This is a genomic window from Psychrobacter sp. DD43 (assembly GCF_904846555.1).
GTDB lineage: Bacteria > Pseudomonadota > Gammaproteobacteria > Pseudomonadales > Moraxellaceae > Psychrobacter > Psychrobacter cryohalolentis.
The window spans coordinates 1-57,671 of sequence record NZ_CAJHBE010000017.1 but is presented as its reverse complement, the minus strand read 5'-3'; the positions used below and the strand labels follow the sequence as shown (position 1 = coordinate 57,671).

Sequence of the window (57,671 nt, the reverse complement as noted above, 5' to 3'; positions counted from 1 at the left end):
AACGTTCCGGTGATGAAAATACTGCTCAAGCTGTTGCTGGTCGCGCAATGGGTTACTTCTTTACGCAGTTAAATGAAGCGCAAGTCTATGCGATTGTACCGCCGGCGATTACCGAGCTTGGTAATGCCAGTGGTTTTGATTTAATGATTCAAGATAATGGTAACCTTGGTCACGATGGACTACTTGAAGCACGTAATATGCTCTTGGGTATGGCCGCACAAAACGATCAAGTTGCTGGTGTACGCCCGAACGGTCAAGAAGACTCACCGCAGCTCAAGATTAATATCGACCAAGAGCAAGCAGCCGCTTATGGCTTATCTTTGGCGAATATTAATAGTGTCATATCAACCGCTTGGGGTTCAAGCTATGTCAATGACTTCATTGATCGTGGACGTATTAAACGCGTCTTTGTTCAAGGTGAGGCCAGCAGCCGTACCAATCCTGATGATATTGGCAAATGGTATGTACGAAATGACAGTAACGAGATGATTTCATTCGATGCCTTCTCTAACAGTGAATGGCAGTCAGGCTCACCGCGTCTGACCCGCTATAACAGCTTGCCATCAATGAATATCCAAGGTGCTGCCGCGCCCGGTCTAAGTACTGGTGAAGCGATGAGCTCGATGGAAGCCATGATCGAAAAGCTACCTGAAGGTGTCGGTTACGAGTGGACAGGTATGTCATTGGAAGAGCAAAAGTCAGGCGCGCAAGCACCGATGCTCTATGCCCTTTCAATCTTGGTGGTATTCTTATGTCTTGCCGCCTTGTATGAAAGCTGGTCTATCCCCTTCTCGGTGCTATTGGTCATTCCACTTGGGGTACTTGGGGCAGTGATATTTACTTGGCTACGAGGTTTTGCCAATGATATTTATCTGCAAGTAGGTCTGCTAACGGTGGTGGGTCTATCAGCCAAAAATGCTATCTTGATTATTGAATTTGCCAAAGAACATCAAGAGGAAGGTTATAGTCTAAGAGAGGCCGTTATGACGGCAGCACGCCAACGTCTGCGTCCGATTGTCATGACATCGCTTGCCTTTGGTCTGGGTGTTTTGCCATTGTTCTTGGCGAGCGGTCCAGGTTCAGGCAGTCAAAACGCTATCGGTACCAGTGTTGTTGGCGGCGTCGTAACGGCGACCATCTTAGGCATCTTCTTTATCCCGATGTTCTATATCTGGGTGCGCAGTCTGTTCCCGCACAAGTACGAGAACAACAAGCCAAACGATAGAGATAATGATAGCAATGGCAGCGCACCTAAGCCAATAGAGCCGATGCCTTCTGAGAATTATCAGCCTGTAAGCCTTGGAGATAATACAAAATGAGTGTTCAAAAAATAACGACCCTTAACTCAGCGACGGTGGTGTTTTCTGCCACCAATGCCCAACCAACGCTATCACGCTTACGCAAAAACAGTGGCCGTTTGCTTGGCTTAACTGCTTTAGCATTCAGCATGGCGGCTTGTAATACCATTCCAAAGGCTGATACGCGTCCTGTATTGGCGGTGCCTAATATTCCGATCGAACAAACCTATGGCGCGTTCGATAAGGAAACGGTCAGTAATGCTCAGCAAGCCAGTGTTGCTGGTCAACGCTGGCAGAACTTTTACAGCGACGAGCGTCTAAAAGGTCTGATCGCTTTAGGTCTTCAAAACAACAAAGACTTTGAGAGTGCGCGTTTAGCGATTGAAAAAGCCCGTGCACAATATCAAATTACTGATATCAATGATCTACCTCGCATTGATGGCAGTGGTGGCTATACTCGCTCAGCACAAAATAACCGTGATAGAAACTCTAGCGGTGCTTATAGTGTGAACCTTGGTCTTGCCAATTATGAGCTCGACTTTTGGGGTAAAATTGCCAGCTTAAAAGATCAAGCGTTGCAGAACTTTTTATCAACGACAGCGGCAAAAGATGCCACTCAAATCAGTCTGATTAGCAACATTGCTCAAAGCTATGCTAATTTGAGCTATAGCTTGGCGCAGCTACAACTGGCAGAGGCGACTGTAGAGAGCCGTGAGAAATCGCTATTTATCGCTGATAAACGCTTTGAAGCCGGTATTGATCCTAAACTGCCCTCTTTACAATCTAGTGCCTCACTTGAAAGTGCTAAATTGGCGGTGTTACGTGCCCAAAGCAGTATTTTAAAATCACGTAATGCATTGCAGTTTTTAGTTGGTGGACCGATTCCAACCAATCTGATTCCAACGCCTGCGGTCAGTAATATCACAAGTCAGCAAGTATTTAGTGCTGGCTTACCAAGTGAGCTGCTACGCTATCGTCCTGATGTGTTGCAAGCAGAATATAATCTGAAAGCGGCTGGTGCGAATATCGAAGTGGCGCGCGCGTCTTATTACCCCTCTATCAGCTTAGCCAGTAATGTTGGTTTAAGCAGCGGCAGCTTAAATGACCTATTCAAAAGTGGTTCTGTCGGCTGGTCATTCGGTCCAAGCGTTAGTGTGCCTATCTTTGATGCTGGTCGCTTAGATGCCAACTATGATGTGGCACAAATCGAGCGTAAGCAGACGCTAGCAGGCTATGAGCGCTCAATTCAAACCGCTTTCCGTGAAGTGTCGGATGTCTTAGCCACCCGTGCAACTTTGGGCGAGCAGTTAGAGGCGCAGTATCGTTTGCAAGACAACTTTGAGCAAACGTATCAGATTGCTGATGCGCGCTTTAAAGCAGGTATCTCAAACTATTTAGACGTTCTTGATGCTCAGCGTTCGTTATTTTCAACACAGCAAGGCATTTTGGATTTAGAGCTGCAGAAAATCATCAGCCAAATCGAGCTTTATCAAGTGTTGGGTGGCGGTGCCAATCTAGATGTACCTACCGTGATTCCTGTACCGCAACATAGAAATCTGGTACAAGTAGTCAATGCAGCTGCCAATAGTAACAAGGCAAAAGCTACTGATGCTATCGATGCGGCAAGTTCTGCGCGTGTGGTTTCTGCTCAAGAAGCCCTCGCCATTAAACAGGCACAGCCAGTAGAAAAATCGACCTTTAAGCCAACGGCTGTGGTCGATGTCAATAACGATGGCAAGACTGATGCCGCTATCGGTGTAATCACCGAAGAGACTATGCTTAAAGAGAACAGTGTCGAGCAAGTACCAGTCACGCAGATTATTGAGCCGTAAATCTTTATAAAGCCCTAAGCGCGTGACGTACTTTTATCGCGTTGATAGTCGATAACTACAATCAGCCCTACCGACTCATTATAGTAAGTCGGTAGGGCTTTTTGCTTTTGATAGCTGGTATTGGGTATAGTATCGACATTGTGTGACGTATCTTTTTAAAAACCTTAGTAGTAACCTCATTAAAAATCTCAGTAATTAAAAAAATAACCGTGATTGCCATTCAGATAAGGAAACAATATGACTTATACTTTTAACCGCCAATTCCCTAAAACTCGCCTACGTCGTTTGCGTTATAACGACAATATACGGGCGATGATTCGTGAAGTTGAGCTGCATCCCAAGCACTTTATCGCCCCCGTTTTTGTATTAGAAGGTACTAACGAGCGCCAACAAATCGCTAGTATGCCGGGGGTTGAGCGCTTGTCGATAGACCTGCTCATTAAGCACGCCAAAGACTTGTTAAGTGAAGGCGTCAAGACTATCGATATCTTCCCAGTAATTGATAACTCACTAAAAACCCCTGATGGTAGGTCTGCTTATGATGAAAACGCTCTCACTGCACGTGCGGTAAAAGCAGTCAAAGATGCTGTGCCAGAGATGGTCGTCATGACCGATGTGGCATTGGACCCTTATACCTCACACGGTCAAGATGGCTTGCTGGATAACTCAGGCTATGTCGTAAATGATGCAACGGTTGAAGTATTGGTCAAGCAAGCGCTCGTCCATGCACGTGCTGGCGCTGATATCATCTCACCCAGTGACATGATGGATGGTCGTATCAAAGCCATGCGTGATGCCTTTGAAGCTGAAGGTTTTGTGAATACCGCTATCATGGCGTATTCAGCAAAATACGCTTCTGCTTATTACGGTCCGTTTCGTGATGCGGTCGGTAGTGCGGGCAATTTAAAAGGTGGGCATAAGAAGCAGTATCAGATGGACTTTGGTAATCGTGCTGAAGCGCTACACGAAGTTGCCATGGACATCAATGAAGGCGCGGATATGGTGATGATTAAACCGGGTCAGCCATACTTGGATTTAATCCGTGAAGTCAAAAACACCTTTGGTGTACCAACGTTTGCATACCAAGTCTCTGGTGAATATGCCATGCATATGGCAGCGATTCAAAACGGTTGGCTTACTGATGCCGTCATTTTAGAGTCATTAATTGGCTTCCGCCGTGCTGGCGCTGATGGTATCTTGACCTATTTTGCATTAGAAGCGGCAAGACAGCTGAATAACGCTTAATTTCAGCATATTTATATATAGTTAATCCACTTTTAAAAGGGTACAGAACTACTAGGGCTAATTATTCGCAGCCTCTGTCTGCGTAGGCACAACAAGCAAGAAAAATTAACCCCAGTAGTACCTTATTATATTTGTATTTCTTTTATTTAGGACCGACTATACTAAAAAAACCGTACCCGCGACTTTATAGCAGCGGGTACGGTTTTTTATTTCTTTATCCTAAAAATTCAAACAGCATTTTATAAAATAGCACTCTATAAATGTGCTCGCCCATGCGGCTTATCAAAGTCAATAATAGGACCAACCGGTATCACTCCAGTTGGATTAATCGTTGCATGACTGGTGTAATAATGTGCTTTGATATGTTCCATATTCACGGTGTCTTTAATACCCGATACTTGATACAAATCACGCAGATAGCCCCAAAGATTGGGATAATCAACGATGCGGCGAATATTACATTTAAAATGTCCAACATAAACGGCATCAAAACGCACCAAGGTCGTGAATAAGCGCCAATCCGCCTCAGTTATTGTGTTACCTATTAAGTAACGTTGGTCTGCCAAGCGCGCCTCTAACGTATCTAGCGCAGCGAATAGCGCAACGACCGCTTCTGTATAAGCAGCTTGCGTGCTCGCAAAACCAGCTTTATAGACGCCATTATTGATAGCATCATAAACAAACGTATTTATCTCATCAATTTCTACTATCGCATCGGATGGTAAAAAATCGCCAGCTACTGCCCCAACGTCATCAAAAGCTGAGTTAAACATACGAATAATCTCAGCGGATTCATTGCTGACAATGGTATTGGTCTTTTTATCCCATAATACCGGTACTGTCACCCGTCCCGTATAATTTGGCTTTGCCGCGAGATAAACTTCATATAGATAACTTGCATTGATAATAGGGTCAGCGACAACACCTACATCCTCTGCAAACGTCCAACCTTTATCGCCCATAAAAGGATGAACCACAGACATCGAAATAATATCTTCTAGACCTTTGAGTCTGCGGTAAAGCGTGGTGCGATTTGCCCATGGACATGCCAAAGAGACATATAAATGATAACGGTTGGCTTCGGCTTGAAAGCCACCTTGACCCGATGGACCAACACTACCATCTAACGTTACCCAATTTCTAAAGCCTGCATCTTCTCGCTCAAAGCGTCCACCGCTAGATGCTGTATCATACCATTTATCCTGCCAGTGCCCATCGACCAATAAGCCCATACGGTGCTCCTAACCCTTTCACTGTTAACTTAACTTTATTAGATACTATTCGATTATCATCAGAGTTGTTTTTCTATTATCTGCAATAGTATTACTAGACTGCCCAGTACCAAGCGACTTATCGCTATTGACAATAAAAACTAAATGATAATTCTATTATAGCAATTAAAACTACATAAAAATCCTTATTTGACTGTCGATACAAAGCTAAATCGCAAGATCACAATAATAAGGCAGTTTTATTAGAAAAAAGGCTTGCAAAATAGTGGGAACTTGATAGAATACTCAACCTAAATAGGCGTATAGCTCAGTTGGTTAGAGCGCTACCTTGACATGGTAGAGGTCAGCAGTTCGAGTCTGCTTATGCCTACCAAATTTAGAAAGCCCCAGTTTAACGACTGGGGCTTTTTTTTGCCTGTAAAATATGGGCTGTAGGGGAAAATCCTTATTGGTATCGCTCTATAATCACAAGTATTTAAGCTCTATAAAACTGCTCAAAAAAGCGACGGTGACCAAATGGTGACCAAAACGTGACCAGCCTTCAAAAATATCTAAACCAAAAACCCTCTTTTTGACCTCTACTCTGAATTTTAGATTAACGTCTATTTTTTTATATCCTCTGGCTCAACCTCTGTTACATATTCAAAAAGATCTCCTACTCCTACTTCTAAATACTCGCAAAGCTTGTCTATAGTATCGAAATCAATTCTTGACGATTGGTCATTATAAATCTTATGTAATGTCGTTTTACTCACTCCTGTCGCTCGTACGGCATCCGCTACTTTTAGCCTTCTTTCAGCTAACAAAGTAGGAAGGTGATTAACTATCATCTTGCAAACTCCAATTATAGTTATAAAAAGTACTTGTATAGTTATAAATACATGGTAAATTACAACTATGGTATCTAAAAGTACCATTATGATTAAACTTTATATAAGGAACATATTATGTCACATACCTACCTGACTACCCAAGAGCTTTCTGAGCTTATCAAATACAATCCTCGTACTATCCGTAACGAGCTTAAGGATAGCGTCCTGATTGAAGGGATTCATTATATACGTCCTTTTGGAGGGCGTAAGATTTTATACATCTGGGAAGAAATTGAAAAAGATATGCGCACTGGCATTGCCGGTAGCATCAACGCCATGGCACTACAATAAGGAGAAGTATGATGGCTAGCATTAGAACTAGATATGGCAGACTTGTAGTCGATTTTTACTACATGGGAAAACGCTGTCGGGAGACGACAAACCTGATAGATACCCCAGCAAATCGTAAGAAGCTCGAAGATATTATTTTGAATATGGAAGCAAAAATCAGATTGGGTATTTTTAATTATGCTGAGTACTTTCCTAAAAGTGATAAAGCAGCAGAGATGGTTGCATTAAACGATCGTAAGGAATGTATTAATACTAACGTTCCTTCTTTTGAGCAGTTTGCCACACTCTGGTTTTCTGAAAAAGAAATTGAGTGGCGCGATACCTACAAACGTAAAATACAGGAGATCATTGATATGTATTTATTGCCTGAGTTTGGGACTAGACCCATTCATCTAATAAAAAAGACAGATGTATTAGCCTTCCGTTCATCGCTCGCCAAAGTAACGTACGGAAAAGCTAACAAACATCTGTCAGCAGCACGCATCAATTCGATAATGGTACCTTTAGGTATGATACTAAAAGAAGACGCTAAACGCTACAAGTTTGATAACCCTTATGATGACATTAAGTCGCTCAAAGAGCCTAAAACTGATATTCAGCCATTTACACTGGAGGAAGTCTGGAAATTCATCAATGGCGTTAGGGAAGACTATCGTAATTATTACTTGGTGCGCTTTTTTACTGGTATGCGTACGAGTGAGATTGATGGATTAACATGGGAGAATATTGACTTTAATCGTCGCGAAATAGTGATCAAGCAGGCGCTGGTTAAAGGCAAAATGGTTCCCCCTAAGACGCAAGAGTCTTATCGAGCGATTCAAATGTCACCTTGGGTTTTTGATGCTTTAAAAGATCAGCAAGCCATCACTTATAAGCGCTCAGAGTATGTGTTTTGTGCCCATACTGGTTCGCCGCTTCATTATAACAATATCAATAAACAAGTATGGCATCCCACGCTTAGGCTTTTAGGACTCAAGACACGCAACGCTTATCAGACAAGGCATACGGCAGCGACGCTATGGTTAGCAGCAGGTGAGAGTCCTGAATGGATAGCCAGTCAAATGGGACACTCTACCACTAAGATGCTGTTTAATACCTACAGTCGCTATGTGCCGAATATGACCCGTCAAGATGGCAGCGCTTTTGAGGCTTTGGTTATTCGCAGTCAGACTGCACCAGTCTCTACTAGCAAGGAGACGTCACAGTGAAAATCATTGATTACGATAAACTGCATGCGCGGTCAATTAAGCCAAGATGCCAATGTTATCGCTAATCGATTGATTCGTGACATGCATATCCTAAGTGGATCAGGATTGGCGCGTTTTTTGGAAGTGGATGTCTGCTTTGATAAGCATCGCGCTTTGAGGGTCTAAGTACAGCGGCAGCTGGATAAAACACCTGACTATTTGATAGATGATATGCGTAATGAGCTTAAGAGTAGACTATCAGGATTATTAATGAACTGATACTCGTCACCTATTAACTGGCTGTGTATTTTTACATCAAATGGCAAGGAGCTGTTTGGGGTTTTCTTATGCGTCATTAGTTGTCGTCTTTGTAAAAATCCTTATTGCGAGAAAGGATAAACTCAGGTAGAGTCTAAAAGACATTTGTTTGGATTAATAATTGAATATGAATAATGATAATGAGCAGAATTGTTCGATAGTTGCTGGTAATACTTTTATCGCGCATGTTCGTGCCAGCGACGGTTGCGAGCAGCCACTTTATGACCATTTAACCGGCACAGCACAGATAGCCAAAAACTTGGCAACTAAGATTGGTTTGCCATTAGCGGGTGAGTTGATTGGACTGGTACATGATTTGGGCAAATACAGTCAAGAATTTCAGGAATATATTAAGCTGTGTGCTGCGCATGACAGATTAAAAACTGGTTGTAAAACAGTAGACGATGATTTTGACGCTTTAGAACTACAAAATAAACCTACAAAAGGTTCGGTAGACCATTCTACCGCTGGCGCAATTTATTTATATAAACAACTCAAAGGCTTATCAACCAGCCGAATCGATAATACTACTCAAGAAAAAATAACCATCGGTCAAGGGCAACTGCTTGCCGATATTTTATTCATTTGTGTCGCCTCCCATCATAGCGGCATGGTCAATGTCATTGATAAAGAAGGCAATGAATACCTTAAAAACCGTAAGGAAAAAAACGAGGGCAAATCTCATTATCAAGAGTCTCTCACCAATGCCCGCTATAATCAGTTATTTGCTCACCTAAATGCCAAAGTTAATAATCAAGCGCTTGGTGAATTTAGCAAGGCGATTGCTAATGTATTAAACGATAAATCCTCGAAAGACAAACAAAAAGACTTTTACATTGGCTTTTATGCGCGTCTGCTGTTTAGCTGTCTGATTGATGCCGATCGTAGTAATAGCATCGCTTTTGAGCATCCAGACCAAGCGCATCTATTAGATTATCAGCGCCCAAATTGGCAGACTGCGATAGATAAAGTGGAAGCGCTGTATGAGGATTTTGCCAATCAAGCAAAAAACAATCCCCATAACCCTATTAACGAGCAGCGCACTCATATTGCGGATACTTGTTATGCTAGCGGTCAACAAGCACAAGGTATCTATACTTTAACCGTGCCAACGGGCGGCGGCAAAACACTTGCCAGCCTACGCTTTGCGCTCCAAAATGCCAAAAAACACAACCTTGAACGTATCATCTATATTATCCCCTTTACCAGCATTATTGAGCAAAACGCCGCTGAAGTTCGCAAAGTTTTAGAGGAAAAGCAAGCTGATGGCAGCTATGTGGGTGACTGGGTATTAGAGCAACACTCAAACCTAGAGCCTGATGTACAGACATGGCAAAGTAAGCTAATTATGGACAATTGGAATGCGCCGATTGTATTTACCACGATGGTGCAGTTTTTAGAAAGCTGTTTTGGTGGCGGCACCAAAGGCGTTCGGCGCTTACATCAGTTAAGCCGCGCGGTACTTATCTTTGATGAAATTCAAACCTTGCCCATCAGTTGCTATTATCTATTTTGTAATGCCATTAACTTTTTAACCCGTCATGCTAGCTCTACAGCGGTGCTATGTACGGCGACGCAACCAGTGCTAGACAATCTTCCCATCGCGCATAATGGCAGTCTCAACCCCTCAACAGAAATTATTGGCGATCGCGAGCAGTTAGCCACATTATTTGACACCCTAAAACGCGTGGACATCCACGACCACACTCAAACACTTAGAGATTTAGACAACTTAACAGCTTATATTGAAGACAACTTTCAGGAGTATGCCAGCACCTTAGTGATTGTAAATACCAAAGCGTGGGCAACGCAGCTGTATCAGTCGCTATCGACCTCTATAGCTGAAGATGAGCTATTTCATTTGAGTACGGGACAATGCGCGCGCCACCGTAAAGACCTATTGGCTAAGATTAGAAGTCGGCTAGACCAAGGTCTGCCGACCTTGGTCATCTCAACGCAATTGATAGAAGCAGGTGTGGACGTTTCATTTAAGTCTGTGATTCGGTTTTTGGCAGGACTCGACAGTATCGCGCAAGCCGCTGGACGTTGTAACCGTCATGGCGAGATGGGTAATGGGACAGGAGCTTCTTTAAGGGGACAAGTATTCATCGTCAGCCCTGATAAAGAAAATCTGAGCAAATTGCCAACTATCGAGCTGGGTAGAAATAAAACGTCTGATATTCTTCACAGTTTAAGACTGCCTGAAAATGAGGGCAAGCACCTACTCGACCCCGACATCATGACTGAGTTTTTTAATGTATTTTATACCACAGAACATGCGACAAAAGAGATGGCTTATCCGATTAAAAATCAAAGTGGCAAGTCCTCTGGTGCTGAGACCGTATATGGTTGGTTAAGTAACAACACTACGAACCCTGTCGTCAATAATGAAAATCCAAATAGGCTCAAAAACGGTCAATATCCAAAACTTTGGCAGTCTTTTATGGATGCAGGACGCGCATTTAAGGCGATTGATGCGCCAACGCAAGCGATCATCGTTCCTTATCATAAAGCAGGTGTTGAGCTGATTAATGACTTGCACGGTACACTCGTCAGCGATGGTGAATTTTATAAACTAGTCCATAAAGCTCAGCAATATAGTGTCAATGTGTTCCCTTGGATGCTGCAAAAACTACAAGATGATAAGGCCATTGCTATGGTCAGAGACACCGGTATTTTGACGTTAAATGAGCAGTTTTATGATGAGCATATGGGGATAGATATCGCAGGAACAGGCAAGCTTAATTTTGTGGATTTTGGGATGTAGCAGTTGATATGAAAATGGCAATGACCGTGGTAAGACAGTCATTGCCGAGCAAATATACTCATATTTTCCTTTACGTTTCAATCCACATCAAGATTTTAAATAAAAATAGCTTGATGAAGTGATCCATTATACGCTATTATCGTTTTGAAGGTAATTTTCTATATATACATATTTTCTTTTACGAAGTTTTTTATTCTCTAAGATTCTGTTAGCTTACTATCAAAAGGAAAACGATTATGGCAGCCCTACTGATCACTTACGACTTAAATGCACCTGGTCAAGAGCATGATAAGATTCTTGACAAAATAAAGACTTTTAATGGATGGGCTAGGCTTTCAGAGTCAAGTTACGCAGTCTCAACTTCCTTAGCACCAAATCAAGTGTACTCACAATTTGAAAGTTTATTAGATTCTAATGACCACATTTGGATAATTTCATTGAAAAAACCTTATTCTGGTTTTGGCTCAAAAAAGGTAATCGACTGGTTAGATGCTAATCTAACATATTAGAAATACTAGTAATGCAAGCTTCGTTTTGGAGGCTTGCATTATTCATTAAAAGGAACTGACATGATATGAAAGAAAATAAAATCGAATTTCTACTCACCGGACGACATGCTCTATTTACCGATCCCATCACTCGTATTGGCGGTGAAAAAACCAGCTATCATCTGCCAACGTATGAAGCGCTAAAAGGGGTCTGCAAAAGCATTTATTGGAAACCCTCCATCATCTGGTATGTCGATAAAGTACGGGTGATAAATCCCATTCGCACCCAAACCAAAGGCATGAAGCCCATCAAGTTTCACAAAGATGAAAATGATTTGGCTTATTACACTTACTTGCATGATGTCGCTTATCAAGTGCAAGCACATTTTGAATGGAATATGCACCGCCCAGAACTTGCCGCTGATCGTATTGATGGCAAGCACTATAGCATCGCTCAGCGTATGGTGGATAAAGGCGGTCGCCAAGATATATTTTTAGGTGCTAGAGAGTGCCAAGGCTATATTGAACCTTGCGAATTTGGTAATGGTAAAGGTGCTTATGATGATACGCCGGAGCTAAGTTATGGGCTGATGTTTCATAGCTTTGCCTATCCTGATGAAACTGGCGTAGACGAGCTACACAGTCGATTTTTTCGGGCAGTGATGGAGCATGGCGTTGTGGAGTTTCCCAAGCCGACGGACGATTTAGCTGCCGATAGCAATAATGGTATGCCCAATCGCTTTGTGCGCGCAATGACAGCCAAAAGTTTTACGCTTGATGACAATATTGAGTCAGTCAGCCAAACGGAGGCGACGCTATGAGTTGGTTACAGCGGTTATATCAAACGTATGAGCTGGCTAGCCAAAATGAAGAGATTCAAGCGCAAGATCATGCTTTGATGCCTTATTACCACGTCAATCAAAACATACAAATCATCGCCACCATCAATAATAAAGGCGACTTTGTTAGAGCAGAAATCTGCCGAGAGGATAGCGGCAAAGTCAAATCCAAATACCTTGCCATTCCTGCGACTAACGATTCTGCTAACCGCACTTCGGGCGCAGTCGCCCATCCGTTATCAGACAAATTGCAATATGTGGCTAAAGATTTCCATAATTATAGTGATGGTAGTAAAGTTGATTTGTATCCTCTATACGAAGAAGTGCTTTCTACTTGGTGTGAGTCAAACTATACCCATCCAAAGGCACAAGCGGTGCTAAATTATGTCCAAAAAGGTACGCTGGTCAAAGATTTACTTAACGCTAAAGTGTTGATTGCAGATCCAGATGACAATGAAAAGCTGGCGTATCCTGCGCAAGCTGGCGACTATCCAGACAGTATTTTATCCTCATTGAATAAGAATAAGGGCGTATTTGACCAAGGCGCGGCGTTTGTTGCGTGGCAAGTCATCAATAGCGAATTGGGCAGTCAAGCCAAATCAAGCCAAGCTGAAACGTGGAAAGATGACAGCTTATTTGAGTCATGGCAGCAGTTTTATGCCACCCTTGATAGCACAGATGGCTTTTGTTATATCACCGGTCAAAACCGACCGCTTGCCAGCAAACATCCCAATCGTATTTTGCGAAGTGCGACCAATGCCAAGCTCATCTCCGCCAATGATATGGACAGCTTTACCTTTTTAGGACGCTTTACGGACAATAAAGCTTCTATCAAAGCGCAAGGCTTACAAGGCGCGAATATCAGTGCCGTGGTCACCGAAAAAGCCCATGCCGCGCTCTCTTGGTTACTGACACGTCAAGGGCGCGAGGAGGCAGGACAAGCGGTCGTCGCTTGGGCAATCTCTGGCACAAACACGCTACAGCCAACAGAACCCTTGGATAAGAGCACGGTTTTTGATGTGGTCGAAAACGCTGAACAAAGTGAGCAGATACATTTTGAAGCGCCCGATGCTGACGAATTTGAAAATATGGACAGTGAAGATGATGAAGACAGCGAGCAAGAGAGCGCTGTCACAGATGAAAAAGCGCCTTTACCCTTTAAGCACAGTAACAATCTAGGTCATTTATTTGCTACCCATTTAAACAACACCATGCAAGGTTACCGGCAAAAGCTTGCCGCGCATGACCAGATTTCTATCATAACTTTGGAGGCGGCGACCCCTGGACGCATGGCGGTCACTTATTATCACGAGAGTATGCCAAACGATTATATTGACGCGCTAGAATCTTGGCATCAGCAATTTGCGTGGTATTTCACTTATGCCGATCCTGACAGTGGTGAGCGTAAATTAACGCTCAAAGCACCAACGCCCAAGCAAATTGCCCAAGTGGCTTATGGCGCGCGTCTGTCTGATGCGCTAAAAAAACAGGTCGTCTCGCAAGTACTGCCTTGTATCGTTGAGGGAGCGGCAAGGCAGTTTCCTTGGCAATTGGTCGATTTGTCCATCAAACGCGCTTGCAATCCGCTGGCATTAGAGAAATGGGAATGGGAGCAAGCTATTGGCGTCGCCTGTGCCTTATACCGTGGCTATTATTTGCGTCAATCAGAATCTAAAAAAAGGAGCTATACCGTGGCATTACAAACCGATTATACCAGCCGTGATTATTTATATGGTCGCCTATTGGCCGTTGCTGAAGATATCGAGAGCCTAGCGTTATTTATAGCAGGCGAAAAACGCAATACCACCGCGCAGCGTTACATGCAGCAATTTGCCAATCGCCCCTTTACCACATGGCGCAATATCGAGCTGGCACTCAAGCCTTATGAGAACCGCTTAAAGTCCAATCGTGGCGGTTATCTGGCTAATAAACAAGACTTGATTGACCAAATCATGAGCTTATTTAATGTTGAAGACTTTACCAATGATGCCGCCTTGTCAGGTGAGTTTTTACTGGGTTATCACAGCCAAAAAATGCAAATAAAACTGGATAAGCAGCAAGCAAAAAAGAATCGTCAAGACGAAAAATATTTAGAAAACACTGATGCAACGGCTTAATCTAAACTTTTAAATATCTGTATTTAAAACCTAATAAAAGGAAACCGTATGACCGCCTCTACTCAAAACCCTATCAATAATAAAATCGACTTTGCCATCATCATGGGCGTAACCAACGCCAACCCCAATGGCGACCCTTTAAACGGCAACCGTCCCCGCACGGACTTTGAAGGCAATGGTGAAATCACTGACGTTTGCCTAAAACGTAAAATTCGTGACCGTTTGCAAGAGTCTGGCGAGGCGATATTTATCCAATCTGATGAGAAAAAAACCGACGGCATGACCAGCCTAAAAAACCGTGCTTATGATGAAATAGTTGGCTTAGGTAAAGGCGCGTTTGAAGCCGATAAAAAAGAAAATATCGAAGCCAAACGTGATGAAACCGCAAAAAAAGCCTGTGATAAATGGTTTGATGTGCGCGCTTTTGGTCAAGTATTTGCCTTTAAAGCCGATGCTAAAAATGCCGATGGCGTATCTATTCCTATTCGCGGTCCTGTCACCATTCAATCTGCGTTTAGCTTACAGCCTGTCGATATTACCAGTACCCAAATTACCAAGAGCGTCAGCGGTGAAGGCGATGGCACCAAAAAAGGTAGCGACACTATGGGCATGAAGCACCGCGTTGACGAAGGTATCTATGTGACTTATGGTGCTATCACCCCACAATTGGCAGAGCGTACCGGATTCAGTGATGCCGATGCTGAAAAGCTAAAAGAGATTTTACCAAAGCTGTTTGAAGGCGATGCGTCATCAGCGCGTCCTGAAGGTAGCATGCAAGTTAAAAAGGTCGTTTGGTGGGAGCATAGTAGCAAATCCGGTCAATACTCCTCTGCAAAAGTACATCGTAGTTTAAAAGAACTGCTTGATGATAAAGGCGCGTTTGATGAGGCAGCGTTAACATCGGTGCTTGCAGGATTAACGCCTGAGATTATTGAAGGGTTTTAAGCTGTCATTAATTTTTAGATATTTGAGCAAGCTTTACATAGTGAAGTTTGCTTAAAACCTATTACTTAATAGAGAGTAAAATCATTATGCAAACCCTCTACCTATCTCGCCTACAACACTATCTCTTTTGCCCGCGTCAGTTTGCCCTAATTGAGCTGGAATGCGCGTGGGAGGAGAACTTGTTTACCGCTGAAGGGCAAGTCATGCACGAAAAGGTCAACTCTGGCGGGCATGATACGCGCGGTAATATTAAAACCGTGCGTACCTTGCGGTTAGGTCATGACGCACTGGGATTAGAGGGCGTGGCGGATGTGGTTGAATATCATACTGATGACGACGGCATCCAAGTGCCCTTCCCTATTGAGTATAAACGCGGTAAGCCCAAATCACACCGCGCCGATGAAGTGCAACTGTGCGCGCAAGCATTGTGCTTGGAGGACATGCACGACTGTATTGTTTCCAAAGGCGCACTTTTTTATGGCAAAACGCGCCGCCGTCACGCGGTAGATTTTGATGATGAGCTGCGGCAAATTACCTTAAATGCGATTAACGAGTGCCGTCATATTATAGAGAGCGGACAGACGCCAAAGCCCACTTATAGCACCAATAAATGCCGAAATTGCTCGCTTAAAGATATCTGTCACCCAAAGATTTTTAATAAAAATGCTCAAGCTTGGTTGAACAAAAAAATCAATCTGAGCTTAGAGGATTAGCATTGCTTCACTATTTAATTTACTGCTAATTTAACTACTTTTTTAGCCTAGATAAGGATACTCATGCGCCCACTAAAAAACACACTATTTGTGCAAACCCAAGGCGCATGGCTGAATAAGCAAGGCGAAAACGTCGTTATGAATATTGATCATGAAGTCAAAGGTCGTGTACCTATTCATAAGCTGGAGGCTATTGTTTGTTTCGGGCAAGTCTCAATTTCACCAGCACTTATGGCACATTGTACCGACAACGCGATGACCATTACGCATCTCAATCGCTATGGCAAGTTTCAAGCGCGTATTGAGGGCGCGGTCAGTGGTAATGTGCTGCTGCGCCGTGAGCAGTATCGCATTAGTGATGATGCGGCGCGGGTGCAGCCGATTTGTCATAGTATTATTTTGGGTAAAGTACACAATCAGCGTCAAGTGGTGCGCCGCTATCTGCGGGATTATAAATCTGGGTTAGATGAAAATATAGTTGATCGTTTAGAGTCGGTACAAGTACGACTTGAACGCGGACTGCATAAAATTCTAGCGGCCGAAAACTTACCTGATTTACTAGGTCGCGAAGGGGAAATGGCAAGCCTTTACTTCAGTGTGTTTCCTCATTTTATTCGTAATCCTGATTTTCATTTTGCCAAACGGACGCGTAATCCGCCGACTGATGCGATGAACGCGCTGCTGTCTTTTACTTATACACTGATGACCCATGAGTGTCGCAGTGCGCTGGAAACGGTCGGACTTGATCCTGCTTGCGGTGTGTTTCACCAGCTGCGCCCTGGTCGTCCTTCACTAGCGTTAGATCTAGTCGAAGAGTTCCGCCCTATTGTTGATCGGTTTGTATTATCGCTGGTCAATAAAAAGCAGCTGAGCAAGTCAGATTTTAAAACAGAGGCAAGCGGCGCGGTCTGGCTTAAAGATGAGGCACGGCAAACCTTTTTTAAGGCATGGCATGACCGTAAGCAGCAGACCATTTATCATGATTGGTTTGAGGAAACCGTACCGTTTGGATTGCTACCGCATTTGCAGGCCACGATTATGGCGCGGCATATCAGGGGCGATATTGATGCTTATATTCCGTTTTTGTGGAAGTAACGATAATTATAAAAACAGTAAGTATAAACGTAATAAAAAGGATTCATATTATGATGGTATTGGTGACTTATGACATCTGCTCAGAAGATGCAAACTTTGCAAAACGGTTACGTCACGTAGCCAAGCACTGTCTAAACTTTGGGCAGCGGGTGCAATATTCGGTATTTGAAATCGAGGTCAATCCTGCGGAGTGGGCTACTCTTAAAGCTAAGCTTGAGGACATTATTAATCATGATGTAGATAGTTTACGTTATTATTATCTTGGTAAAAACTGGCGGAATAAAGTGGAACACATTGGAGCAAAACCTGTGCTAGACTTAAACGATGTACTGCTATTTTAGCGGTTGTTATCATAAAATCTATTATTTGACCGTAATAAGGTCAATGCGAACCTATAGCGTACATAAAATCTCTAAGAGACTCGCAAAAGAGGCGTAATGCTATTTAACAACCTGATTTTATTACCTTTATTTTTTTATAATAAAAATTTAGTGAGTGTACTACTTGCCAAATTCGCTTGTGGTTTAGACGTTCGCAAATTCCAAGGTTTTTTCTTAACCTTATTAGTGACTTAGACCATAGGCAGTTCGCACCTTCACGGGTGCGTGGATTGAAACTCAGACAATTTGTCCGGTCTTGTCCATGGCTCATGTTCGCACCTTCACGGGTGCGTGGATTGAAACCATCAAAACGCATTGATGACATCATATATGATAGTTCGCACCTTCACGGGTGCGTGGATTGAAACATCGTTTAGAAACGCCAATCGCGCTGAGCGCCAGTTCGCACCTTCACGGGTGCGTGGATTGAAACATCACATTCATGCTCAAAATCATCACCATCATGGGTTCGCACCTTCACGGGTGCGTGGATTGAAACCTGCATTTGATACTTTGTTGAGTCGTGAATGATGTTCGCACCTTCACGGGTGCGTGGATTGAAACTCTTTTCGCACAAACCTTACGCGTTTGGCTAGTGGTTCGCACCTTCACGGGTGCGTGGATTGAAACACTAAGCCGTCAGCAAGCAACGCCCATTGCGTCTGTTCGCACCTTCACGGGTGCGTGGATTGAAACACTATCGGTCACGGGTTTATGTGCCGTTTACTTGTTCGCACCTTCACGGGTGCGTGGATTGAAACGTTCAAGGCGTTAAGCAAGCAACCAAGGCTGAGTTCGCACCTTCACGGGTGCGTGGATTGAAACATAATGATCTCTTTCGGTCATAGTAAATTGATTGCGTTCGCACCTTCACGGGTGCGTGGATTGAAACTGACATCGCGGTCTCAAAAGACTGGGCTTTGTTAGTTCGCACCTTCACGGGTGCGTGGATTGAAACACGAAATGGCGCAGGAATTTGCCTCACAAGCGGGTTCGCACCTTCACGGGTGCGTGGATTGAAACATTTATGATTTACTCCTAAGTGCTGTTAGGTGTGGTTCGCACCTTCACGGGTGCGTGGATTGAAACGGTTGTCTGGGTCATACTCTCTGTAAACTCGTCGTTCGCACCTTCACGGGTGCGTGGATTGAAACACTAATGACAATGAGATTTTAACAGCGTTAGATGTTCGCACCTTCACGGGTGCGTGGATTGAAACTGCCACCCAGCTCTTTAACTCTTGCGAGCTAAATGTTCGCACCTTCACGGGTGCGTGGATTGAAACCTGCTTGTACGCAAGTTTGTATAACGTCACCTTGGTTCGCACCTTCACGGGTGCGTGGATTGAAACATTCAGTATTGCTACGCGCTTAATCTGCACTCCGTTCGCACCTTCACGGGTGCGTGGATTGAAACATCTGCTCAAACATTCTTACTGTCAACCGAAGATCGTTCGCACCTTCACGGGTGCGTGGATTGAAACCCAGCAATGAGCAATTATCCGAAAAATAGCGATACGTTCGCACCTTCACGGGTGCGTGGATTGAAACACACCTAACAGCACTTAGGAGTAAATCATAAATGTTCGCACCTTCACGGGTGCGTGGATTGAAACCGCATTGGCTAAATGCTCCTGCACCTTACGCACGTTCGCACCTTCACGGGTGCGTGGATTGAAACTGCCCATGCAATCGCTGCGTCTGCTGGATTGGTAAGTTCGCACCTTCACGGGTGCGTGGATTGAAACATCGTAAACGAAGAAACGCGCAAGGCGAAGATGTTCGCACCTTCACGGGTGCGTGGATTGAAACTGTTGTTAAGCTCATAGGTATTGCCTCTTTGGTTGGTTCGCACCTTCACGGGTGCGTGGATTGAAACTCAAAACGAACATCAGGCACAATCACACACTCGCGTTCGCACCTTCACGGGTGCGTGGATTGAAACACAAAGCACTTGTCTGCGCTATCACGTTGGCTAGTTCGCACCTTCACGGGTGCGTGGATTGAAACTAGCCAGCATCGGCGTTATCGCATTATTAGTACGTTCGCACCTTCACGGGTGCGTGGATTGAAACCAGCGCACAGTTAGCGAAACAGTAACGCGCATGTTCGCACCTTCACGGGTGCGTGGATTGAAACATCTACAACGGTATTAGTGCCCTTAGTAATTAGTTCGCACCTTCACGGGTGCGTGGATTGAAACACCAGTAGTACGGCTAACAATGTGCCATGCCAGCGTTCGCACCTTCACGGGTGCGTGGATTGAAACTATATCACTAATATCACTTGCTAGGTATTCATTAGTTCGCACCTTCACGGGTGCGTGGATTGAAACAGATTCCTAATCCGGGAACGGGGAACGGCGCAACGTTCGCACCTTCACGGGTGCGTGGATTGAAACATATAACCTGTAAAGTTCATGGCGTTACCCTAGTTCGCACCTTCACGGGTGCGTGGATTGAAACAGTCACACCTAGATGGTTTTAATGCAAGCGAGAGTTCGCACCTTCACGGGTGCGTGGATTGAAACTTCGCAGTTCTTGTAAGGCGCATCACCCGTTTCGGTTCGCACCTTCACGGGTGCGTGGATTGAAACTATTGATGAGCCGTGGTATTCGTTAAGGCTGTCAGTTCGCACCTTCACGGGTGCGTGGATTGAAACATGCCTTACCCCTTGCTTGTTATATAGTCTAAGAGTTCGCACCTTCACGGGTGCGTGGATTGAAACGGCAGTCGCTGGCGTGATAGGAGATGCTTTTGACCGTTCGCACCTTCACGGGTGCGTGGATTGAAACCTGCTAAATACACCAGGGTTGTACCGCTAAAAGCGTTCGCACCTTCACGGGTGCGTGGATTGAAACAACAAATGGTAGCTGTTTGATGCGAATATCCACAGTTCGCACCTTCACGGGTGCGTGGATTGAAACAGATTAAAGGTTGTGAACTCCACACCAGTATCGGTTCGCACCTTCACGGGTGCGTGGATTGAAACTTGATTACAGGATACCATTGCTTATAGGTCTTGGTTCGCACCTTCACGGGTGCGTGGATTGAAACCTGTTATCTCTGTGCGACTATAACCATGATTTGCGTTCGCACCTTCACGGGTGCGTGGATTGAAACCTGCTCATCACGCCAGCTCCAAAATAGCTTCGGTTCGCACCTTCACGGGTGCGTGGATTGAAACATCAACCGTGAATTGATTGGTGTCGTATCGCTCGTTCGCACCTTCACGGGTGCGTGGATTGAAACAAGCTTAACGCGCTTAATCGACGCATTTACACGCCAGTTCGCACCTTCACGGGTGCGTGGATTGAAACACTCATGAGCCTACGGGCTTAGAGGTGACGTTTAAAGTTCGCACCTTCACGGGTGCGTGGATTGAAACTTGCATACGCACCTCACAATTTAGGCTGTTTAATGTTCGCACCTTCACGGGTGCGTGGATTGAAACTGGTCTACACACGGAAGGCGACGACGCTTTTTTGTTCGCACCTTCACGGGTGCGTGGATTGAAACGATCACATATTCAACAGATACGCCGATGACATCGCGTTCGCACCTTCACGGGTGCGTGGATTGAAACGATATAAGGCACTAGGTAACAGCATGGCGGTAAAGTTCGCACCTTCACGGGTGCGTGGATTGAAACATCAAGCCAAAACCTGCAATCTTACCGCCTGAATGTTCGCACCTTCACGGGTGCGTGGATTGAAACACCTTCGGATAAACCAATAATCATTTTTAGGCGTTCGCACCTTCACGGGTGCGTGGATTGAAACTTTAAGTAGCATTTGCTCATCTGCTGCTAGGCTTGTTCGCACCTTCACGGGTGCGTGGATTGAAACTTTAAGTAGCATTTGCTCATCTGCTGCTAGGCTTGTTCGCACCTTCACGGGTGCGTGGATTGAAACGTGACATAGATATAGGATGCGCGTAAACAACGTCGTTCGCACCTTCACGGGTGCGTGGATTGAAACATTGTTCGCGTGCCAGCCTTATGCTTCTCAAATGTTCGCACCTTCACGGGTGCGTGGATTGAAACTGCTATGTTTGATAAAAACGATAATCCCACTACGTTCGCACCTTCACGGGTGCGTGGATTGAAACGTAAAGTTACCGTATAAGGATTATAAAGATGGCGTTCGCACCTTCACGGGTGCGTGGATTGAAACATCGCGCCACCGCTAAACAGCAGATTAACCACTGGTTCGCACCTTCACGGGTGCGTGGATTGAAACTTCACACTCTTTTGTGGCTAGCATAAGCCAATGAGTTCGCACCTTCACGGGTGCGTGGATTGAAACCTCATCGCTTATATGCTCAAATGCCTCATATCTAGCGTTCGCACCTTCACGGGTGCGTGGATTGAAACTCACCCATTAACACTATTTGATTATTATCAAGCGTTCGCACCTTCACGGGTGCGTGGATTGAAACACCAACGACCACTCAATGATGCACGCAATGGCGTTCGCACCTTCACGGGTGCGTGGATTGAAACAGCAGAACGGGCAGCCATCGAACAGTCCTACATGGTTCGCACCTTCACGGGTGCGTGGATTGAAACCGCTTGAGATTGACCGCATAAGAGCAAGCGAGCTTGTTCGCACCTTCACGGGTGCGTGGATTGAAACACCAGATTAGCAACAGTAGGGGAGTATACGTATGTTCGCACCTTCACGGGTGCGTGGATTGAAACTTCATAGAGCATAATAGGTTAACCGAGGCTTTAGGTTCGCACCTTCACGGGTGCGTGGATTGAAACTCCCAACACTGTTCATTCTCTCCCCAATCAAGGTTCGCACCTTCACGGGTGCGTGGATTGAAACGCCAGCAGACACTATAACTTCGTCAACTGAGTTTTGTTCGCACCTTCACGGGTGCGTGGATTGAAACACGCCCGATGCAAAATCAAGATTGATAATATCGTTCGCACCTTCACGGGTGCGTGGATTGAAACTCGTTCTTCTGTGCGTCTGCGTGTTAATCCTTTGGTTCGCACCTTCACGGGTGCGTGGATTGAAACATTTGGTAGTTTGAAGGCTTGTAGGCTATTGATTGTTCGCACCTTCACGGGTGCGTGGATTGAAACTCGTTCTTCTGTGCGCCTACGTGTTAAACCTGGTGTTCGCACCTTCACGGGTGCGTGGATTGAAACTACTACTTGCCCTACTGGTTCAGTATGGTTATGAGTTCGCACCTTCACGGGTGCGTGGATTGAAACATATTGGATAGCAATAGTGGCGCAGCTGATGCGGGTTCGCACCTTCACGGGTGCGTGGATTGAAACTTTAAAAGAATGATTGCATCTTCAAAGCTATCGTTCGCACCTTCACGGGTGCGTGGATTGAAACATCTATCTTACGCCTTACTCTGCGAGCGGTAGGTTCGCACCTTCACGGGTGCGTGGATTGAAACTCACGACTAGCGTAATACGCTAACGCTTTGGTGTTCGCACCTTCACGGGTGCGTGGATTGAAACTTCAGGAGTCATAGTGGTGTCCTTTTGCGTATTGTTCGCACCTTCACGGGTGCGTGGATTGAAACGTGCCAAGGTTGGTGACGCTTTTAATCTTGAATCGTTCGCACCTTCACGGGTGCGTGGATTGAAACACGGGTCTAACTGACAAGAACGGTGTTGAGATTTGTTCGCACCTTCACGGGTGCGTGGATTGAAACTACGAGTGATTATTAATATACTGAACCGTCAGGAGTTCGCACCTTCACGGGTGCGTGGATTGAAACAGAACTACTTTTGATACCCATATCCATAGTGATGTTCGCACCTTCACGGGTGCGTGGATTGAAACTTACCTGCTCTGTATAGATATTTAAAGCAATTCGTTCGCACCTTCACGGGTGCGTGGATTGAAACATGAGCCGTGTCGATAAAATAGAAGCGTTAGACGTTCGCACCTTCACGGGTGCGTGGATTGAAACGATGGACGAGGAGTTTGTAAAAATTAGCGAAACGTTCGCACCTTCACGGGTGCGTGGATTGAAACATCGATGAGGTGCTGAATGACCAAAGCAAAGACGAGTTCGCACCTTCACGGGTGCGTGGATTGAAACACCGATCAACTGAGGGACAGCGAGAGCAAGCGCGTTCGCACCTTCACGGGTGCGTGGATTGAAACTATCAATCCGTCAATATCGCCCCATCCGTTAGGTGTTCGCACCTTCACGGGTGCGTGGATTGAAACATCAAGACCGTAAGCAAAAATTCGTTATTGAGTGGTTCGCACCTTCACGGGTGCGTGGATTGAAACTAAAAATGCCGACTCATCAATAAAATACAATGATGTTCGCACCTTCACGGGTGCGTGGATTGAAACATGAGATTGAGCAGCAACCGCGCTGGCGTGCTATGTTCGCACCTTCACGGGTGCGTGGATTGAAACCCACAGAAACGCGCTGAGAACAAGCCAAACGGCGGTTCGCACCTTCACGGGTGCGTGGATTGAAACCCAAAAGAGATTGACCGCATAAGAGTGAGCGAGCGTTCGCACCTTCACGGGTGCGTGGATTGAAACAGCATCGACCGCTTAAAAGACATACGTGACTGGTTCGCACCTTCACGGGTGCGTGGATTGAAACTAGTTTTTGGGCGAGAAATGACCTGGAGATATACGTTCGCACCTTCACGGGTGCGTGGATTGAAACGGATTGCGTTGGTAATGCGTTCGCATTGCCTTCGCGTTCGCACCTTCACGGGTGCGTGGATTGAAACTTGCAGCTGCTTAATGAACGCATCAAACATTGCGTTCGCACCTTCACGGGTGCGTGGATTGAAACCAAGACGCAAGATGATGGCGGTTGCAATGAGTGAGGGTTCGCACCTTCACGGGTGCGTGGATTGAAACTGGCGTTGGGTCAGCTCTATCAGTCAGATTCAGGGTTCGCACCTTCACGGGTGCGTGGATTGAAACTTTTAGTAAAGAAAATAAACCAAAACAAACAGTTCGCACCTTCACGGGTGCGTGGATTGAAACTTCCTCACCTTCGCTTAAGGTGCGAATAGCAAGTTCGCGTCCATCACGGGCGCGTGGATTGAAACGATATCATGCGGCGCAAAGTGTCCGCCATAATCTTCGCGTCCATCACGGGCGCGTGGATTGAAACAAAACGTATTACGAAAAGATGATAAGTGAGGAATTCGCGTCCATCACGGGCGCGTGGATTGAAACCAGCGGTCGATAGTTTGCTACGCGTGATTACTTTCGCGTCCATCACGGGCGCGTGGATTGAAACAGTGCGATAACCGTTTCTGCTGTCTCCAAGTCGTCTTCGCGTCCATCACGGGCGCGTGGATTGAAACCCTATGGTGAGATGTTGACATTACCGCTTGAATTCGCGTCCATCACGGGCGCGTGGATTGAAACGGCATTAGCAATGACTTTTGCAGCAACAGTATCTTCGCGTCCATCACGGGCGCGTGGATTGAAACTAATTCTGTACCTAATTATAAATATATCCCTATTCGCGTCCATCACGGGCGCGTGGATTGAAACAAAACAGACGCCCGATTGGTATGTCGAGCCGTTATTCGCGTCCATCACGGGCGCGTGGATTGAAACCACGCCCTGTGCGCCAAGAAATGAGCCTGAATATTCGCGTCCATCACGGGCGCGTGGATTGAAACATAATCATTACTCTATCATTAGTGTGTAGTAAATTCGCGTCCATCACGGGCGCGTGGATTGAAACTTATTGTAGTTATCCCAAGCCCATTCTTTAGCATCTTCGCGTCCATCACGGGCGCGTGGATTGAAACTTTACTGCGTGTTGGATGCAGCCGCTATTATCTTTCGCGTCCATCACGGGCGCGTGGATTGAAACGACACAGCAAGCGGTTATGGCTTTGGCTTGAATAAGTTCGCACCCATCACGGGTGTGTGGATTGAAAAGGGGATATAGGCAGTCGCTTAGCTGCAATTAATTTTCGCACCCATCACGGGTGTGTGGATTGAAACACGATCAATAAGCGTGTAGTACGCCTGATCGTTTCGCACCCATCACGGGTGTGTGGATTGAAATACTTCTAGTTAACTAACTTTTCAAATTTGGGCGTAGATCCTATATCTATAAACATAAAACTAAATAGCACGTCATATGCTGTCGCTTAATTTAAGTTTTTGCCTCAAAACCTCACAAATTGGCTTTTAATTGTTTGCTAATACTCGTAAATTATTAGTGGAGGTCAATACACAGGATATAACGACCAAGTCATCAACTCGATATCTTAGTGGGAAAGATATGAAATCACTATCGATCGCTAAACTACAAACAATCAATGTGCTTGTATATTCAGAAATCATTAGTCTGTTTGATATTTATACCTGCCATATCAGACCACTTCTGAATAGCTAGGCTATCGAACTTGAGCAAAGTAATGCTTGCTCAAAACTTACCTGCTTTGTGAAAGAGGAGGAAAAGTGGTTCTTGCTCAATAACTTTGAGCTATTGCATATAGCAAAAAGCCCTTATATTGATTTTGATGTATTAAGAAAAGAAGTAGACGTGAAATATATACCAAAGAATCAGTTTGATTTTGACATCAGTTTTTACGAGCTTACCAAGCTCATTGCTCAACATAACAAGAAGATAGATATCAAGCTCATTTACACGCAGCTAAACAAAATCTTGGATCGAGAGATGAATAAAAAATTATTTGGTAAAAATATTTTTACTATTGCTACATTTTGTCGGCTTATAAATATAAGTGAGCAAACTTATTACAAGCGACCTTCTGAGGGTGTTTTATGACTGAGAATACTGAGAATGACCAAAATTTTATATATCCAAAAACAGTATCGACTGCCATATCTGAGATCACTTTAGCAGTACACAATAGCTATAGACAGCCAGATGATAATCCTCAAAACCTACTAAGATTAACATTACAGGTATTACAAAGAAGGCCAGTCCCTCGGCTTTCTTTGACTATTAGTAAATCAGAACTAGCAAAAAAACCACTCATCATGCAATTGCTCATTCTCATGCAACATTCTATCAATGAACATCAGCATGACTACCTACAGAAACGGTTAATTTGGCTAGCCATAGCAATGCACACCAGTGTGATGCTGATGCAGCATAGTACAAAACAACACACCAAAAATATACTGATGCAATTTAAACAGGCGCAGTTTTCAGGATCTCCTAGACGAATATGGATTTGGCATGAACTACCTGATTTACCTCAAATGAGCATGCGTGTGGAAAGCATATGTACCATTTTCACTGATCTATTAGAGCAGCAAAAAAGTGCATATGAATTGTTAAATGATAAGCAAGCTACTCATGCCGAAGAAAAGAAAGTAGCAAAAGATAAACTGAGCCAAATAGAAAAAATAACGACCGCCTATAAAAATGCGCATGCGTTACGCAAGCCTAGACCCAAGTATAAGAAGCCGCCTAAACATATTAAAATTATAGCTATCAACTTAGCAGACAACACATCGAAATTACCCTTAGACTCTACTGCAACGAGTCACAACTGGAATACTACGCCTAGTAATGATGCATGGGGTAACACACATGATGATATAGAACACAGCGCTATCGCCATAGATTTTGCATTTTTAGAAGCTAATACTGAAAGCCATGAAGGGTTAACCACCAGCTTTGAAGAGCGTATTGACCACTATGAGGCACCCTATGTCAGCTATGGCGAATATCCAAACCCGTTAATCAAAAACTCTATACCGCTCCAAACTATAGATTTATCGCTACAGCAAAACTATATATCTCAGCGCAATCTCGCGCTTAACTCTAACACGCGCTTACTCGCCCTTGCCGGCTATCAAGCGTTATTTTCTGCGCTCAACCAAGACGCAAGCACCTTACCAGAATCAGAGACTGATAAAACCTGTGCGGGTATTTTACTGTTATCTATGATTACCGGGCTGCCAGTTAAGTCCTTACTAATACCCGGCTATATCGGTCATCGTGACATCTTTAACCTTAATGGTAAAAAGTATTACATTAAACACAGCTTAGGTATTACTAAAAGGTCCACAAGCCAAACATTGCCCGAAAAGGATTATGAAAATATTTTTGATACCATCAAAGTTCCACTGCCATTGTGGCTTATAGATGATTTACTTGCTTGCGAGTTGCCATTAAAAGAAGATTTTACGGCTTATCTTGCCGCCTTACGTAGCAGCCTTGGATTGCCTTACCTGTCCGTCAATCGTATAGAGACTGCACTACATGTCGTGCTCTCTCGCTATACGCCAGATTGCCATGCGCATATCGCTGATATCATCTGTCGTACGCCTGCGCCCCATGCTCCTGCGATGTACTATAGTAGCCACACCAGCGAAGCACTTATGGCTCACTATAAATCAGCACTGGGTATATTTAATAGCAACAGTGATTTTGACTTAACTTATATCACCCCTTGGCATAAATATACGGTGGGCTCAGCGTTTGCGCTGAAGATTGAGACAGTTTGCGACATCGTAAATGAGATGAAGTACTGGACCGATCAAAGTTCAAACGATGAGGAGCTCTTTAATAGAACCAGTATTTTTGTATGGTTTGTCTTTTGCCTTTTAACCGGCGTGCGACCAAACAACGGTCTTGGCAGGATGTACGATATCGATCTTGATATGGGTTGGCTGCTCATCAATGACAAGCCAGTTAAGAAGGTCAAAAGTGATCGTCTCATTCCGCTATGCCCCACACTTATACGCCATCTAACAGACTATAGAGCGTATTTAATCAACTATCAGGCAAAGCACCAAGGTCATCATGATATCAGCGCTATCATTGACAATATACGTTTAGGTAATGATGAAGCACTATTAAAGCTGTTGTCTGAGCGAGCTCCTACTGCTAACTCTCCTACTCTTAAAGACATTAAGCGTGGCGATGCTTATCATATGACCAAGCACATCATTGACGCCAATCCCTATTGGACACGTCACTTTGTTCGTACGCAGCTTGAAAAGCTTGGCGTTTCCTTATCGCTGATTAACACGGTTATTGGTCATGAAAAAGCTCGTCAAGAAGTATTGGGGCGCTTCTCATCAAGTAGTAAAGCAGATATTAAGCGTGTAGCATCCGTGTTTGAACAGATCGCAGCACAGCTTGGGTTATCAGATATCACAGTTAACCACTATCCAAATCATGTTGGCACAAGCACTGCAGAGGTTGACCATGCTAATAAATGAAATACAGCTACCAAAAATTATTGATGACTTAGCAAAGTTTGATGGTAGAAAAAAGCGCTACGTGCCTTATCCATCTATAATCAAAGACAGTGACACAGTGAGGACACGTGAGATACAGCTACTCGCCGATTTACAGACTGAGTGGGAGTCATTGAAAAGGATTCATCCTGGAAGTATTGGATTCATAAAGTCTTTCAATAAATCTTACCAACAAGCGCTTTGGCCCGATGAGCGCATCTTTTCATTTTTGCCAAGCTCTAGCGATTATTTTGATTTGTCATGGCTATCTTGGAGTCAATCTTTAAACCAATTTCAGGGAGAGCTTTATAAGCAATTGAAACCATTGTCTCAAGAGGGATTTGATGAGTTTCAGCCAATCATTGAAAACAAAATTGCAAAAGCTTACGAGTCATCTAGAACACTCAAGCATGTCTGGCAAGTCGTCGTTAAGTTCATTGACTATCAAAATAAGCACTATATGCTTGCTGAGCATCACTATCCTAAAATAATCGCGCCACAGCCTACTAAAATCAATCCACTAATTACAAATACAGCTTGGTTAAAAGACGGTAAGGCACTGGTCAAAATTATTAGCGCAGTAGAGCATAATTGGGAGCAAACAACCGATTACAGCCAAGAGAAAATCATAGGCTGGCTGATATTCTCAGGGATTATATATGGCGGCATTAACGAGGTACAAATGCTTCAAGGGTGGCTTATCTCATTGCTCGCCAAAGAGTATCAGCCATTCATCAAAGAAAGGATAGTAATCTCACCGCGTTTTGTGCAAAAGCGCTTTGGTAACGAGCGAGAAGAAGAAAGTGACCAGCTTTATAACACCAAGCAAATCGTTGTAGATATGGTCAGTCAGTGTTGGCTGATGCGTTATCATACAAAAAGTAGTCAAGTAGAGTTTGAACCTATCATTGCCAAACTGTCAGAAGATAAGATAAAACAATACTTGGCCGTGGCTTTGTCTGACGTGATCAAGCCTTTGGGTATTAAGCCACTTCCCTTTTCAAGGTTTTTATATTATGCCAGTTACTACTGGGAGGATCTCGATGACGCTAGTATTGAGCTATGCTCAGAAAAATGTAGAACCAAACTTGGTAAACTAAGTGTATTAACAGAAGCTTATCGTGACTAAGAAAGCTAGAAATTTATGACTGATCCAAGCTGCTAATCTTATAGGAACTAGAGCGTTTCATCAGTTTGCTCTATAGTCTAATCCATATAAAACCGATACATCATGTTTTGAGGCAGCACTAGTATAAATTTTTCTAGCTTACTGTGCCTGCGCAGACAGAGGCTGCAAAAAATTCATTCTAGTCCCGCTGTATCGTTTTTATACTGAGCTTACTATATCATTATCGCCTCAACATAAAAAAAACGAAAGAACCAGAGAGGTATCTTTCGTTTAGGACTTGCTTAGCTATACTTAGTGAAACTCATACAGTATAGAAAATATAACACAACAGTGCGGCGTGGCTTAAGTCATATCATAACACCTAGACAAACACGCTCTTCCTTGCTTTATTTTTTATAGTTTATTAACTTGGTTAACATACCACTACATCATCTCCTTATTAATACAATCATCCTTATGCAGTGCGTTATAGAGCTTCGTCTCTGCAACTTTTATTAATGCCTCACGCTTAGCAAAATCGTAACTTTGGGTAGCATTGGCATCAAATAATCGGTCTTGATTGTTCTCTTCTTGCCACCCAATGATACTCTGCAAAAGCTGGGCACAATAAGCTTCATGCGCCTCATCAAACAAGGGCGTATCGGCGGTAGGTGCACTACCAATATCATCTGAGACCGTAGTGATTGCTAACATCATGATGGCGTCAAAACTTTGCTGACTAACTTGTATATCACTAAGCTTTTTTGTGGCGAACATTATCTTTCCCGCTGTCTTGTACTTAAGAATTTATAATTCGCTATACTAAATTTCTGATGTGACAAACTAATGACATCATCACAATTATTGTAATTAACTACAGCTTTCAACTGAACCGTTCCGGTATTGCTGGACACTCAACAGGGACTCGTATAAAGCCCATAAGAACCTATTAAACCGCAATTTTAACCCAACTACGCTCAATCAAATTTAGACGGGCGATGTCACTTATATTCGTATCAAAAGCGGCTGGTGCTATCTAGCCGTTGTTTTAGATTTATATGCCCGGCGTGTGGTGGGCTTTACCATCTCAGTCTCAGACTCCCCTGACAGACAGTGTACTGACCGCTAAGGCGCGACAGATGACATATCACAGCAGTCAGACATTCGCTGAAGCTAGGAGTGCCATTATTGATTATATCTGAGGCTATATTCTATCTAATAATGCGCCAACCTCTGAACTTGGCAAAGAAACCCTTAAGTCTCTCAGAAAAATTCAAAGCCTCCAATTCTGTCACTTCTTCGACGTGATGGCGAGCCGCCAGTATCGGCTGTTCTACCAATCTTTCGTGATGATCAAAAGCGCGATCCAGACTGATACTCATGATAGAGAAGTTGGTCGGCCGTGGTAGACAGCGATATACTTGACCTTTATTAATTAAATCAATGACCATATGGGCGTCTTTGAATTCAGTCAGCATCAGAACCATCAAATCTGGCTGGATGTTTTTTAAGGCATAAACAATGGGGGTAATATTTTCTTTATTGAGTGTCGAATCCGTAATAGTGACGCCAAAGCGTTTTTTTTGTAATAACTTTGCTGCCTGTTCAAGGTTACTGGCCCAACTCACGGTATAAGCACTCTTAAAGTGACTTTTTATTTGCTGATAGACGCTCTCGTCGTCATCTAATACCAATATATTACGATTGCTACCAGTGATGCCACCACTAACTTTTTGAGTATCATTACCTTGCATAGTGTTTTGGGTGATTTCTTGAGTTTGCTGAGCAATTTCTGTGGCTTTATTGACGATTTGTTTAAGCTCATCATTTTGCCATGGCTTTGTGATATAACGATAAATTTCGCCCTCGTTCACAGAGTCAATCACTGCATTCAAATCAGCATAGCCAGTCAGTAAAATACGCAGTGTATTTGGTGAGGCCGCTTTGATATCACGTAACACTTCTGTACCTTGCTTATCTGGCATGCGTTGGTCGCTGATGACCACTTGCACATCATGCTCGCTGACATACTTCATCAATTCGCTAGCATCAGTGGTGATAAATACATCATGTGACTGGCGAAAATGCATTTTTAAACTGCGTAAAATACGTGGCTCATCATCGATAAAAGCGATTTTTGGTTTTTGCATGACGCTCTCTTTAAATAAGTGATGGGAAGTCTCTTAACTTTCAAATAAGGCTTGTGAAGGTTTAGGTTCATGAGCGCTAGACTGTATCGGCAGTTTGATGGTAAAGGTCGTGCCCGCGCCAACGATTGAACTAACCTCGATATATCCACCATGTTGCTCGATGATTTGTGCCGTAATGGCCAACCCTAGCCCTGTGCCATCGCCTGCTTTTTTGGTGGTAAAAAATGGCTCAAAAATCTTCGCCAGCGTATTTTCTTGGATACCGACACCATTGTCTTTGACACTCACGACAATGTGCTGCTGCGCCTTATCGATAGACGAGCTGACTTGCAGTATCCCTTTATGGTCAATCGGCATGGCTTGGGCGGCATTATTAAATAGGTTCAATAATACTTGGTTGATTTGTGAAGGATTACATTGAATCGGTGGCAGCTCGGCTAGATTGGTTTTGACGACTAGAGTTTTTAAATTATTGCGCGCCATAATCAATGAGGTATTGATGCAATCATTGATATCGACATCTTTTACCTTAGATTCATCAATTCGAGAAAAGTCGCGTAAGCTGACGACCAGCTCAGCAATCTGATCGACGCCGTAAAGTCCATCTTTAATCAAATCGGCCAAATCTTCACTGACCTCATCTTCTTTAATTTCCTCACAGCATTGTAAGGTTTGCTCTATCAGTTGCTCGACTTGTTCTTGATTAATAGTTGGTGCTTTTAAGACCTGCAATAATTGATCAGTATGTTGTAGCAACTCATCAAAACGCATGAGATTATCGCCAACCAATTCCATGTTACTACGCACGTAGCCTAGCGGCGTGTTGACCTCATGCGCCACACCTGCCACCATTTGGCCAAGGGTAGCCATTTTTTCAGAACGCACCAGATGTACTTGTGAGGCTTTTAACTCATCCATGGCTTGCTGTAAATCTTGTGTGCGTGCGGCAACTTGTTTTTCTAGATGCACATTGATTTCAGCCAGTGCACCTTCATTCTCGACGACGCGATCAATCAATTGATTGGTCTGCTCACTAATAATTTGAATCTCGCTGACATTTGAATGAGGGAGTTTGTGCGCGCTTAATTGTTGATATTTTTTTTGCTCAATCAACAACCCCATATCAGCCACTGACTGTGCCATGTGCTTTAGCGGCCGCGTAAAGTAGCGACGAAATACCCATGCGGTCAACAATAAGATAGGAATGAAACCCAGCAGCATGGCTTGAATCAGTTTATTGGACAGCGCATTTGCCACGCTCATCAGGTCATTATCAGGCTTAACGATGACCATCTTCCAATACGTAAACGGCATGCGAAAAACGAAGGCAGTGGCGGGCTGCTGCAACACAAAGTCATTGGGCACAGCGATGGTGTCGATCAAATGACTGTCTACCAAATTAAACGTTTGATCGATATTTAGTAGCAGTAATGCTGACAGTAATTTGGACTCTTGCTCGCTGATTTTATTCAGATTGGTCGTACTTAGAATACTACGTGCAGCGAGCGTATAGCGGCTTTCATCTTTGGCTACTGCCTCATCTATCAGTGTCTGATTAATACTATCTAGACTGTCCGCAATAGGGGCAAAGCTAGGGTTGGCATCTGCCAACTGCCGTGCCGTTACGACCTCGTCCTGACCGCTATCTTTAGTCGCGTGCATGACCATCGACTGATCGGGGAAGGTCAAAAATCGATTGTCCAAGTCTACCAAAAAGACATAACCACCCAGCTTATCTTGCCACTTTTCCATCGCCTCGCCGAGGTTGTCTAATAGCAGATTGAAACTCACCACTCCATCAAAAGCCTGATTGCGACTATCGTATAATGCCTTGGCACACGTCATCATCGGCTGATTACTCACCGGATCGACATAGGCACGGCTCCAGACACAGTGGTCATGACGCGCGTACATTGCAGGAATGTACCACCAATCACGATAATAGGGATTCGGGGTTTGGCGCGCTTGATTGTAACGCTCTAATGGCTGCATGCTGCCTGACTCATCACGTGACCATACAAACGACTGGCGTTCTCGACCCTCAGCGTACATATTTGGGTCAAACCATACGCCGCCGCCTACAATGCGTTGATCCATTTGTTGCATGAGATTGCCAAAGGTTTCTTTATAAAGGATGTCTTGTTTTGGTAACCCGCCCGCCATCGTACTGGTGGCTTTGGCCAATCCGTCGACATGGTTGATATTCGCCATAATGCTATTGATGGCTTCATTACCTGTTTCAACCACTGTCTCTGAGGTCATCTCCAGTATGCGCGGCTTGGCTTGGGTTTCGATGACCCAATACACCAGCAAAATAATGAGTAAAAAAGCCAATGTTAAAATAATCAGTATACGGGTGGAGATACTACCAAACCGATCAACAACCTTCATAAACACACCTGATATCTATGCGCTAACTGTTATCAACAAATCAGTGAATGACTAAAGATATGAGTGATACGCAACCGCTATTTATAGTGAGCTCAAGGATACGATGCCGTTATGACAATACGATGACAATAATCGTGTTTTACCGTATGGTAGCTATTGTCTGTCTATGCGCAGCAGCTATATGATCTCTTCATTATTTATTTTTGCGACTTTTTTAGCATAAACGACATTCCTCTTATTGCGAGCCTACGTCAGGCTTGGCAATGCCATTATTGCTTTAGATAATGAAAAAAGTATAGCTAAAGAGACAGTCCTTATTATGGGAAAGCCCACTCTAATTGGACCATGGAGAAAAGAAGCGACTATAGTCAGTTTAATATAAAATCGATACAGCCCATATCATGAAATAGTTTAGATAGATTATTCTCTATCCATCCATCCTAGGCGTAGAAATTTAGCTTGTGCCCACATCTTCTCGATAGGATTTAGATCAGGGCTATATGGTGGTAAAAAATAACAGGCGATCGCCGTGCCTATTAATTAGCTTTTGCACGCGTTTATGAAAGCTTGCGTTATTGACCTATGCTGACAATACTGTAGAAACTAACTTAGGAAATTTTAATAAGAAAGCTTAATGATGATGACCCATGCTATCGACCTCATAGCCATTAAATTCATATCCAACACTAGAAGTTCGATTTCCATATAGGGAATTGAACCCAATGAAAGCACCTCAACAAGTATTACATTATTCAGTGATTTCGGTACCCTATTGAAGACTCGAGTGTTTAGCTGTAGGCTATCTATATCAGTAGTCAAAGTTATTTATGGTAGCTCAGTATACATAGAAGTGTACTTTTCATTATAAAATAGCGAATCCCCATGTACAGATTCAAAATCAATGACCTGAGCTCGGCCAACGCGGATGATAGTCATCGACTACGAAAGGATGGGTATGTCGTATCCCGTTGGGTGTAGGAGATCCAGTAGCATGGATATGACCCTCTGGTAGATTGAAATGCTCATGTTCAATCTCTGTTAAATCAATAGACGGCCAGACTCTAAAAGCCGCCCATACCGCTAGTGCAGCAGCACCGCCTAATACTGCAAAAGCAACAGTCATACTGTAATGAGCACCTAACCAACCTGCCAAGGGGTAAAATACCAACCAACTGACATGAGATAAAGCAAACTGAGCGGCAAACAGTGCTGGGCGATCTTCTTGATGTGAGGATCGCCATAGCAAGCGGCCAGAGGGAGTTTGAGCAGCAGAATAACCCAAACCTAACACGAACCATAAGGCCATAAGTGAGTTTTGTCCCATCATCAATGTACCAGCGAACATACCCACCACTAACAGCCCTACACCGCTTAACATGACCCTACGGTCTGTCAGCTTACTTAGTAGGCTTGGCAAAGCCAATGCAGCAATCATAGAACCAGCGCCAAAGCTCGCTAAGGCTAATGCCACTGCACTCTGAGTGAGTCCCATGCCACCCTGAATGATTACAACCGTATTTACAAAAACCATAGACGCTGCGGCAGAAACGGCAACATTGACTGCGAGCAATCCGCGCAATCGAGGTGTGGCTAAATAGATTCGAATACCACGCGTGGTTCTATCATAAATGCTACGACGCTCTGGTATAGCATGTGGGGGCAGTACCACCGATACTACCAATAGGGCAGAGGCTAAAAACCCCAGCACTGTCCCCGTAAACAGATTGTGAAAACTCATTACTGTCAGTAATGCCGCCGCTAACATAGGACTGACCAGACTTTCCATATCGTACGCAAGGCGTGAGAGAGACAAGGCTTTTGTATAGTCCGCTTCATCAGGTAGAACATCAGGAATAGTGGCCTGAAAAGTCGGCGTGAAGGCCGCTGAGGCTGCTTGCAACACAAAGATTAGTACATAAACTTCCCAAATTTGGGAAACAAACGGCAAAAGCAGTGCTACACCTGCTCGTATCACATCCAGCGATACCAACATCGTGCGTTTGGGCAGTCGTTCGGCAAAGGCTGCTGCGATTGGTGCGATACCAACATAAGCAACCATCTTGATGGCCAATGCGGCTCCCATGACGACCCCAGCATTATTACCAGCCAAATCAAAAGCCAAAAGGCCTAGCGCCACAGTAGCTAGACCAGTACCAATCAGGGCAATGACTTGCGCGGCAAATAAATGACGATAAGTTCGGTTGGCAAAGATACTAAGCATGAGAGCTCTTTAGATCAGGCGATTGATCTTACAGGTAACGGGTTATCTCCTTGAACTCCTTGATAGAATTCTGCTGATCTTTGTCAACAGCCCCTAATAAGTCTTCAAGGCAATGATCCAAATGGTCTTGGATTAAAATTTTCTTAGCTTGGTGAATTGCGTTTTCTACCGCTTGCAGCTGTTGGGCTACATCAAGGCAAGTTCGACCCTCAACCAACATCTCTATCGTACTGCTTAGATGACCATTCGCTTTTTTAAGGCGTGTGATAACAGCTGGATGAGACTCGTGTATGTGCGGTTTTTTCATAATGGCAGTGTCCTTCCTCTAGAGAGCGCAATTATACCCGATAAAAACTTAATTTTTTATTGACCTAATCCCCCCCTAGGGGATATCATCTTACTCCTTAATTGCTCGGTTTGCATTTAAAAAATTCGTATTTTATGTGCCCTATCTGTAAGAAAGTGCTTTGAGGTGCCAGTCATAATTACTTTCTATTGAATGAGTTCAAAATTTTTTATTGTATTACATTAGGCCGCGTATCCATTATTTCACACCATAGGATTCTCAATGCACAGCTATGCTCATAATAGGTCAACAAGCTCGTCATGGGCGACTTGGCAGACCCGTCTGCTGTTACTTTCGGTACTGCTTTCCTGTGTCATTTTTGGCAGTAACGAAGCTTTTGCTCACGCTGTTACAGCGGGTGATAAAGGTTATATTCAGGAAATTTCAGGAGTCAATATTTTACCCTTTATGTACTTGGGTGCTAAGCACATGATAACGGGATATGACCATATACTGTTCCTCTTCGGGGTCATCTTCTTTCTTTACCGTATGAAACATATTGGTGTCTATGTGAGCCTATTCGCATTAGGTCATTCCACCACGATGATTTTAGGTGTGTATTTCAACATTGGTATAAATAGTTATCTGATTGATGCAATTATTGGCCTCTCTGTTGTTTATAAAGCTTTAGACAACATTGGTGCTTTCCAGCGATGGTTCGGATATCAACCAAATACAAAAATAGCGGTACTTATATTTGGTCTTTTCCATGGCTTTGGGTTGTCAACTAAGATTCTAGAATACGATATGTCTCCTGACGGCCTGCTACCTAACTTACTCGCATTTAACGTGGGTGTGGAGATTGGGCAACTATTAGCTCTAGCAATCATATTGATTGGCATGAGCTACTGGCGACGCACGTCAAGTTTCATCCGTAACGCTTATACCGCCAACGTTGCCATGATGAGCGCAGGATTTATTTTAGTGGGCATGCAGCTTACTGGCTATTTAATGTCTCAATAACCCAAGGATTTCTAATATGTATAACAGTGACACCCCTTCACAAGCTGAGCTGCCCTCTTCAAATCAACTCATAAAATCTACTATTCTGGCTATAATCGCAGCAATAGTTCTTTTATTTACAGTGGTTCTACCGGCAGAATACGGTATTGATCCAACTGGGGTTGGTAAACTGCTTCGATTAACAGAGATGGGACAAGTTAAACAACAGCTGGCAGAAGAAGCTGCTGCCGACGCTGCTGGTTTACTAACAACTGATATTGATAATGTGACTGAAAAAGCAGTGAATGCCACAATTGCAGATACTACTGTAACTAGTGGGCAGTGGCGTGATGAAATCCCTTTTACTCTGACTCCAGGTGAAGGAATAGAAATTAAAATGAAAATGTCTGAAGGTGATAAAGCAAATTACTCTTGGGCAGTCACTGGCGGTGAGGTTAATTTTGATACTCACGGTGATGCCTTGGGTAAAGCCATTAGCTATGAGAAAGGTCGCGGGGTTGCTTCTGATGAAGGCGTTTTAGAGGCCGCATTTACAGGTAATCACGGTTGGTTCTGGCGAAATCGTGGCGATTCAGATGTTCAAGTTGTTTTACGTACCCGTGGCGATTACAGCACTATTAAAACGATGTAAAAAAGTAGGGAGTGGTTCGTGCCGTTATTACCTGATTAGAGCCAGAGCTGTCTCACTAAGCTTAGAGTAACAAGCTAAATAAACTCAATCCTCGAATTGGAACACAAGCGGTCTAATGCGAGGACTTATTTAGGATTGGATAGCGATATATCTACTTCTAGGAGTTATTGAAGATGTGATCTATGAGAGAGGCACAAAAAGATGTAGTCACAGCCGTATCAAAACTTAGTCGCTCTGCCTAACCATGCTACCAACTCACGGGCAGGCGCCTCACTCAAACACTGCGGACAATTAAGATAGGTCATCACGCAGTCATTCAAATCAGTTAGCATATGTAGAAGTAACCCTAAACCAATTATTTTATAGGGCCTTGGTAGAAATAGCATAGCCGCATATGCCGCCATTGCATAGTAAGTATGCAGCGGATGAAAGTTAATACTGCAACGATCGGGCGAAAAGATAGGTGTCGCTAGCAGATGATCTAAATCAACTAGCATGGTTGCTAAAAGAATCAAATATACTCGTTTATAGTCGTCACGAAAAAATATATAGGCGATGACCAATGGCATACCAAAATGTAGAAAATAATGGATAACGGTTTGAATCATCGCTTTTTCCGATTTAAGATAGTTTGTAGTGGAAAATCAATTTCATATAAAACATAAGATATTTTTTCTTTAAAGTGCATGTGAAATATATGCATCATACACTCACTCTCTTATCATTGTATCTGTCCAAAAAATTAATAGTTAATATAGGGCATACCCAAGTGGAACCAGCTATTTCACCCTTCATACCTATTAATAGACCACTTAAAATAGACCGCTATCACAATGCTGAACTAGCTCGTCTATTGCGTTACGCATCATAGAACCATATGTTCTTTATTACAAAGCCACCTCGTAACTCGTACTACGCCCCGAAGCCTCGGATTTTTTCAGCATCTCCTTTTCTATCAGATCATTAATATCACGCAGTGCTGTATCTATAGAACACTTGGTCATCACTGACCATTTTTTAGTGGTCACCTTGCCATAAAAGTCTGTGAGTAAATTATTTAACATAGTGACTTGTCTGGTGTTCAATGCTGACAATACTGTAGAAACTAACTTAGGAAATTTTAATAATAAAGCTTAATGATGATGACCCATGCTATCGACCTCATAGCCATTAAATTTATATCCAACACTAGAAGTTCGATTTCCATATAGGGAATTGAACCCAATTAAAGCCCTTCAACAAGTATTACATTATTCAGTGATTTCGGTACCCTATTAAAGACTCGAGTGTTTAGCTATAGGCTAATGGTATCAATATTTTTATTCTCTGAAATAGCTACGGTGTATTTTATGATATACATGCCATACATATACTATTCGTGATCGGTGCGCTGTGTACGTATCAATCAAACTTTAGCATCAATGAAATCGAGCATAGAAAAGACAGTTTATACAAGGTTCATTAAGGTATATATTAATATCAATGATTCGGATTCGGGAATTAAGCCATGTTAACTTTTCATTCAAAATCATCATTGCCGATAATTAAGACGGCAGTGATTTCTACTTTACTAATCGGTACTGTCCAACTGATGATAGGCTGCGACTCACAGCCCTTATCTTCGAATAATGACGGCACTGCGCATACGAATACTGTAGATAAAGACATGGCTAAGAATGATGAGGCATCTATCAATCCAGCGCCTACAGATACGAGTGCTATGGATAAAGCACAAACTAACGAAGCAGCAGGTATAGCTGATGAGCAAATCGTCAGCCCGTCAGGGTATCAGAAACTAAGCTTCGGTCAGATGATTACTCCTGAACTGCTAAGTAGCCTAGGAATGACCAAAGCCAAGAGCGATAACGAACAATGCTATTACGTCAGTAATCCAGCACTGAGTTATATCGATAAAGAGTACGGTGATCGTGCTTCTGTGCTATATCAAATCATAGACAACAAGGTTGCTCTGATCAGTATTCAGGATCCAAGCATCCCGTTTTATAAAGACATCAACGTTGGTAATTCAGCCACAGCGGTTATGAAAGCACATAATGACGAGCTCACTTACGAGGTCGATAAATATGCGGTTAATGGTGACTACTATAGCCTGATTGTTAATGTTAATTTCAAGGTAATAAAAGAAAGCCCACTCGGAGAATCATTAAAAGACGAAAATATTGAGCTTAATAATAAACAGGATAAGTTTCCCCTACAAATTGAATATCATATCAAGGGCGGTCAAAAGTTTAATGATTATCAGATTAAGGCGACTGAGTGGACAGCAGACAATAAAAGCCTATTAAAAGGTGAGGTAGAAAGCATCGATATCGGTATACCAGAAGCGATTTATTTGGTCGAAGGCTGCTCTTAAAAACTGAACGCAAAAAAAACCAGCATCTAGCTGGGTTATTTACGAAAGGCTGTTTTCTATAAGGGTGCTTTGTGACTCATGCTCAATTAATGAGTTATCGCACTCTCTAAAATTGTATACGCTGCTTTAACCCTATCTGCATTTGGATAGTTTTTATTTGCCAGAATGACAATGCCTGATTTTTCGGCAGGAATATAAGCGATATAACCACCAAACCCATTAGTAGCGCCTGTTTTGTTGACCCAGACGTTATTTAAAACAGCCGTTGGATGATTGTCTGTTTTAATGGCTTGAGGCTTTAGTACCACGTCCATTGAGTTGCCTTCAAGCAAGGTATCTAGCTGAGTAGGATAAGGGTACATCTCCCATCCTAACCCTTGGGTAAAAGTGCTCGCCTGATAGTAACCCTTTCTATTATTGTCTAACGCTTGCTGAATATCTTTATCCAGCGGTACTAGCCCCATATTAGCCGCCATAAAATGCGTCATATCTGTGATGGTGGATTTAATACCATAGGCTTCGGCGTCTAACATGCCAGGATTGACTCGGATAGCATCGCCAGCAGCGTTATAACCAAATGCATAATCAGCCATCTTGTCACTAGGCACATTGATAAAGGTATTGGGCATATTGAGTGACGGCAGTATTTTTTCTTCCATCAACTGTGTGTAATCAGCGTCCATGCTCAATGCAGATATATAACCAAACAGACCGATACTGGCGTTGGAATATAAACGCTTTGAGTTGATAGGAAATACAGGCTGCCAAGATTTATAATAACGTAGCAACTCTTTATTGTTTTTGACTTCATCAGGGACTTGTAGTGGTAGACCACCAGCTGAATAGGTGGCTAGGTTTATCAGCTTGGTATTGCCAATGGCGCTGTTTTTTAGGTAGGGAATATATTTATCAGCGGTATCTTCTAATTTAAGTGTGCCATTTAATTCTGAATAACTGGCTAAAGTAGCAGCAAACGTCTTACTGATTGAGCCTAGCTCAAAAATAGTGTTTTCTGAGACAGGTATTTTGGCTTTCTTATCAGCCAAACCATAATGATAGAAGTGTGATTTACCATCAATAATAATACCAAAAGCCATTCCTGAAATATTATGCTCATTCATTAGTAATTTGGCTTGTTGATCAACAGCGCTCTTTAGATGGTCATTGTTATCCGCTGCTTGTACGGTTCCAGATAGTAATGATGCTGTCACTAAAGCGGTAAATCCCACTTGATTTAAAAAGGTTTGAAAGGGTTGTTTCATTATAGGGTTTCTCATTTATTCTGATAGATGTACTGATAATTTAGTGAGCATGCAAATAGCGCTTTGCTTTCAGTTCGGGTATGCCGTTTTACATTATCTCAGAATGCTGAATCCCCGACAATCTTAGCGATTTAGTATCATGGAATAGATCTTTTAGAATGTACCTCAAAGGGATCATTGAAAACTGGCTTCTTCTATCTAAAGCCATTTTTCATAATATTTATTACTGGAACAAAAGGCGCGCTTCATACTTTGTGCTGATGATCAGCGGTAACAGGGCTAATCTTTATATCTTCAGCCTGAGTATCTACCTGCGTATTTAAATCATTACTTGCAGCAGGCGTACTATTTTCATGGCTAAGCACCCGATTCTTGCGAGCATGCTCAGCTTCTTCATCTTTGACCGCTTCTTTAAAACCCTTTACCGCACCGCCTAAATCCTTGCCAGCATTTTAAGCTTAGCAGTGCCAAATACGACAACAACCACAACCAATAAAATCAGCCAATGTGTTATAGAAAAACTGCCCATAACGGTATCCTTATATCTTAGGCCTTGATAAGACCAGTATGTGTATGTATGCTTTAAAACCCTCTTCACCGTACCAAAATTACAGCTTCAAACGTCGCAACCGCAGCGCGTTACCAATAACAGATACTGACGAGAGACTCATAGCCGCCGCCGCTATCATTGGACTTAGTAAAAGCCCGAAGAACGGATACAGAACACCCGCCGCAATCGGCACCCCAAGGGCATTGTAGATAAAGGCAAAGAACAGGTTTTGTCTGATATTGCGCATCGTAGAATGGCTCAGTTTATGGGCTCTTACGATTCCCATCAGATCACCCTTCACTAACGTGATCCCAGCACTCTCCATGGCCACATCTGTTCCTGTGCCCATAGCGATGCCGACATCTGCTTGGGCAAGAGCGGGAGCATCGTTAATACCGTCACCCGCCATAGCCACAACCTTGCCACTACTTTGCAACTCTTTGATGATACGGTTTTTGTCTTCTGGAGAGACGTCAGCATGTACCTCATCAATCTTTAACTTACTAGCAACCGCTCTAGCCGTTATCTCATTATCACCTGTCAGCATGACTACCCGCAGTCCCGCTTTGTGCAGCAGCGATATTGCCTCACTGGTACTCGGCTTGATCGGATCAGCGACTGATATGAGACCAGCAGCTTGCCCCTCTACTGCGACAAACATGACAGTTTCACCATCTTTTCTGCGCTTGTCGGCGCGTTCTGAAAGCGTACTATCAAAACTATTAAGGCGTTGCATGAATTTTGAGTTGCCTACGGCGACTTGCTTGCCATTGACCAGCGCCTGCGCGCCTTCACCGGTAGTTGAACTAAAATCGCTTGCCTTAACCATATCGAGAGATTTTGCCTTTGCAGCTTTGACAATAGCTTCTGCCAGAGGATGTTCGCTGGCAGTCTCTACCGCTGCGACGAGCACAAGAAGTTCATTCTCATCTAAACCGCCCAGCGCTTCGATAGCGGTAAGCTCTGGTTTGCCTGCTGTCAGCGTTCCGGTTTTATCGACAACGATAGTGTCGACTTTTTCCATGCTCTCTAACGCTTCAGCATTCTTGATAAGCACGCCATTTTGTGCTCCTTTACCAGTACCCACCATAATCGACATCGGTGTGGCGAGCCCTAACGCACAAGGGCAGGCGATGATTAATACAGCGATAGCATTGACCAGCGCAAAAGCCATTGCAGGCGCAGGTCCGAACATCGCCCAGACAATAAAGGTAATGATAGAGCAAATAAGTACTATCGGTACAAACCACCCTGCTACCTTATCGACTAGTTTCTGTATTGGTGCGCGACTGCGCTGGGCTTCAGCAACCATCTTGACGATCTTAGATAATACAGTATCATCACCAACGTCAACCGCTTTGATCAGTAGTGTCCCAGTACCGTTGACTGTGCCGCCGGTGACCGTATCTCCTTGTGCCTTTAAGACTGGGATTGGTTCGCCAGTCACCATTGATTCATCAATGCTACTACTACCATCAAGTACCGTACCGTCTACAGGAAGCTTTTCTCCTGGCTTGACTCGCAGTGTGTCACCGCTGATAACTTCATCAAGTGATACTTCGATCTCGACATCGTTCTCATCCACAAGTCTTGCCGTTGGTGGTGCTAGCTCGAGTAACGCACGGATTGCTCCTGAGGTCTGACTTCTGGCTTTGAGTTCTAATACTTGACCCAATAGCACCAAGGTCACAATGACAGCTGCTGCTTCATAGTACACCCCAACTTGGCCAGTGGCATCTCTAAAGCTGTCTGGAAAAATATCCGGAAGAAAAGTTGCTACTAGACTGAAACCAAAAGCTGCGCCTACACCAACTGCAATCAGAGTGAACATGTTCAGGTTTCGGCTTTTTATTGATTGCCAGCCACGGACGAAGAACGGTGCACCTCCCCATAACACCACTGGTGTCGCAAGCCCTAACTGAATCCACTGAGCGATCTGTCCAGAGATATCACCTTGACCAAGGTTGTCTAAGCTTAGACCTACCATGTCACTCATTGCATATAGAAATAGTGGTATGGTAAGCACCGTGCATATCCAGAAACGGCGTGTCATATCGTCGAGCTCTGAGGTGTCCTCCTCACCAATAGTAGCCGTCTCTGGTTCAAGTGCCATTCCGCATATTGGACAGCCACTATTCTTCACATCTCTGACTTCTGGATGCATGGGACAAATATAAACGGCACCATTATAATCAGCTGGGACTTTGTCGTATTTGCCGCCTTTGACAGATTTTACCTTAGTACAGTCAGTATCTTTGCCATGACAATGTGAATGACTGTCTTCATCAGTAACCTCGTCTTCAGGTTTGAGGAACATACCACATATTGGGCAATCACTTTTTTCAACATCTCTCACTTCGGGATGCATCGGACAAATATAGACCGTACCGCTATAGTTCTCTGGTACTTTGTCGTATTTACTATCTTTAGTAAGATGAGTATCGGTATTCGACGCGCTGTGGCAGTTGGTATGGTCATCTTTCATTGCTGCCATCTCGGCAACAGTGTCTTCAGGTTTAAGAGACATACCGCATATTGGGCAGCCGCTATCTGTAACGTCTTTCACCTCTGGATGCATCGGACAGGTATAAACGGCGCCATTATAATCAGCTGGCACTTGGTTATACTCTTTGAAGGTAGTATAGGCTTGGTTAGTATTGTTTGACTCTAAACCACTATGGCCATTCTTTTTATCGCTATTATTAGGATTCATCAGATAACTCCTTCACGTATATTGAGTAAAGATTGCGCTCTAACTCAACGGTTAAGAGATGGCCGTTATCATGATTACTATTTGATAAAATCTTAATTTTGATGTTAGAGACGGATGTTAGAGAAAAGGTAATATGTACCAATAGCACTTAAAATTGGGCTACTGTTAGGCTGCTGAAGAAAGGCGTATAGCGAAAGTCTCAGCCATCCAATAATATATTTGCATCTAACATTGAAGAACAATAACTCTCTATTGGATAGTTTTATCTAAAATATAGATTCAGACTCTATGAGATCGCTACTCAAAAGCCATTTCCCGACGACTACACGCATCTCTTTATTACAAGCTTTAATCGGGTTTACGCAGATATTTCAGAATTGCCATCAATATCAACACAAGTACAGCAAAAAGAAGTAGCGCAAACAGTAGGCAGAGAATCATCCAGGCCCAGCCCATCCCTTGCATCATCGTTCCCTGCATCATTTCTCCATTCATTATGCCGTTCATAATAGTACTTCTCCGTAGATTATAGTATTGGCATTAATAGTAGTGTGCGCGCTAAGCATGGGAATATCAAATGCTCATTAATTATATCTCTTCAATATCAGAGCCGATAAATTAATCATTATTAAATGTCGACTCCCTTAAAATCAGTAACATTATCCTTGAGGGCTCTGCATCATCTGGCGACAGTAAGTGGCTAAATTTTCTGGTAAATCCTCTGGGCAGACGCCACACTGCTGGTTACCAGGGACAGCATAGTCAATGAATTTTGGATATGATAGATTTAGGTTGCTCATGATGACCTTGAATTCTTCAAGTGTTATGTCCCCGCCAAGCCGTGGATTGCGCTTTTTTTCCTGCGCGATTGAAGAGACAAAGCGCTCCTTGTAGTCGTGCGCAGGATAGACCAGCGTGTCGTCTGGTAAAGAAAAAAGTTTCTGCCGCACAGATTCATACAGCGCATCGGCATCGCCATTCTGGAAGTCGGTCCGGCCACATCCATCGATAAGTAAAGCATCGCCAGTGAATACCCGCTCATTAAAGAGATACGCAAAATGACCATCGGTGTGTCCCGGCGTATGCAATGGGTGCAAGGTAATACCAGCAACCTGCAAAGGTGTTCCTTCCTCCAGCCCGACATCCACACATGGTAGACGGTCAAAGGCAGGCGCTGCAATCTTGCTACCGACGGCACGCTTCATCTCCAACGCTGCAGTAATGTGATCTGCGTGGATATGCGTGTCAACTGTGTAGACCAACTCCAGTCCCAATCTATGGATTTCAGCCAAGTCACGATCCATGGTCGCTATGACCGGATCAATCAGGATAGCCTGACCTGTATCCTCGTCCCCTAACAGATAGGTATAAGTGCTCGAAAGGGGTTCGTACAATTGACGAAATATCATGATTATTCCTTGTATAAGGTAAGGGATGATGCCCAACACACTGGTTATTGCACCTATTTTTTATATATTATGTTCTAATATAGTGTATTCATAAAGCATTACTCTGTATGGTTTTTATGTGACATTAGCAGACCAAAGCTGTTGGACTCGTGGGTCTTCGATATTTGCTCTTGAGCTGGTCAATACGGCAAGCGAGTGATGCGGTATCATCAATGAATTGCTGTATTAAATAACCATAGTGTTAAGATTGGTTCTTAGGTTATTACACGCCCTTTCATAATCTTCTCTCTTTATATAATCTTCCGTAATACTAAACATCATATCTTCAGTATATGAATTTAATAATTATGAAATCGACAGCACGGTTCATTATCATCGAGCTTACTGATTAAACTCTCCCAAGTTAGTGTCTAAAGATTTGATATCATAAAATAAAATTATTCACTCGGATCAGAACCCGGTGGAAAGTCATGACGGAGCTGAGCAACGTTGGCAGCAGTGACTGTATCGGTAAATTTATTAAGGTCACTATGCACATATTGAGTGACCGCTGCTATTTGTTCATCATTCATCATACTTTGAAAGGATGGCATACCGCGTAGACCATTCATCACAACACTAATGATATAGTACTTTGATTGCATCTTACTGTTATCAGCAAGCGGAGGATAGTAACCTGCCCCCTTTGCGCCCTTACCATCTTGCATATGACAGCCAGCACAAGAATCATTATAGAGCTTTTTACCATTGGTAGTAATAAACCCCTTTTTACCGTCCGCACTCCCTTCGAATTTTGCTAACCACTTTTGCAGCTTAACATCCTCTGCCATTTTCGGTAGTGAGCTGACATCGACGATATTGGCTGTTGGCGACCTAAGTGCTTCTTTAGTCATATACACTGCACCCCATGCACCATTATTGCGACTGGCTTGATTATCAAAGACCATTTGCGTGGTTTGTTGCTGACGGGCGAGAGTAACAGCATTGGCGTTAGTGGATTGGCTACAGCCTGATAGCGCGACTGTGCTTCCGATACCTAATATCATTACCACAGCAAGCAGGTTTGGTTTGATCATGCCCATGATTACCTCTGAATTTATTATGATTAATTTACTGTAATAATCACTTCTACTAACCAAGTTTTTTTGCCTTTTGATGTAGTCGCTGAGCGGCATCCATGCCAGATAAAATTGCCCCTTCTTGCCATGCTGGGATATGCGAGCAGTGCTCACCTGCTAGTACGATACGGTGGTCAATCGCGCATAGCGTATCGTAGTACTGATCACGGCTTGACTCGCTCCAAATGCCATAGCAACCGAGCGACCATGGAATACGGTGCCAAGCGACTGACGTTCCAGAGCGGAACTCTTTGGTATATTGCGGATGAATATGCTTACCATACTGTAGTGCCACATCAATACGCTCTTTTGGATTCAGCGTATTAAATCGATAAGAGGCTTCTCCAAATCCATACGCGCCGAGTAGCACCCCTGAGCCTGTGGTAAACATACCGTGTGAAGGATAGGATATCTGTGAGATGGGCATATCGGTATAGGTGATACCGCCGTAAATCCATTCGTCTTCTTCCCAAAATCGGCGTTTGAACTCTAAACCTACTTTATAAGAGGTGTCATAAGGTACCGCTGCCATCGCTTGCTTCATCGGCGCTGAGACGTTAATATCAATTTGAGTCAATACGGATAGTGGAATGTTGCAGATACACCAGTCAGCGCGCACGGTTTTATTTTGACCATCAGGGTTATTACTATCGACATAATCGACAGTGACACCGCTCTCATCTTGATAAATCTTAGTGACCTTAGCATTAAACGTAATCATGTCTCGACATTCGCGAGTAAATGCATCACCGATTTTCCCCATACCACCGACAGGCTGAAACATCGCTGGTTGATGGTCATATGTCGTATAGTTGCTATAAATATCTGACCACATCCCTGAATTTAAGAGCTTGTCCATCGGTATCGGTGTCGAGGGTTTGGCATCAGGCATGAGCCCGCCACCCGGATAAACACTGTAGCCACGATGCTTGCTGGTTTCATGGCTCTTGACATAGCGATAATTGTTATCAAGGACGCCCCAACCTTTTAATCCTTCTAAGAGTTTCTCCTTGTCCTCTTTATTAACTGTCTTATCAAGGCTACCGGTATTGACTGCTTTGGATAATAGCTCTGAGACATAGCCACGTATGTCACTTTGTACTTCACCCAATCGCTGCGGTGCACCATTGAAATGGGTGGTTCGGTGTAGATAGGCGCGGTCATTGGTCTGTATAAAGGGCTGTAGTGCCACACCGAATTTTTTACAATAATGGAATACCGCATAATGATGAACGGGCAATCGCCATGGTCCCCCATTAAAGTAATTGCCTTTTTTAAAGTCACAAGTCACCTCGGCGCCACCAAGCTCGGTATATTTATCACCTGCGTTTAGTGTCCAACTGCGACCACCACCGCGATTTTGAAACTCAAGAACAGTGACTTTATAGCCGGCTTTACGTAGCTCATAAGCAGCGGTGAGTCCGCCCAATCCTGCGCCAAGGATCACAATGCTAGCGCCAGCAGGCGCACCCTTTAAATTCATCTCTTGTTTAAAACTAGATTCCGAAGCAAATCCTAACGTAGTCATCGCCTGATACATTGCTGTAGCCCCTGCGGTCTTACCGATCATTGATAGCAGTTGCCGACGGGTGGGCGATTGAAGCATATCATTCATTTTATTATCCTTATTATAGAACCGTCATCCATGTCATCAGGTTGCATTAAGTATTTTTATAGCTGTATCGATAGTGGGGTTAATGGCACTTACTTTAAGATGCGTTTAACGTCAGCAGCACTAACATCACTACTTTGTAGACCACCGAAACTTACCCGCACGTAATTGGTAATACTGGCAATCTGCGCATGACTTAACTCTTTCTCGAAGCCTGGCATTTTGGGTGCTGTGTTTAACGCCCCTTTTGCACCATAAGCAATAACGTTAATCAGTGCGTCTGGCTTAACGCGACGAATACTACTCAGTCCTACGATAGAGGCGTAACGAGCATCGGGCTGCGCGTAACCATCGACCCCATGACAGCTGCCACAGGCAGCAAGATATAGCGCTTTTGGTGAGTTTTGGTCATTATTAAAATGAGCATTCGTGGATGTTTTTGCCTGCGCTAAATAGTCTTTTTGCTCTATTAAATTATAAGCAATAGAGCTGCTGACCGGATTAGGCAGCCGTGATGTATCTATAGGTATCACGTAATCGTCAGTCTTGAGGATAGGTACGACTTTTAGATAAGCAGCCATTGCAATTAAGTCGCCATCGCTTAGATAGCGTGTACTATGGGCGACGGCTTCAGCCATTGGTCCACCTGCATAAGCCCGTTTGTCGAGCATGCCAGTACGTAGATAAGTGACGATATCACTCTCGCTCCAACGACCGATACCGCTGTCATTATCTGGGGTAATGTTAGGTGCATACCATTTACCAAGCGGCGCACCAGATAAATATTTTTTCTTATCAAGACCTTGCGTAAGGTTGCGTGGGGTATGACAAGTGCCGCAATGCTCTAAATTATTAACGAGGTATTCACCGCGTTGCTGGGTTTGGGTGAGCCCTGCACGATTTTCTGTAGAAGGCACGTTAATCACATTCCAAGCCAACATTAATGTTCGGATATTTAACGGGAATGGTAGCTTAGTGGTATTTTCAGGTGGCTCCTCTACTGGAGGTACGGTTTGAAAGTAAGCAAATAGTGCACTGATATCCATATCAGCCATACCATGATAAGACGGATATGGCATCGCAGGATAAAGCTGCTGCGTAGGCGCACGACCTTTTTTCAAGGCATTTTTGAAATCAGTCTCAGTATAGTTGCCGATACCATAACGTGTGGAGGGCGTGATATTGGTCGAGTAAATATTACCAATAGGGGTTTCAATCGCGACGCCGCCGCTATAGTCCTCGCGATGACACGCCATACAGTCAGCAGTACGGGCAATGTAGGCACCGCGATTGGCTAAATCACTATTCATGGGGCTTACATTGGGTAAGCTAGTAGTAGGGCTGATATTGAATGGGCTCGGCACATGAGGTGAGCCTGCGCTATCAGCCATGACAGCGCTAGAAGCCATACTAAGTACAAGTGCTGATAACATTATAGAAATTGGCTTCATACTATCCTCGCGAGGCTGGAAAAAACTCATTTTTAACAACTTTGGCTATGACTCTATGACACGCTAATTGTTTACTGAATTTAAAAAACTCCTGTTTAGACGCTTCGACTTGAATATTTAAAGTCAGATTTTTAGTCATGCCGAATAAGACATATTTTTTGATATTCCACTGAGTACGGTCAATAGTGGCGGTAAAATTGCCTCCGCAGATATTCTTCTTAGCTAGAGCGGTCAGATAGCAATTAAATTTGGTCGCCAATAAGCTAATAGGATGGGTCTGACCGTTTAAGGTTAGCTTGCCATCCACTTGTGTGACCTTTGGGTTTTCTTCGTCAGAGGTGAAATGCCATTTGGTAGATTCAAAATGAGCCAATGGAAACTGTTCCATATTAAAAAAATCAGAGCCCATCAGTTTGAGAGTGAAGCTTTTATTGCCTGTGTTTAAGGATTTTATGGGGATAATGAGAGAGATGTCGCCAGTTTTTGCGCTCGGATCATACTGGAGTATTCCCGTCACATTATAGAAGCCGCCAGTGGTGGCAGAGGTTTTGAGGTGGTCAATAGCGAAACGTACGTTAGAGGTGTCAGGCTCAATTTTATAGGTGGCGGCAAAGCTACTAACCGTACAACCTACCAGCAATAATAACGTCCCTAATGGCTTGTAGTAATGCAATAGTACTTTGTCAAATACAAGCTGGCTCATGACAACATTCCTTTGTTGTGTGATCTTACTTATGACACGATTTCTAAGCGTTTACTAGTATTGTTTTATTTGGAGGAGTTTTTAAGATTAGTACTGTGTCTGTTATTGAACTGCCTTACTATATTGATCGAAAACTATCAGAATATGATAACCAAGCGGTTAAATGAATTGTAGCAGAGGGTTGGACTCATAATTCCCAACCATAATCACTAAGAATATCTTTCAATCAATCACCTTTTTACCAACCAGTTATACCTCAACCGGCTTGCTGCTTTTTTTAGTCAATATGTAGTGAGCAATCATACCGATACAGATGCCCCAAAACACCGAACTCAATCCCAAAAACTGCATGCCAGATGCCGTGGCTAAAAAAGTAATCAGTGCCGATTCTCTTTGACTATCATTTTTCATGGCAACCGTAATATTGGCTGAGATAGCACCTATTAGCGCCAGACCAGCTAGAGCGGCGATCAGCTCTTTAGGTAACAAGCTAAACACCAGCACAATACTACTAGCAAACAGTCCCCCTAATAAGTAAAAAATACCATTAGCGACACCGGCGATATAACGCTTTTCTTTGAGCTCATGCGCATCTTTTCCCGTACATAGTGCAGCGGTGATTGCTGCTAATGTAATGGTGATACCTCCTACGCAAGCAACCGCTAATGAAGCAATGCTAGTGGCCATGACAATAGGTTTCGCCGGCGTGTCATAGCCACTTAAATTCAAGATAGCCATGCCGGGTAAAAACTGTCCGCTTAAGCTCACGAGAATAAGAGGAATTGCAAGGTTAAACGTTGCGTGCCAGGACCATTCTGGCCAGATGAGGACGGGTATGGTCATCGTAAAGTTGATATCGACAGGGTTCATCTTGCCAAGTAGCAAACTTAAGGTGACGCCACATAATAATACCCAAATCATTGTATAGCGCGGTGACAAGCGCTTGGCCAATAAATAACAGCCCAACATACTAAAAATAATAAATGGCATGGTGTCAGTGGCGACGAATAACCCTAAGCCAAATTGAAATAGGATACCTGCCATCATACCGGCGGAGATACTGTTAGGAATCCACTGTAAAACCTTATCAAAATAGCCAGTCGCGCCGACCATAAAAATAACGATGGCTGAGATAATGTAAGCCGCAACGGCCTCATTAATACTCATCTGTGGAAACAATGTCACGAGCAGCACGGTTCCTGGAGCGGACCAAGCAGTCACTATCGGCGCTTTATATTTGATAGAAAGATAAATACCAGGTATCGCAGTGCCTATCGATATACCCCAAATCCAAGACGCCATCATGGCCTCTGACACTTGTGCTGCTTGTGCCGCTTGAAAGAAAATAACCAGTGGCCCTGCATAAGCAATGAGTACCGCTAAAAAGCCAGCAACAGACGCTGAAAGTGACCAGTCTTGTTTTAAATCTTGTATTACAGTTACCATCTTACGTTCCTAAAAACTCTATAATTTTATCAATTGATCATCTTTAGGATAAATATGACCTCTTATACGAGTCATTACTAGTCGATAAAACTTTATCTATAGAAACTAAGAAACTCTTAATTTTAAAAAATTAAGAGTTTCTTAGTACATATCATATCGACAAGAAAATAGATGTCCTTTATATTTTCACCACATACCGACCCACTGACTTTCCCTCTAGCATCAATGCGTAGGTGTCTTTGATATCTTCTAGACCAATCTCGTTAGTAATACTATCTAAAGTAGCTATTTTAAACTCACCAGCCAGTTTGTCCCATGCCGCTTGTTTCTTCTCAAGTTTACATTCAACCGAGTCGATACCTATGAGTCTGACGCCCCTTAAAATAAATGGGAATACATTGGTATTGAGTTCATGTGACGCTGTTAACCCACAGCAAGTAGCAACCCCATCATATTTTATATATTTTAGGGCATTGGCTAAAATATCACCGCCAACCGTATCGACGACCCCTGCATATCTTTCAGCCATAATGGGTTTTTTAGCGTCCTCATTAAAAGTATCTCTAAGGATAACTTCTGACGCGCCAATTCGTTTAAGATAATCAATTTGTTCCTCTTTTCCTGATACGGCAATGACAGTAAAGCCAATTTTATTTAGGATAGAAACCGCTAAAGAACCCACGCCACCAGTAGCACCAGTGACTAAAACCTCACCATCTTCTGGCTTGACACCGTTATCTAGCAACTCATTAACACTCAAAGCTGCGGTTAATCCTGCAGTACCGAAAGTCATAATTTCTTTATCAGTTATTGTGTCAGGAATACGGGCGACCCATGACGCTGGGACTTTGACAAACTCTGCATGACCGCCATCAGTATTCATCCCTAAGTCATAGCCAGTCACCAATACTTTTTCTCCGACTGTAAAGGCATCAGATGTCGTTTCGTGTACCACTCCGGCCACATCGATACCGGTGATATGCGGGAACTTTCTAGTCACACCCGGATTGCCTACGGAGCTTAAAGCATCCTTATAATTTAATGATGAATAAGTTGTCTTTATGACCACTTCATCTTTATCACATTCTGGTACAGGAACTTCTTGTATTGCGCAAGAAAACGCTCTGTCCGCTAGTTTCTCTACTACAAAGGCTTTCATATTTATTCCTTATATATTCTTAGGACTACAAAACCTCAGTATTTGTAACGAGAGGATTGTTCGCCTTTAATCACTTAAATTAGAAGTGAGCATTTCACCAATATATTTTTTATGCTACATTAATTTTCATATATCGATAGATAAATTATCGTTATGTAAAATAACATAATTGATTTGTCATAACAAGATGTAAACGCTCAAGCCTTCTCGTTATAATGGACGTAATTATGCGGCGTTGTGTCGCTAAGGATATGAATCAAACCATGAATAATGCTAAAAAAAAAGGCTCAAGCGTTGAGCGTGTTTTGCAGATAGTTGAAATGTTAGCCAAGTCTCAAAGACCTATGAGTGTCAGCGACCTAGCAGAAGCGTTAGACATACCGATACCAAGTATGTATCGACTGCTAGAACAGCTACAGAATCTCGGATTCGTCCAATTAGATCTGCCTGGGAAAGTAACATGCGGAAAACGAACTTATCAGCTAGCCATAGATTTATGGCAAAACAACCACTTCAAAACTGAAAGGCTGGCAATCTTGCAACAGCTTTCGGCACAAATAGGAGAAACAGTAGGCATTGCGATTATGCAAGATTTAGACGTGGTTTACGTCGATCGCGTATTGTCTGATTGGCCACTGCAAATATACTTACCTGCGGGTTCTCATATTCCAGTTTGGGCAAGTGCCAGTGGTAAGTTACTTCTCGCACAGCTACCTACAGATAAGTGCGAACGTATTATTGATAAAATGTCGATACATGCCTTGACCACCAACACACAGACCGATAAAAATCAGCTACTGCAGACCATCGCTAAAACGCGTGATACTCAAATAGGGATAGATAACGAAGAGTTTATTCCAGGCATGGTCGCCTGTGCGGTACTCATTCCAAATGGTGAGCAGCAAGCATTTGCCACCGTATTTACTCATGGTCCCACTGTCAAAAAGTCTTTAGAAGCGTTATTAAGCCATGTACCTCTTTTGCAGAAAGCTGCAAATGAGCTGTCTGTTGTTTTTAGTCAAGACTCTCTATAGTCATTTGTCCAATTGGGTTACTAGCAAAATACCATAGCCGTTTTTTTTCTTGATTAACAGGGTATAGATCATAAGTCACATAGGTCAAGCAGAACACAAGTTACTTAATAATTGACAACACGGTGGTTTTTTGCCAAGATATTTATGAACAATGATTTGGAGGCGATCATTAAATAGCCGTGATTTTAAATCAACTACTATTCACACCTTTCCGGTTTGTGTGTTAGTAGCTCCTACATCCGGGTTTAAGCGATTAAGATTTTTCTTAATCTTTCCTAAACCTGATGACTAATAGGAGTCACTATGCAGGTTAACTCTCAAAGAATTTGGATCAAAAATCCCCTCGACTGTTTAGACCCCACTTATGCTGGCGGTATCGTTATTCAAAATGATCTTATTGTCGAATTAATAAGGGCTGGTGAACAACCCTTGCAAGCGGTTGATGAGGTAGTGGATGCCCATGAACACGTTCTTATACCTGGCTTAATCAATAGCCACCATCACTTTTATCAGACATTGACCCGTGCTTTTCCTGCCGCGTTAAACAAAAATCTCTTCCCTTGGCTGCAAAGTCTTTATCCCGTTTGGGCCAGACTAACCCCTGAAATGATAGCAACATCTACCCAAATAGCGCTTTGCGAATTACTACTCTCTGGTTGTACTACAGCCAGTGATCATCATTATTTATTTCCTAATGGTTTAGAGCATGCTATTGATATTCAAGTAGAGCAGGCAACCAAACTGGGTATCCGCGTGCACCTGACCCGTGGCTCAATGAGCTTAGGTGAAGATCAGGGCGGCCTGCCTCCTCGAACCACCATTCAAACCGATCATGAGATCCTAGATGATAGCCAGCGATTGATTAAAGCCTATCACCAATATGACAATGGCGCGATGACCCGCATAGCACTAGCCCCATGCTCCCCATTTTCTGTTAGTGAAGAACTCATGCGAGCAACGGCTGATTTAGCTCAAGATCTTAATGTCAGATTACATACCCATTTGGCCGAAACCCATGATGAAACAGACTTTTGTATAAAAATGTTTGGCGTGCGTCCTGTAGACTATCTTGAGCGCGTTGGTTGGTTAAATCATCGTACATGGCTTGCGCACGGTATTCACTTTAATGATGAAGAAATAGCACGATTGGGTAAAGCGCATGTGGGTATTGCCCACTGCCCATCCTCAAATATGTTATTAGCGTCAGGACAATGCCCTACCCTTGCCCTACAAGCGGCGGGTTGCCCTGTCGGTCTTGGTGTTGATGGGTCCGCGTCAAATGACGGTTCGAATATGATTGGTGAAGTCCGTCAAGCATTATTGCTACAACGCCTGCGTTATGGTGCTAAGGAAATAACCCATCAAAAAGCGTTTGAATGGGCCACTAAAGGCTCAGCAGGGTGTTTAGGGCGTGATGATATTGGGGAGATAGCAGTCGGTAAACAAGCCGATATCGCGCTATTTAAACTTGATGAAATACGCTTTGCGGGCGCAGGTTCTCCTGTTGCAGCGCTATTACTTTGTGGCGCAACCAAAGCCGATAAGGTAATGGTTGCCGGTAAATGGCGTGTATTAGAGGGTCAAATAGTCGGTGTCGATATGAATCAATTGATGGCGAAACAAATTACGCTAGCGGCGGATTTAGCACGTGCTTAAAAATATGTGAATATAAACTACATTGATGGAAAGAATAGTGGCTCCCTAATTATGATTCAAACATTCTGGTATGCGGTATAGATAGTAATATTAGATTCACTAAAATATAGAGAACCTGATATTACTATAGTCAATCCACTATAAATCAAACAAAGTGCTACTGGAATAAGTTTTGCGCCGCCTCTGTCTGCGCAGGCACAGTAAGCAAGAAAAATTTATACCAGTAGCGCGTTATAATATTTGTACTTATTTTATTTAGGACTGACTATAGAAGTATTTCAAGCCCTTGACTTAAGACAATCAAATTTTAGTGCTTTTCTAGTAAAGTTATCTTTTATTGGCGTAATAATTTTAGATAATGTACAAGATATTTTTTGACGCCAAACCATAGAATGTTATCTATAACAAACACGTTCACAATTTTACATAGAAGATTCTTTAAGAATACTTTATATTTTATTAAAAATCACACATGGAAAAGTGGCTAGCGATAGCCACTTTTTTTATGCTGCGTCTATAATAGACAACCTTAGCTTTACGCAACCAGACAGGATG

Annotated in this window: 42 protein-coding genes, 1 tRNA gene, 1 pseudogene and 1 CRISPR repeat array (1 of these 45 running past the window's edge); of the genes and pseudogenes, 24 read left to right on the top strand and 20 right to left on the bottom strand. The window is 43.4% G+C overall.

Features of this window, described 5'->3' with window-relative positions:
• The 3 genes from JMX89_RS09720 to hemB form a co-directional block, all read left to right on the top strand.
• A protein-coding gene (locus JMX89_RS09720; protein ID WP_201551450.1) for an efflux RND transporter permease subunit crosses the window boundary here: on the top strand, nucleotides 1–1,319 show its 3' end. It extends 1,918 nt beyond the left edge of the window; only the last 1,319 of its 3,237 coding nucleotides appear in the window; its start codon lies beyond the left edge, outside the window; the stop codon is at nucleotides 1,317–1,319.
• Nucleotides 1,316–3,130 carry an efflux transporter outer membrane subunit gene (locus JMX89_RS09715; protein ID WP_201551448.1) on the top strand — a complete coding sequence of 605 codons (1,815 nt, stop codon included), beginning with the start codon at nucleotides 1,316–1,318 and terminating at the stop codon, nucleotides 3,128–3,130. The genes JMX89_RS09720 and JMX89_RS09715 overlap by 4 nt, the downstream gene beginning before the upstream one ends.
• A gap of 237 nt (nucleotides 3,131–3,367) precedes the next feature.
• Nucleotides 3,368–4,375 (top strand): porphobilinogen synthase, encoded by a 1,008-nt coding sequence (gene hemB, locus JMX89_RS09710; RefSeq protein ID WP_201551446.1) that lies wholly within the window; start codon nucleotides 3,368–3,370, stop codon nucleotides 4,373–4,375.
• Nucleotides 4,376–4,629: 254 nt separating this feature from the next.
• Here the strand turns inward: hemB and JMX89_RS09705 are convergent, their stop codons facing one another.
• On the bottom strand, nucleotides 4,630–5,607 hold the full coding sequence (locus JMX89_RS09705) for a glutathione S-transferase family protein (protein WP_201531191.1): 978 nt from the start codon (nucleotides 5,605–5,607) through the stop codon (nucleotides 4,630–4,632).
• 296 nt (nucleotides 5,608–5,903) lie between these two features.
• On the opposite strand from JMX89_RS09705, the gene JMX89_RS09700 reads away from it, so the two are divergent.
• Nucleotides 5,904–5,980 (top strand) — tRNA-Val (locus JMX89_RS09700).
• Nucleotides 5,981–6,209: 229 nt separating this feature from the next.
• On the opposite strand, the gene JMX89_RS09695 is transcribed toward JMX89_RS09700, so the two are convergent.
• The gene (locus JMX89_RS09695) at nucleotides 6,210–6,437 is read right to left on the bottom strand and encodes a helix-turn-helix domain-containing protein (RefSeq protein ID WP_181210928.1); all 228 of its coding nucleotides are present in this window, start codon (nucleotides 6,435–6,437) and stop codon (nucleotides 6,210–6,212) included.
• A 117-nt stretch (nucleotides 6,438–6,554) separates the two neighbouring features.
• Here JMX89_RS09695 and JMX89_RS09690 point away from each other — a divergent pair, with 117 nt between their 5' ends.
• The 15 genes from JMX89_RS09690 to JMX89_RS09625 all read left to right on the top strand — a co-directional run bounded on the left by JMX89_RS09690 (nucleotide 6,555) and on the right by JMX89_RS09625 (nucleotide 29,948).
• A complete protein-coding gene (locus JMX89_RS09690) occupies nucleotides 6,555–6,770 on the top strand; it encodes a hypothetical protein (RefSeq protein WP_045447035.1) in 216 nt (71 codons plus the stop codon).
• 11 nt (nucleotides 6,771–6,781) lie between these two features.
• On the top strand, nucleotides 6,782–7,978 hold the full coding sequence (locus JMX89_RS09685) for an Arm DNA-binding domain-containing protein (protein WP_201531189.1): 1,197 nt from the start codon (nucleotides 6,782–6,784) through the stop codon (nucleotides 7,976–7,978).
• 24 nt (nucleotides 7,979–8,002) lie between these two features.
• On the top strand, nucleotides 8,003–8,143 hold the full coding sequence (locus tag JMX89_RS12830; protein ID WP_227673070.1) for a hypothetical protein: 141 nt from the start codon (nucleotides 8,003–8,005) through the stop codon (nucleotides 8,141–8,143).
• Nucleotides 8,144–8,402: 259 nt separating this feature from the next.
• Nucleotides 8,403–11,042, top strand: a complete 2,640-nt coding sequence (gene cas3, locus JMX89_RS09675; protein WP_201531187.1) for a CRISPR-associated helicase Cas3' — start codon at nucleotides 8,403–8,405, stop codon at nucleotides 11,040–11,042.
• Between the two features lie 236 nt (nucleotides 11,043–11,278).
• Nucleotides 11,279–11,551, top strand: coding sequence for a hypothetical protein (locus JMX89_RS09670; protein ID WP_181210930.1), 273 nt, complete (start codon nucleotides 11,279–11,281; stop codon nucleotides 11,549–11,551).
• A 65-nt stretch (nucleotides 11,552–11,616) separates the two neighbouring features.
• Nucleotides 11,617–12,351, top strand: a complete 735-nt coding sequence (gene cas5c / locus JMX89_RS09665) for a type I-C CRISPR-associated protein Cas5c (RefSeq protein WP_181210931.1) — start codon at nucleotides 11,617–11,619, stop codon at nucleotides 12,349–12,351.
• On the top strand, nucleotides 12,348–14,486 hold the full coding sequence (gene cas8c, locus JMX89_RS09660) for a type I-C CRISPR-associated protein Cas8c/Csd1 (protein WP_181210932.1): 2,139 nt from the start codon (nucleotides 12,348–12,350) through the stop codon (nucleotides 14,484–14,486). The genes cas5c and cas8c overlap by 4 nt, the downstream gene beginning before the upstream one ends.
• A 48-nt stretch (nucleotides 14,487–14,534) precedes the next feature.
• Nucleotides 14,535–15,431 carry a type I-C CRISPR-associated protein Cas7/Csd2 gene (cas7c, locus tag JMX89_RS09655; RefSeq protein ID WP_181210933.1) on the top strand — a complete coding sequence of 299 codons (897 nt, stop codon included), beginning with the start codon at nucleotides 14,535–14,537 and terminating at the stop codon, nucleotides 15,429–15,431.
• An 86-nt stretch (nucleotides 15,432–15,517) separates the two neighbouring features.
• Entirely contained in the window at nucleotides 15,518–16,144 is a 627-nt protein-coding gene (cas4, locus tag JMX89_RS09650) for a CRISPR-associated protein Cas4 (protein ID WP_181210934.1), read from the top strand.
• 63 nt (nucleotides 16,145–16,207) lie between these two features.
• Nucleotides 16,208–17,239: a type I-C CRISPR-associated endonuclease Cas1c gene (cas1c, locus tag JMX89_RS09645; RefSeq protein WP_181210935.1), complete on the top strand. Its 1,032-nt coding sequence runs from the start codon at nucleotides 16,208–16,210 to the stop codon at nucleotides 17,237–17,239.
• 50 nt (nucleotides 17,240–17,289) lie between these two features.
• Complete coding sequence (gene cas2, locus JMX89_RS09640) at nucleotides 17,290–17,580, top strand: CRISPR-associated endonuclease Cas2 (protein ID WP_181210936.1); 291 nt, start codon at nucleotides 17,290–17,292, stop codon at nucleotides 17,578–17,580.
• Between the two features lie 244 nt (nucleotides 17,581–17,824).
• A CRISPR array of direct repeats spans nucleotides 17,825–24,613; the repeat unit is 32 nt; unit sequence GTTCGCACCTTCACGGGTGCGTGGATTGAAAC.
• A 319-nt stretch (nucleotides 24,614–24,932) separates the two neighbouring features.
• Complete coding sequence (locus tag JMX89_RS12990; protein WP_413786920.1) at nucleotides 24,933–25,292, top strand: hypothetical protein; 360 nt, start codon at nucleotides 24,933–24,935, stop codon at nucleotides 25,290–25,292.
• 771 nt (nucleotides 25,293–26,063) lie between these two features.
• The gene (locus JMX89_RS09635; RefSeq protein WP_181210937.1) at nucleotides 26,064–26,387 is read left to right on the top strand and encodes a hypothetical protein; all 324 of its coding nucleotides are present in this window, start codon (nucleotides 26,064–26,066) and stop codon (nucleotides 26,385–26,387) included.
• A 233-nt stretch (nucleotides 26,388–26,620) separates the two neighbouring features.
• Nucleotides 26,621–28,801, top strand: a complete 2,181-nt coding sequence (locus JMX89_RS09630) for a site-specific integrase (RefSeq protein WP_181210938.1) — start codon at nucleotides 26,621–26,623, stop codon at nucleotides 28,799–28,801.
• Nucleotides 28,788–29,948, top strand: coding sequence for a hypothetical protein (locus JMX89_RS09625; protein WP_201532504.1), 1,161 nt, complete (start codon nucleotides 28,788–28,790; stop codon nucleotides 29,946–29,948). Before JMX89_RS09630 ends, JMX89_RS09625 begins: the two co-directional genes overlap by 14 nt.
• 423 nt (nucleotides 29,949–30,371) lie before the next feature.
• On the opposite strand, the gene JMX89_RS09620 is transcribed toward JMX89_RS09625, so the two are convergent.
• The 6 genes from JMX89_RS09620 to JMX89_RS09595 form a co-directional block, all read right to left on the bottom strand.
• Complete coding sequence (locus JMX89_RS09620; RefSeq protein ID WP_201532503.1) at nucleotides 30,372–30,704, bottom strand: hypothetical protein; 333 nt, start codon at nucleotides 30,702–30,704, stop codon at nucleotides 30,372–30,374.
• Between the two features lie 434 nt (nucleotides 30,705–31,138).
• On the bottom strand, nucleotides 31,139–32,077 hold the full coding sequence (locus JMX89_RS09615) for a response regulator (RefSeq protein WP_201532502.1): 939 nt from the start codon (nucleotides 32,075–32,077) through the stop codon (nucleotides 31,139–31,141).
• A 33-nt stretch (nucleotides 32,078–32,110) separates the two neighbouring features.
• Nucleotides 32,111–34,468 (bottom strand): ATP-binding protein, encoded by a 2,358-nt coding sequence (locus JMX89_RS09610; RefSeq protein ID WP_201532501.1) that lies wholly within the window; start codon nucleotides 34,466–34,468, stop codon nucleotides 32,111–32,113.
• A 420-nt stretch (nucleotides 34,469–34,888) separates the two neighbouring features.
• Nucleotides 34,889–34,993 carry a transposase gene (locus JMX89_RS12985; RefSeq protein ID WP_227673071.1) on the bottom strand — a complete coding sequence of 35 codons (105 nt, stop codon included), beginning with the start codon at nucleotides 34,991–34,993 and terminating at the stop codon, nucleotides 34,889–34,891.
• A 373-nt stretch (nucleotides 34,994–35,366) separates the two neighbouring features.
• On the bottom strand, nucleotides 35,367–36,689 hold the full coding sequence (locus JMX89_RS09600) for an MFS transporter (protein ID WP_201532500.1): 1,323 nt from the start codon (nucleotides 36,687–36,689) through the stop codon (nucleotides 35,367–35,369).
• 28 nt (nucleotides 36,690–36,717) lie between these two features.
• A complete protein-coding gene (locus JMX89_RS09595) occupies nucleotides 36,718–36,996 on the bottom strand; it encodes a metal-sensing transcriptional repressor (RefSeq protein WP_036590571.1) in 279 nt (92 codons plus the stop codon).
• 261 nt (nucleotides 36,997–37,257) lie between these two features.
• Between JMX89_RS09595 and JMX89_RS09590 the strand changes: the two genes are divergently transcribed.
• Together JMX89_RS09590 and JMX89_RS09585 are read left to right on the top strand one after the other, a co-directional pair.
• Complete coding sequence (locus JMX89_RS09590) at nucleotides 37,258–37,998, top strand: HupE/UreJ family protein (RefSeq protein ID WP_101204369.1); 741 nt, start codon at nucleotides 37,258–37,260, stop codon at nucleotides 37,996–37,998.
• 16 nt (nucleotides 37,999–38,014) lie between these two features.
• Nucleotides 38,015–38,629 (top strand): transmembrane anchor protein, encoded by a 615-nt coding sequence (locus JMX89_RS09585; RefSeq protein ID WP_201532499.1) that lies wholly within the window; start codon nucleotides 38,015–38,017, stop codon nucleotides 38,627–38,629.
• Between the two features lie 218 nt (nucleotides 38,630–38,847).
• Here the strand turns inward: JMX89_RS09585 and JMX89_RS09580 are convergent, their stop codons facing one another.
• Nucleotides 38,848–39,237, bottom strand: a complete 390-nt coding sequence (locus JMX89_RS09580; RefSeq protein WP_201532498.1) for a DUF6122 family protein — start codon at nucleotides 39,235–39,237, stop codon at nucleotides 38,848–38,850.
• Nucleotides 39,238–40,136: 899 nt separating this feature from the next.
• Here JMX89_RS09580 and JMX89_RS09575 point away from each other — a divergent pair.
• Nucleotides 40,137–41,003, top strand: coding sequence for a hypothetical protein (locus JMX89_RS09575; RefSeq protein ID WP_201532497.1), 867 nt, complete (start codon nucleotides 40,137–40,139; stop codon nucleotides 41,001–41,003).
• An 86-nt stretch (nucleotides 41,004–41,089) separates the two neighbouring features.
• Here the strand turns inward: JMX89_RS09575 and ampC are convergent, their stop codons facing one another.
• From ampC to JMX89_RS09520, 11 genes and pseudogenes are all read right to left on the bottom strand, one after another.
• Nucleotides 41,090–42,265 carry a class C beta-lactamase gene (gene ampC / locus JMX89_RS09570; protein WP_201532496.1) on the bottom strand — a complete coding sequence of 392 codons (1,176 nt, stop codon included), beginning with the start codon at nucleotides 42,263–42,265 and terminating at the stop codon, nucleotides 41,090–41,092.
• Nucleotides 42,266–42,510: 245 nt separating this feature from the next.
• Nucleotides 42,511–42,794 (bottom strand): annotated as a pseudogene (gene tatA / locus JMX89_RS09565) (Sec-independent protein translocase subunit TatA).
• Between the two features lie 79 nt (nucleotides 42,795–42,873).
• On the bottom strand, nucleotides 42,874–45,528 hold the full coding sequence (locus tag JMX89_RS09560) for a copper-transporting P-type ATPase (protein ID WP_201532495.1): 2,655 nt from the start codon (nucleotides 45,526–45,528) through the stop codon (nucleotides 42,874–42,876).
• A gap of 348 nt (nucleotides 45,529–45,876) precedes the next feature.
• The gene (locus tag JMX89_RS09555) at nucleotides 45,877–46,035 is read right to left on the bottom strand and encodes a hypothetical protein (RefSeq protein WP_201532494.1); all 159 of its coding nucleotides are present in this window, start codon (nucleotides 46,033–46,035) and stop codon (nucleotides 45,877–45,879) included.
• 152 nt (nucleotides 46,036–46,187) lie between these two features.
• On the bottom strand, nucleotides 46,188–46,937 hold the full coding sequence (locus JMX89_RS09550; RefSeq protein WP_201532493.1) for an MBL fold metallo-hydrolase: 750 nt from the start codon (nucleotides 46,935–46,937) through the stop codon (nucleotides 46,188–46,190).
• 437 nt (nucleotides 46,938–47,374) lie between these two features.
• Nucleotides 47,375–48,019: a c-type cytochrome gene (locus JMX89_RS09545; protein WP_201532492.1), complete on the bottom strand. Its 645-nt coding sequence runs from the start codon at nucleotides 48,017–48,019 to the stop codon at nucleotides 47,375–47,377.
• 49 nt (nucleotides 48,020–48,068) lie between these two features.
• Entirely contained in the window at nucleotides 48,069–49,670 is a 1,602-nt protein-coding gene (locus JMX89_RS09540) for a flavin monoamine oxidase family protein (protein WP_201532491.1), read from the bottom strand.
• Nucleotides 49,671–49,759: 89 nt separating this feature from the next.
• A complete protein-coding gene (locus tag JMX89_RS09535) occupies nucleotides 49,760–51,118 on the bottom strand; it encodes a cytochrome c (protein WP_201532490.1) in 1,359 nt (452 codons plus the stop codon).
• Between the two features lies 1 nt (nucleotide 51,119).
• On the bottom strand, nucleotides 51,120–51,821 hold the full coding sequence (locus JMX89_RS09530; protein WP_227673069.1) for a YceI family protein: 702 nt from the start codon (nucleotides 51,819–51,821) through the stop codon (nucleotides 51,120–51,122).
• A gap of 249 nt (nucleotides 51,822–52,070) precedes the next feature.
• On the bottom strand, nucleotides 52,071–53,267 hold the full coding sequence (benE, locus tag JMX89_RS09525; RefSeq protein ID WP_201532489.1) for a benzoate/H(+) symporter BenE: 1,197 nt from the start codon (nucleotides 53,265–53,267) through the stop codon (nucleotides 52,071–52,073).
• A 178-nt stretch (nucleotides 53,268–53,445) separates the two neighbouring features.
• The gene (locus tag JMX89_RS09520; protein ID WP_201532488.1) at nucleotides 53,446–54,426 is read right to left on the bottom strand and encodes a YhdH/YhfP family quinone oxidoreductase; all 981 of its coding nucleotides are present in this window, start codon (nucleotides 54,424–54,426) and stop codon (nucleotides 53,446–53,448) included.
• 263 nt (nucleotides 54,427–54,689) lie between these two features.
• Here JMX89_RS09520 and JMX89_RS09515 point away from each other — a divergent pair, with 263 nt between their 5' ends.
• Nucleotides 54,690–55,460 (top strand): IclR family transcriptional regulator, encoded by a 771-nt coding sequence (locus tag JMX89_RS09515; RefSeq protein ID WP_227673068.1) that lies wholly within the window; start codon nucleotides 54,690–54,692, stop codon nucleotides 55,458–55,460.
• A gap of 303 nt (nucleotides 55,461–55,763) precedes the next feature.
• Entirely contained in the window at nucleotides 55,764–57,116 is a 1,353-nt protein-coding gene (locus tag JMX89_RS09510) for an 8-oxoguanine deaminase (RefSeq protein ID WP_201532486.1), read from the top strand.
• Nucleotides 57,117–57,671: the final 555 nt, after the last annotated feature.

Coding starts and splice junctions, on each gene's coding strand:
- JMX89_RS09715 (WP_201551448.1), top strand. CDS start 1,316: ATGAGTGTTCAAAAAATAACGACCCTTAACTCAGCGACGGTGGTGTTT.
- hemB (WP_201551446.1), top strand. CDS start 3,368: ATGACTTATACTTTTAACCGCCAATTCCCTAAAACTCGCCTACGTCGT.
- JMX89_RS09705 (WP_201531191.1), bottom strand. CDS start 5,607: ATGGGCTTATTGGTCGATGGGCACTGGCAGGATAAATGGTATGATACA.
- JMX89_RS09695 (WP_181210928.1), bottom strand. CDS start 6,437: ATGATAGTTAATCACCTTCCTACTTTGTTAGCTGAAAGAAGGCTAAAA.
- JMX89_RS09690 (WP_045447035.1), top strand. CDS start 6,555: ATGTCACATACCTACCTGACTACCCAAGAGCTTTCTGAGCTTATCAAA.
- JMX89_RS09685 (WP_201531189.1), top strand. CDS start 6,782: ATGGCTAGCATTAGAACTAGATATGGCAGACTTGTAGTCGATTTTTAC.
- JMX89_RS12830 (WP_227673070.1), top strand. CDS start 8,003: ATGCGCGGTCAATTAAGCCAAGATGCCAATGTTATCGCTAATCGATTG.
- cas3 (WP_201531187.1), top strand. CDS start 8,403: ATGAATAATGATAATGAGCAGAATTGTTCGATAGTTGCTGGTAATACT.
- JMX89_RS09670 (WP_181210930.1), top strand. CDS start 11,279: ATGGCAGCCCTACTGATCACTTACGACTTAAATGCACCTGGTCAAGAG.
- cas5c (WP_181210931.1), top strand. CDS start 11,617: ATGAAAGAAAATAAAATCGAATTTCTACTCACCGGACGACATGCTCTA.
- cas8c (WP_181210932.1), top strand. CDS start 12,348: ATGAGTTGGTTACAGCGGTTATATCAAACGTATGAGCTGGCTAGCCAA.
- cas7c (WP_181210933.1), top strand. CDS start 14,535: ATGACCGCCTCTACTCAAAACCCTATCAATAATAAAATCGACTTTGCC.
- cas4 (WP_181210934.1), top strand. CDS start 15,518: ATGCAAACCCTCTACCTATCTCGCCTACAACACTATCTCTTTTGCCCG.
- cas1c (WP_181210935.1), top strand. CDS start 16,208: ATGCGCCCACTAAAAAACACACTATTTGTGCAAACCCAAGGCGCATGG.
- cas2 (WP_181210936.1), top strand. CDS start 17,290: ATGATGGTATTGGTGACTTATGACATCTGCTCAGAAGATGCAAACTTT.
- JMX89_RS09630 (WP_181210938.1), top strand. CDS start 26,621: ATGCAACATTCTATCAATGAACATCAGCATGACTACCTACAGAAACGG.
- JMX89_RS09625 (WP_201532504.1), top strand. CDS start 28,788: ATGCTAATAAATGAAATACAGCTACCAAAAATTATTGATGACTTAGCA.
- JMX89_RS09620 (WP_201532503.1), bottom strand. CDS start 30,704: ATGTTCGCCACAAAAAAGCTTAGTGATATACAAGTTAGTCAGCAAAGT.
- JMX89_RS09615 (WP_201532502.1), bottom strand. CDS start 32,077: ATGCAAAAACCAAAAATCGCTTTTATCGATGATGAGCCACGTATTTTA.
- JMX89_RS09610 (WP_201532501.1), bottom strand. CDS start 34,468: ATGAAGGTTGTTGATCGGTTTGGTAGTATCTCCACCCGTATACTGATT.
- JMX89_RS09600 (WP_201532500.1), bottom strand. CDS start 36,689: ATGCTTAGTATCTTTGCCAACCGAACTTATCGTCATTTATTTGCCGCG.
- JMX89_RS09595 (WP_036590571.1), bottom strand. CDS start 36,996: ATGAAAAAACCGCACATACACGAGTCTCATCCAGCTGTTATCACACGC.
- JMX89_RS09590 (WP_101204369.1), top strand. CDS start 37,258: ATGCACAGCTATGCTCATAATAGGTCAACAAGCTCGTCATGGGCGACT.
- JMX89_RS09585 (WP_201532499.1), top strand. CDS start 38,015: ATGTATAACAGTGACACCCCTTCACAAGCTGAGCTGCCCTCTTCAAAT.
- JMX89_RS09580 (WP_201532498.1), bottom strand. CDS start 39,237: ATGATTCAAACCGTTATCCATTATTTTCTACATTTTGGTATGCCATTG.
- JMX89_RS09575 (WP_201532497.1), top strand. CDS start 40,137: ATGTTAACTTTTCATTCAAAATCATCATTGCCGATAATTAAGACGGCA.
- ampC (WP_201532496.1), bottom strand. CDS start 42,265: ATGAAACAACCCTTTCAAACCTTTTTAAATCAAGTGGGATTTACCGCT.
- JMX89_RS09560 (WP_201532495.1), bottom strand. CDS start 45,528: ATGAATCCTAATAATAGCGATAAAAAGAATGGCCATAGTGGTTTAGAG.
- JMX89_RS09555 (WP_201532494.1), bottom strand. CDS start 46,035: ATGAACGGCATAATGAATGGAGAAATGATGCAGGGAACGATGATGCAA.
- JMX89_RS09550 (WP_201532493.1), bottom strand. CDS start 46,937: ATGATATTTCGTCAATTGTACGAACCCCTTTCGAGCACTTATACCTAT.
- JMX89_RS09545 (WP_201532492.1), bottom strand. CDS start 48,019: ATGGGCATGATCAAACCAAACCTGCTTGCTGTGGTAATGATATTAGGT.
- JMX89_RS09540 (WP_201532491.1), bottom strand. CDS start 49,670: ATGAATGATATGCTTCAATCGCCCACCCGTCGGCAACTGCTATCAATG.
- JMX89_RS09535 (WP_201532490.1), bottom strand. CDS start 51,118: ATGAAGCCAATTTCTATAATGTTATCAGCACTTGTACTTAGTATGGCT.
- JMX89_RS09530 (WP_227673069.1), bottom strand. CDS start 51,821: ATGAGCCAGCTTGTATTTGACAAAGTACTATTGCATTACTACAAGCCA.
- benE (WP_201532489.1), bottom strand. CDS start 53,267: ATGGTAACTGTAATACAAGATTTAAAACAAGACTGGTCACTTTCAGCG.
- JMX89_RS09520 (WP_201532488.1), bottom strand. CDS start 54,426: ATGAAAGCCTTTGTAGTAGAGAAACTAGCGGACAGAGCGTTTTCTTGC.
- JMX89_RS09515 (WP_227673068.1), top strand. CDS start 54,690: ATGAATAATGCTAAAAAAAAAGGCTCAAGCGTTGAGCGTGTTTTGCAG.
- JMX89_RS09510 (WP_201532486.1), top strand. CDS start 55,764: ATGCAGGTTAACTCTCAAAGAATTTGGATCAAAAATCCCCTCGACTGT.